Origin of the sequence: Pseudomonas sp. NFX15 (genome assembly GCF_049132105.1) — a bacterium.
Lineage (GTDB): Bacteria > Pseudomonadota > Gammaproteobacteria > Pseudomonadales > Pseudomonadaceae > Aquipseudomonas.
In genome coordinates this window covers 113,227-170,897 of record NZ_JAFMPV010000008.1, presented here as the reverse complement: position 1 = coordinate 170,897, position 57,671 = coordinate 113,227, and the positions used below count along the sequence as shown (strand labels likewise).

At 61.4% G+C, this 57,671-nt stretch carries 47 protein-coding genes and 1 other RNA gene (2 of these 48 only partly in view); 26 read left to right on the top strand and 22 right to left on the bottom strand.

The genetic code is table 11. The features are described 5' to 3' along the window. The 16 genes from yaaA to J1D76_RS11625 all read left to right on the top strand — a co-directional run. Positions 1-481, top strand: the 3' portion of a protein-coding gene (gene yaaA, locus J1D76_RS11700) for a peroxide stress protein YaaA (RefSeq protein ID WP_421138469.1). 299 nt of this gene lie to the left of the window's left edge; only the last 481 of its 780 coding nucleotides appear in the window; the start codon falls outside the window, past its left edge; its stop codon occupies positions 479-481. 812 nt (positions 482-1,293) lie between these two features. Continuing rightward, positions 1,294-2,610 (top strand): nucleotide sugar dehydrogenase, encoded by a 1,317-nt coding sequence (locus tag J1D76_RS11695; protein WP_421138468.1) that lies wholly within the window; start codon positions 1,294-1,296, stop codon positions 2,608-2,610. A 179-nt stretch (positions 2,611-2,789) separates the two neighbouring features. Next, positions 2,790-4,271, top strand: coding sequence for a mannuronan synthase (gene alg8 / locus J1D76_RS11690; RefSeq protein ID WP_421138467.1), 1,482 nt, complete (start codon positions 2,790-2,792; stop codon positions 4,269-4,271). A gap of 36 nt (positions 4,272-4,307) precedes the next feature. Then, the gene (locus J1D76_RS11685) at positions 4,308-5,477 is read left to right on the top strand and encodes a PilZ domain-containing protein (RefSeq protein WP_421138466.1); all 1,170 of its coding nucleotides are present in this window, start codon (positions 4,308-4,310) and stop codon (positions 5,475-5,477) included. Between the two features lie 15 nt (positions 5,478-5,492). After that, a complete protein-coding gene (algK, locus tag J1D76_RS11680; RefSeq protein WP_421138465.1) occupies positions 5,493-6,998 on the top strand; it encodes an alginate biosynthesis TPR repeat lipoprotein AlgK in 1,506 nt (501 codons plus the stop codon). Further along, complete coding sequence (locus tag J1D76_RS11675; protein ID WP_421138464.1) at positions 6,995-8,476, top strand: alginate export family protein; 1,482 nt, start codon at positions 6,995-6,997, stop codon at positions 8,474-8,476. Before algK ends, J1D76_RS11675 begins: the two co-directional genes overlap by 4 nt. Before the next feature lie 26 nt (positions 8,477-8,502). After that, complete coding sequence (gene algG, locus J1D76_RS11670; RefSeq protein ID WP_421138463.1) at positions 8,503-10,092, top strand: mannuronan 5-epimerase AlgG; 1,590 nt, start codon at positions 8,503-8,505, stop codon at positions 10,090-10,092. A 10-nt stretch (positions 10,093-10,102) separates the two neighbouring features. After that, on the top strand, positions 10,103-11,554 hold the full coding sequence (locus J1D76_RS11665; protein ID WP_421138462.1) for an alginate O-acetyltransferase: 1,452 nt from the start codon (positions 10,103-10,105) through the stop codon (positions 11,552-11,554). An 8-nt stretch (positions 11,555-11,562) separates the two neighbouring features. Then, a complete protein-coding gene (locus J1D76_RS11660; protein WP_421138461.1) occupies positions 11,563-12,687 on the top strand; it encodes a mannuronate-specific alginate lyase in 1,125 nt (374 codons plus the stop codon). Between the two features lie 400 nt (positions 12,688-13,087). After that, complete coding sequence (locus J1D76_RS11655; protein ID WP_421138460.1) at positions 13,088-14,653, top strand: MBOAT family O-acyltransferase; 1,566 nt, start codon at positions 13,088-13,090, stop codon at positions 14,651-14,653. 11 nt (positions 14,654-14,664) lie between these two features. Then, positions 14,665-15,840, top strand: coding sequence for an alginate O-acetyltransferase (locus J1D76_RS11650; protein WP_421138459.1), 1,176 nt, complete (start codon positions 14,665-14,667; stop codon positions 15,838-15,840). A 14-nt stretch (positions 15,841-15,854) separates the two neighbouring features. Further along, complete coding sequence (locus tag J1D76_RS11645; RefSeq protein WP_421138458.1) at positions 15,855-16,511, top strand: alginate O-acetyltransferase AlgF; 657 nt, start codon at positions 15,855-15,857, stop codon at positions 16,509-16,511. 190 nt (positions 16,512-16,701) lie between these two features. Beyond that, entirely contained in the window at positions 16,702-18,153 is a 1,452-nt protein-coding gene (locus J1D76_RS11640; RefSeq protein WP_421138457.1) for a mannose-1-phosphate guanylyltransferase/mannose-6-phosphate isomerase, read from the top strand. A 263-nt stretch (positions 18,154-18,416) separates the two neighbouring features. Then, positions 18,417-18,881: a multidrug transporter gene (locus J1D76_RS11635; protein WP_421138513.1), complete on the top strand. Its 465-nt coding sequence runs from the start codon at positions 18,417-18,419 to the stop codon at positions 18,879-18,881. A 32-nt stretch (positions 18,882-18,913) separates the two neighbouring features. Continuing rightward, entirely contained in the window at positions 18,914-19,738 is an 825-nt protein-coding gene (locus J1D76_RS11630) for an SDR family oxidoreductase (RefSeq protein ID WP_421138456.1), read from the top strand. Positions 19,739-19,873: 135 nt separating this feature from the next. Continuing rightward, entirely contained in the window at positions 19,874-20,272 is a 399-nt protein-coding gene (locus J1D76_RS11625; RefSeq protein WP_421138455.1) for a DUF4440 domain-containing protein, read from the top strand. A gap of 9 nt (positions 20,273-20,281) precedes the next feature. Here the strand turns inward: J1D76_RS11625 and J1D76_RS11620 are convergent, their stop codons facing one another. The 4 genes from J1D76_RS11620 to J1D76_RS11605 all read right to left on the bottom strand — a co-directional run bounded on the left by J1D76_RS11620 (position 20,282) and on the right by J1D76_RS11605 (position 25,177). Then, the gene (locus J1D76_RS11620; RefSeq protein ID WP_421138454.1) at positions 20,282-21,145 is read right to left on the bottom strand and encodes an efflux RND transporter periplasmic adaptor subunit; all 864 of its coding nucleotides are present in this window, start codon (positions 21,143-21,145) and stop codon (positions 20,282-20,284) included. A 10-nt stretch (positions 21,146-21,155) separates the two neighbouring features. Continuing rightward, complete coding sequence (locus tag J1D76_RS11615) at positions 21,156-21,356, bottom strand: DUF1656 domain-containing protein (RefSeq protein WP_108214933.1); 201 nt, start codon at positions 21,354-21,356, stop codon at positions 21,156-21,158. Beyond that, positions 21,346-23,538 (bottom strand): FUSC family protein, encoded by a 2,193-nt coding sequence (locus J1D76_RS11610; protein WP_421138453.1) that lies wholly within the window; start codon positions 23,536-23,538, stop codon positions 21,346-21,348. The genes J1D76_RS11615 and J1D76_RS11610 overlap by 11 nt, the downstream gene beginning before the upstream one ends. Positions 23,539-23,677: 139 nt before the next feature. Next, the gene (locus tag J1D76_RS11605; protein ID WP_421138452.1) at positions 23,678-25,177 is read right to left on the bottom strand and encodes an efflux transporter outer membrane subunit; all 1,500 of its coding nucleotides are present in this window, start codon (positions 25,175-25,177) and stop codon (positions 23,678-23,680) included. A gap of 273 nt (positions 25,178-25,450) precedes the next feature. Between J1D76_RS11605 and J1D76_RS11600 the strand changes: the two genes are divergently transcribed. The 7 genes from J1D76_RS11600 (at position 25,451) to J1D76_RS11570 (ending at position 35,505) form a co-directional block, all read left to right on the top strand. Next, complete coding sequence (locus tag J1D76_RS11600) at positions 25,451-26,419, top strand: LysR family transcriptional regulator (protein WP_421138451.1); 969 nt, start codon at positions 25,451-25,453, stop codon at positions 26,417-26,419. Between the two features lie 665 nt (positions 26,420-27,084). Next, a complete protein-coding gene (locus J1D76_RS11595; RefSeq protein WP_421138450.1) occupies positions 27,085-28,245 on the top strand; it encodes an efflux RND transporter periplasmic adaptor subunit in 1,161 nt (386 codons plus the stop codon). Next, positions 28,242-31,343, top strand: coding sequence for a multidrug efflux RND transporter permease subunit (locus J1D76_RS11590; protein ID WP_421138449.1), 3,102 nt, complete (start codon positions 28,242-28,244; stop codon positions 31,341-31,343). Before J1D76_RS11595 ends, J1D76_RS11590 begins: the two co-directional genes overlap by 4 nt. A gap of 8 nt (positions 31,344-31,351) precedes the next feature. After that, a complete protein-coding gene (locus J1D76_RS11585; RefSeq protein ID WP_421138448.1) occupies positions 31,352-32,029 on the top strand; it encodes a heavy metal response regulator transcription factor in 678 nt (225 codons plus the stop codon). Then, positions 32,019-33,383: a heavy metal sensor histidine kinase gene (locus J1D76_RS11580; RefSeq protein ID WP_421138447.1), complete on the top strand. Its 1,365-nt coding sequence runs from the start codon at positions 32,019-32,021 to the stop codon at positions 33,381-33,383. Before J1D76_RS11585 ends, J1D76_RS11580 begins: the two co-directional genes overlap by 11 nt. A 148-nt stretch (positions 33,384-33,531) precedes the next feature. Next, complete coding sequence (locus J1D76_RS11575; protein ID WP_421138512.1) at positions 33,532-33,756, top strand: hypothetical protein; 225 nt, start codon at positions 33,532-33,534, stop codon at positions 33,754-33,756. Between the two features lie 246 nt (positions 33,757-34,002). Further along, positions 34,003-35,505 (top strand): GGDEF domain-containing protein, encoded by a 1,503-nt coding sequence (locus J1D76_RS11570; protein WP_421138446.1) that lies wholly within the window; start codon positions 34,003-34,005, stop codon positions 35,503-35,505. A 173-nt stretch (positions 35,506-35,678) separates the two neighbouring features. Here the strand turns inward: J1D76_RS11570 and lpxC are convergent, their stop codons facing one another. From lpxC to rsmI, 18 genes are all read right to left on the bottom strand, one after another. After that, a complete protein-coding gene (gene lpxC / locus J1D76_RS11565) occupies positions 35,679-36,590 on the bottom strand; it encodes a UDP-3-O-acyl-N-acetylglucosamine deacetylase (protein WP_008016709.1) in 912 nt (303 codons plus the stop codon). Between the two features lie 112 nt (positions 36,591-36,702). Then, positions 36,703-37,896, bottom strand: a complete 1,194-nt coding sequence (ftsZ, locus tag J1D76_RS11560) for a cell division protein FtsZ (RefSeq protein ID WP_421138445.1) — start codon at positions 37,894-37,896, stop codon at positions 36,703-36,705. A 70-nt stretch (positions 37,897-37,966) separates the two neighbouring features. Beyond that, positions 37,967-39,226, bottom strand: coding sequence for a cell division protein FtsA (ftsA, locus tag J1D76_RS11555; protein ID WP_421138444.1), 1,260 nt, complete (start codon positions 39,224-39,226; stop codon positions 37,967-37,969). A 15-nt stretch (positions 39,227-39,241) separates the two neighbouring features. Next, entirely contained in the window at positions 39,242-40,111 is an 870-nt protein-coding gene (locus J1D76_RS11550; protein WP_421138443.1) for a cell division protein FtsQ/DivIB, read from the bottom strand. A gap of 4 nt (positions 40,112-40,115) precedes the next feature. Continuing rightward, entirely contained in the window at positions 40,116-41,084 is a 969-nt protein-coding gene (locus J1D76_RS11545; RefSeq protein ID WP_421138442.1) for a D-alanine--D-alanine ligase, read from the bottom strand. Next, positions 41,081-42,541 (bottom strand): UDP-N-acetylmuramate--L-alanine ligase, encoded by a 1,461-nt coding sequence (gene murC, locus J1D76_RS11540; protein ID WP_421138441.1) that lies wholly within the window; start codon positions 42,539-42,541, stop codon positions 41,081-41,083. Before murC ends, J1D76_RS11545 begins: the two co-directional genes overlap by 4 nt. Then, the gene (murG, locus tag J1D76_RS11535; RefSeq protein ID WP_421138440.1) at positions 42,534-43,604 is read right to left on the bottom strand and encodes an undecaprenyldiphospho-muramoylpentapeptide beta-N-acetylglucosaminyltransferase; all 1,071 of its coding nucleotides are present in this window, start codon (positions 43,602-43,604) and stop codon (positions 42,534-42,536) included. Before murG ends, murC begins: the two co-directional genes overlap by 8 nt. Then, positions 43,594-44,811 carry a putative lipid II flippase FtsW gene (gene ftsW / locus J1D76_RS11530; protein WP_421138439.1) on the bottom strand — a complete coding sequence of 406 codons (1,218 nt, stop codon included), beginning with the start codon at positions 44,809-44,811 and terminating at the stop codon, positions 43,594-43,596. Before ftsW ends, murG begins: the two co-directional genes overlap by 11 nt. Further along, entirely contained in the window at positions 44,808-46,154 is a 1,347-nt protein-coding gene (gene murD, locus J1D76_RS11525; protein ID WP_421138438.1) for a UDP-N-acetylmuramoyl-L-alanine--D-glutamate ligase, read from the bottom strand. The genes ftsW and murD overlap by 4 nt, the downstream gene beginning before the upstream one ends. A gap of 6 nt (positions 46,155-46,160) precedes the next feature. Continuing rightward, complete coding sequence (gene mraY / locus J1D76_RS11520) at positions 46,161-47,243, bottom strand: phospho-N-acetylmuramoyl-pentapeptide-transferase (RefSeq protein WP_421138437.1); 1,083 nt, start codon at positions 47,241-47,243, stop codon at positions 46,161-46,163. Beyond that, entirely contained in the window at positions 47,243-48,610 is a 1,368-nt protein-coding gene (locus J1D76_RS11515) for a UDP-N-acetylmuramoyl-tripeptide--D-alanyl-D-alanine ligase (RefSeq protein WP_421138436.1), read from the bottom strand. Before J1D76_RS11515 ends, mraY begins: the two co-directional genes overlap by 1 nt. Continuing rightward, positions 48,603-50,066 carry a UDP-N-acetylmuramoyl-L-alanyl-D-glutamate--2,6-diaminopimelate ligase gene (locus J1D76_RS11510; protein WP_421138435.1) on the bottom strand — a complete coding sequence of 488 codons (1,464 nt, stop codon included), beginning with the start codon at positions 50,064-50,066 and terminating at the stop codon, positions 48,603-48,605. Before J1D76_RS11510 ends, J1D76_RS11515 begins: the two co-directional genes overlap by 8 nt. Continuing rightward, positions 50,066-51,805 carry a peptidoglycan D,D-transpeptidase FtsI family protein gene (locus J1D76_RS11505; RefSeq protein ID WP_421138511.1) on the bottom strand — a complete coding sequence of 580 codons (1,740 nt, stop codon included), beginning with the start codon at positions 51,803-51,805 and terminating at the stop codon, positions 50,066-50,068. The genes J1D76_RS11510 and J1D76_RS11505 overlap by 1 nt, the downstream gene beginning before the upstream one ends. After that, positions 51,805-52,098 (bottom strand): cell division protein FtsL, encoded by a 294-nt coding sequence (gene ftsL / locus J1D76_RS11500; RefSeq protein WP_262165692.1) that lies wholly within the window; start codon positions 52,096-52,098, stop codon positions 51,805-51,807. The genes J1D76_RS11505 and ftsL overlap by 1 nt, the downstream gene beginning before the upstream one ends. Beyond that, positions 52,095-53,042, bottom strand: coding sequence for a 16S rRNA (cytosine(1402)-N(4))-methyltransferase RsmH (gene rsmH, locus J1D76_RS11495; RefSeq protein WP_421138434.1), 948 nt, complete (start codon positions 53,040-53,042; stop codon positions 52,095-52,097). Before rsmH ends, ftsL begins: the two co-directional genes overlap by 4 nt. Beyond that, the gene (gene mraZ, locus J1D76_RS11490) at positions 53,039-53,494 is read right to left on the bottom strand and encodes a division/cell wall cluster transcriptional repressor MraZ (RefSeq protein ID WP_122752291.1); all 456 of its coding nucleotides are present in this window, start codon (positions 53,492-53,494) and stop codon (positions 53,039-53,041) included. The genes rsmH and mraZ overlap by 4 nt, the downstream gene beginning before the upstream one ends. Before the next feature lie 356 nt (positions 53,495-53,850). Then, an RNA gene (rnpB, locus tag J1D76_RS11485) (RNase P RNA component class A) lies at positions 53,851-54,204 on the bottom strand. Positions 54,205-54,279: 75 nt separating this feature from the next. Continuing rightward, positions 54,280-55,185: a 16S rRNA (cytidine(1402)-2'-O)-methyltransferase gene (rsmI, locus tag J1D76_RS11480; RefSeq protein ID WP_421138433.1), complete on the bottom strand. Its 906-nt coding sequence runs from the start codon at positions 55,183-55,185 to the stop codon at positions 54,280-54,282. Between the two features lie 177 nt (positions 55,186-55,362). On the opposite strand from rsmI, the gene J1D76_RS11475 reads away from it, so the two are divergent. From J1D76_RS11475 to J1D76_RS11465, 3 genes are all read left to right on the top strand, one after another. Further along, positions 55,363-57,174, top strand: coding sequence for a penicillin-binding protein activator (locus J1D76_RS11475; protein ID WP_421138432.1), 1,812 nt, complete (start codon positions 55,363-55,365; stop codon positions 57,172-57,174). Then, positions 57,174-57,536, top strand: coding sequence for a YraN family protein (locus tag J1D76_RS11470; RefSeq protein ID WP_421138431.1), 363 nt, complete (start codon positions 57,174-57,176; stop codon positions 57,534-57,536). Before J1D76_RS11475 ends, J1D76_RS11470 begins: the two co-directional genes overlap by 1 nt. A 104-nt stretch (positions 57,537-57,640) precedes the next feature. Beyond that, a protein-coding gene (locus tag J1D76_RS11465; RefSeq protein WP_201120583.1) for a phosphoheptose isomerase crosses the window boundary here: on the top strand, positions 57,641-57,671 show its 5' portion. 563 nt of this gene lie beyond the right edge of the window; the window shows 31 of its 594 coding nt (coding positions 1-31); it begins with the start codon at positions 57,641-57,643; its stop codon lies off the right edge, out of view.

Sequence of the window (57,671 nt, the reverse complement as noted above, 5' to 3'; positions counted from 1 at the left end):
TTTCGACTACGCGCAACAACACCTGCGCATGCTCTCGGGCCTGTACGGCCTGCTGCGTCCGCTGGACCTGATGCAGCCCTATCGCCTGGAAATGGGCACCAAACTGGCCAACGCCCGGGGCAAGGATCTGTATGCCTTCTGGGGTACGCGCATCAGCGAATGGCTGAATGAAGCCCTGGCCGATCAAGGCGACGACGTGCTGCTCAACCTGGCGTCCAACGAGTATTTCTCGGCGGTCAAGCGCAGCGCCCTTAACGCACGCATCATCAATACCGAGTTCAAGGACCTGAAGAACGGCCAGTACAAGATCATCAGTTTCTACGCGAAAAAGGCCCGCGGCCTGATGAGCCGTTTCGTCATTGAAGAACGCATCAACGAGCCCGCCGACCTCAAGCAATTCGACGTGCAAGGTTATCGCTACAGCGTCGAGCAGTCGAAACCGGACAACCTGGTATTCCTGCGCGATCACACCTCAGAGTGACGCATCCAAACGGTGCACGAGCCCTCGTGCACCGACCATAGACCCACTTCAGACTTTCCCGCCTTTTCGTCACTTTCATGACGCCAAAAATACATCGCCCCGTTTTCTAACTTTAGTTTCACTCGACTTCGATCATTTTTTTCAGTAGTGGCACTGAAAAAAATTCTCGGTAGTGGCAAAAAACTATCCCTTCCAATTATCCGCCTATATATAAAGGGCGAAACGGCAAGTGCTATCAATATGAGAGCAGTGCCATCTTTCTCAATATTTCAAGAAATTTCAGATTTCGCGATGGGCGGGCCGGAACTTCGTCAAAACGCGCCGCTCATACCACCGGTAACGATTCTCGCCGAGTCTGTACGAGATAACTTACGCAGATAAGCGATTCATGTAGCGAAGTTGTAATACTAACTTGCGCTAACTAATCGCTGATTTGGACGACACCCAAGGGACAGGAGATAACGCGCCATGACTATCCCCTACAAGGCCAAGGCAGCGCCCCTATAAACGTGCTCGCCTGAGCACCCAACCGCTTGACCCACGGGCTTTCGGCCTGACGTCAAGCGTGCAAGACCTTTGCACCGGCATCCCTTGAAAAGTGTATCGGCTGCATAACAGGGCAAATCATAATAACAAGGCCTAGTTGCGCACACCTTGAGTGCATTTATTTAGACACTCGTACCTTATATGCCAGCACACGGCATTGTTGCGCCTGTAAGACGCACTTGCGAGTGCACTAACACCGCTGAACACCATTAACTCCGGCCATCTAATGGCTTGAATACAAGCTTGATATCAGAGAGGTAATTGCGATGCGCATCAGCATTTTTGGTTTGGGTTACGTTGGCGCAGTCTGTGCCGGTTGCCTGTCTGCACGGGGCCATGACGTCGTAGGCGTCGATGTAGCCAAAGACAAGATCGATATGATCAATGCAGGTCGTTCGCCGATTGTTGAACCCGGCCTGGGCGAGCTCTTGGCCCAAGGCATCCAGACCGGTCGTCTGCGTGGCACCACCAACTTCGCCGAGGCGATTCGCGACACCGACCTGTCGATGATCTGCGTCGGTACGCCGAGCAAGAAAAACGGCGACCTGGAACTGAACTACATCGAGGCCGTGTGCCGCGAAATCGGTTTTGTCCTGCGTGACAAGACCACCCGTCACACCATCGTCGTGCGCAGCACCGTGCTGCCGGGCACCGTGGCCAACGTGGTCATCCCGATCCTCGAAGACTGTTCCGGCAAGAAGGCCGGTGTCGATTTCGGCGTGGCCGTGAACCCTGAGTTCCTGCGCGAAAGCACCGCCATCGCCGACTACGACCTGCCGCCCATGACCGTCATCGGCGAATTCGACAAAGCCTCGGGCGATGTCCTGCAATCACTGTACGAAGAGCTCGACGCACCGATCATCCGCAAGGACATCGCCGTGGCCGAAATGATCAAGTACACCTGCAACGTGTGGCACGCCACCAAGGTCACCTTCGCCAACGAAATCGGCAACATCGCCAAGGCCGTCGGCGTCGATGGTCGCGAAGTGATGGACGTGGTCTGCCAGGACAAGACGCTCAACCTGTCCCAGTACTACATGCGCCCGGGCTTCGCCTTCGGCGGTTCGTGCCTGCCAAAGGACGTGCGTGCCCTGACCTACCGCGCCAGTTCCCTGGACGTCGAAGCGCCGTTGCTCAACTCGCTGATGCGCAGCAACGAATCCCAGGTGCAGAACGCCTTCGACATCGTCGAAAGCCACGACAAGCGCAAAGTCGCCCTGCTCGGCTTGAGCTTCAAGGCCGGCACCGACGACCTGCGCGAAAGCCCGCTGGTGGACCTGGCAGAAATGCTGATCGGCAAGGGCTATGACCTGAGCATCTACGACAGCAACGTCGAGTACGCCCGCGTTCATGGTGCCAACAAGGACTACATCGAGTCGAAGATCCCGCACGTCTCGTCCTTGCTCAATGCCGACTTCGACGCGGTGATCAACAACTCCGACGTGATCATCCTCGGCAACCGTGACGAGAAATTCCGCGCCCTGGTGAAGGACGTTCCGCACGGCAAGCAGGTGATCGACCTGGTGGGCTTCATGTCCAAGGCCACCAACGCAACGGCCCGCACCGAAGGCATCTGCTGGTAATCGGCGGGGTGTGAGCGCTTTGCGCTCTTCGCCGGCAAGCCGGCTCCTACGCAAACCTGTGGGAGCTGGCTTGCCAGCGAAGGCGTCCCCCCAGACGCCACAACCCTCGGCATTTACGCCTGCCTTAACCCCATCGGGCCACCCCACAGGCTCGCCCGAGATCGAGACGGATGCAGATTATGCACAGGCTAAAGCACGGCCTACTCCAGGCCGCCGGTTGGCTGTTCTACTTGAGTTTACTGATGGGCCTCGCCATGGCGTTGCCCGTGTCCACGTTCGACGCCGAGTCGAAGGACTTCATTTTCCTGATTGGCGCCGTGGGTATCTGGCGCTACTCGATGGGTGCAACGCACTTTGTGCGCGGCATGATTTTTCTGTACATCGTCTACCCGCACCTGCGCCGTAAAGTGCGCAAGCTGGGCAAGGCGGCCGACCCGTCCCACGTGTTCCTGATGGTCACCAGTTTCCGCATCGACGCCCTGACCACCGCGCAGGTGTACAGCTCGGTGATCCGCGAAGCCATCGACTGCGGCCTGCCGACCACCGTGGTCTGCTCCATCGTCGAAATGTCCGATGAGCTGCTGGTCAAAAGCCTGTGGAACCGCATGAATCCGCCCTCCCGGGTCAAGCTCGACTTCGTGCGCATTCCCGGCACCGGCAAGCGCGATGGCCTGGCCTACGGCTTCCGCGCCATCTCCCGGCACCTGCCGGATGACCGCGCCGTGGTGGCCGTGATCGATGGCGACACCGTGCTCGCCGAAGGCGTGGTGCTCAAGACCGTGCCGTGGTTCCAACTGTTCGGCAACGTCGGCGGCCTGACCACCAACGAATTCTGCGAAGTGCGCGGCGGCTACATCATGAGCGAATGGCACAAGCTGCGTTTCGCCCAGCGCCACATCAACATGTGCTCGATGGCCCTGTCCAAGCGCGTGCTGACCATGACCGGTCGTATGTCGGTGTTTCGCGCCAGTGTCGTGACCAACCCGGACTTCATCGCCGACGTCGAAAGCGACTCGCTGCAACACTGGCGCCTGGGCCGCTTCAAGTTCCTCACCGGTGACGACAAGTCGAGCTGGTTCAGCCTGATGCGCCTGGGCTACGACACCTTCTACGTGCCCGATGCGGCGATCCATACCGTGGAGCACCCGCCGGAAAAGAGCTTCATCAAGGCCAGTCGCAAACTGATGTTCCGCTGGTACGGCAACAACCTGCGCCAGAACTCCCGCGCCCTGGGCCTGGGGATCAAACGCCTCGGTGCATTCACCTCGGTGGTGCTGTTCGACCAGCGCGTGTCGATGTGGACATCCTTGCTCGGCCTGACCGTCGCGATGATCGCCAGCTTCAAATACGGCACCGCGTTCATCCTGGTGTACCTGCTGTGGATCGGCATTACCCGCCTGATCCTGACCGTGCTGCTGTCCTGCTCCGGACACCGGATCGGCCCGGCCTACCCTGCGATTCTCTATTACAACCAGATCGTCGGTGCGCTGGTGAAGATCTACGTGTTTTTCCGCCTCGACCAACAGTCCTGGACTCGCCAGCCCACTTCCCTGACCCGTGATCTCGCCAGCTTTCAACGTTGGTTCAACACCTGGTCGTCTCGGACCATGACCTTCTCTGCCGGCAGCATTTTTGTCGCCGTGCTGCTGTTGATGGTCTGACCGCCCCTTTTTTGAATTAACCAGGAAACCGCCCCTATGAATACCGCCGTCAACGCCAACGTAGTGCATGAATCCGAAGCCCAGCGCCAACACGCCCGTGTGAAAATACCGGCCAAGCTGCGTTTCTTCGGCCCCGACCGGACGCCAGTCGAAGCCCGGGTGATCGACCTGTCCGCCGGTGGCCTGGCGTTCAACGCCGGTCAATTGCCGCTGAAGATGGGCGACGTGTACAAGGCTCGCCTGCAATTCGTCATCGACAACCTTGGCCTGGCCATGGACGTCGAGTTGCAGATCCGCTCGTTCGATCGCCAGACCGGTCGCGCCGGTTGCCAGTTCCAGAACCTCGAGCCGCAAGACATCTCGACCCTGCGTCACCTGATCACCTCGCACCTGGCCGGCGACATCGTCAGCATGGGTGAAGTGCTGGCGACCCTGCAGCGCGACAACTTCACCAAGGCGCGCAAGGTCAAGGACGGTGGCCATGGCATGACCGCATTCGGTCGCCTGAAAGCCGTGACCTTCAGCCTCGGGATTTTCGTGGTTGGCTTGGCCGCGTTCGGTTTTGTTTTCAAATCGGTGTACGGCATGTACTTCGTCAGCCATGCCCAGGCCGGTCTGGTCAGCGTGCCGGGCGTGAACATCACCATGCCCCGCGACGGCACTGTGCAGAGCCTGGTGAAAGCCGACGGCATCGCCGCCAAAGGCGCTCCGCTGGCGACCTTCAGCACCAGCATGCTCGACGTGCTCAAGGGCCATCTGGACGAAGACCAATTGCAACCGGCCAAGGTTGAAGAACTGTTCGGCAAACAGATGACCGGCACCCTGACCTCGCCATGCGATTGCATCGTGGGCCAGCAGATGGTCGCCAACGGTCAGTACGCCAGCAAGGGCGACGTGATCTTCCAACTGGTCCCGCGGGGCAGCGAAGCCAACGTTGAAGCACGCTTCTCCTATCGCCAGTTCGGCGACGTGCGCCCAGGTACTTCGGTGCGCTTCCAGATCGCCGGCGAAGACCAGACCCGCACCGGCAAGATCGTCAGCAGCACCAGCCTGAAAAGCGCCGACCTGTCTTCCGACATCCGCGTGCTGATCCAGCCCGACGAAACCCTGGACAGCTCCCTCGCCGGCCGCCCGGTGGAAGTCAACAGCGACCGTGGCCCGAACCTGAACTGGCTGATCGACAAAGCCATGGCTGCCGGTCTTTAAGTCGAGGACATGCCTGTGACCATTATCAGTCTGTTGAAAACGCCGCGAATCCTGTGGGAGCGGGCTTGCCCGCGATGGGATCACTGCGGTGTTTCTGACGAACCGCGTCAAGCGAATCGCTGGCAAGCCAGCTCCTACAGAGGGCATGTGGTGTGTTCGCTGGCCTTGGCAATCAGTCTGGCCGGTTGCGCCGGCCTGCCCGACCAGCGCCTGGCCAACGAAGCGCTCAAACGTGGCGACACCGCCACCGCTGCGCAGAACTATCGGCAATTGGCCGACCTGGGCTACAGCGAAGCGCAAGTCGGTCTGGCCGACATCCAGGTCGACAGCCGCGACCCGGCGCAGATGAAACAGGCCGAGGCGACCTATCGCGCCGCGGCCGATGTTTCGCCGCGTGCCCAGGCACGCCTCGGGCGCTTGCTGGTGGCCAAGCCCGGTTCTACCGAGGCCGAGCAGCACGAAGCCGAAACCCTGCTGAAAAAAGCCGCGGCCAATGGCGAAGGCAACACGCTGATTCCGCTGGCCATGCTGTACCTGCAATACCCGCACAGCTTTCCCAACGTGAATGCCCAGCAGCAGATCAGCCAATGGCGCGCCGAGAACAAACCGGAGGCCGGCCTGGCGCAGGTGCTGCTCTACCGCACCCAGGGCACCTACGATCAGCACCTGGATGACGTGGAAAAGATCTGCAAGGCTGCGCTCAATGCCAACGACATTTGCTACGTCGAACTGGCCACGGTCTATCAGAAACAAGCCAAGCCGGAGCAACAGGCCGCGCTGATCAAGCAGCTGCAAGCGGCCCACGCTCGCGGCACGGTGTCCGCGCAACGCGTCGACAGTGTCGCCCGCGTACTGGCCGATGCCACTCTGGGCAAGACCGACGAGAAAACCGCGCAGTCGCTGCTCGAACCGATCGCACCGGGCTACCCGGCGTCGTGGGTCACCCTCGCCCAGTTGCTCTACGACTTCCCCGAACTGGGCGACGTCGACCAGATGATGAAGTACCTGGACAACGGCCGCGCCGCCGACCAACCGCGCGCCGAATTGTTGCTGGGCAAGCTCTATTACGAAGGCAAATTGGTGCCGGCCGATGCCAAGGTCGCCGAAGAACATTTCCAGAAAGCCGTCGGCCGCGAAGTCGCCGCCGATTACTACCTCGGCCAGATCTATCGCCGTGGCTACCTGGGCAAGGTCTATCCACAGAAAGCCCTCGACCACCTGCTGACCGCTGCACGCAACGGCCAGAACAGCGCCGACTTCGCCATCGCCCAGTTGTTCTCCCAAGGCAAGGGCACCCGGCCTGATCCGCTCAACGCCTATGTGTTCAGCCAATTGGCCCTGGCCCAGAACACCCCGCAGGCCACCGAGCTTGCACAAACCATTCAAACGCAATTGCCGCCTGACCGGCTGGCCGAGGCCCAACGCCTGTTGAAACAGGAACAGGCCGTACGCGGCACCTTGAGCCAGAACACGCCGGAACTGAACGCCCTGCAAGAAGAAGACGGCGAGGAAACCCTATGAAGTTGAATCCATTCGTCAAGGCCGGTATTGGCCTGACTTTCGCGCTCATCTGGTCGTGCCCGACACTGGCGGCGATCACCGAAACCAAGAACTTCGGTCTGGAAGTGAAGATCACCGGTCAGTCCGAAGACGACCGCGACCTCGGCACCGCCCCCGGTGGCGACGTCAACGGCGTGGGCCTCGACCTGCGTCCGTGGATCTACGGTGAAAGTGGTGCCTGGAGCGCCTACGCCATGGGTCAGGCGGTGACGTCTACCGACATTATCGAGACCGACACCCTGCAACAATCCGATGGCGCCGAGAACACCGACAACAACGACCGCCAGACCAAGAAAAACTACCTGGCCATGCGCGAGTTCTGGGTCGGCTACAGCGGCTTCACGCCCTACCCCGGCGAGATCCTCAAGCTCGGTCGCCAGCGCCTGCGCAATGACGACGGCCAATGGCGCGACACCAACATCGAAGCCCTGAACTGGACCTTCGACACCACCCTGTTGCGCGCCAACGCGGGTATCGCCGAACGCTTCAGCGAGTACCGCACCGACCTCAAGGAACTGTCGCCCAAGGACAAGGATCGCCTGCACGCCTACGCCGATGCCGCCTACCAGTGGACACCGGGCCAGTGGGTCGGCATTCGCGGCCACCACACCCACGACAACGGCAAGCTCGACTACCCCGAACCAGGTGTGGCGAGCGATTCGCTGGACAAGAAACAGAACGGTGATATCAGCTGGATCGGCCTGACCGCCGACAGCGACGCCTACAACTGGCGCAACACCAACACGGTCAATTACTGGGGCAGCATCACTGGCATGCGCGGCGATACCGACACGGTCAACCCGCTGAATGCCGATGGCACGCGTCCGACCGAAGCCAAGCGCGGCGATGACCTCAACGGCTGGGCCACCGATGTTGGTGTGCGCCTGCGCCTCGATCCGCAATGGCAAGTCGGCGCCGCGTATGCCCGCGCCAGTGCCGAGTACGAACAGAACGGACTGGAAAGCAACCGCTCGAACTTCACCGGCACCCGCTCGCGTGTGCACCGTTTCGGCGAAGCGTTCCGTGGCGAAATGAACAACCTGCAAACCGCCACCCTGTTCGGTTCGTGGATGCTCAACGACGAATACGACGCCAGCCTGATCTACCACAAATTCTGGCGAGTCGACGGCAACAAGCCGGTCGGCAGCAACGGCATCAACGCCGTCGAGAACAACACCGACGACGTCACCGGCGCAATCCTCTCCAGCACCTCCCTGCCCCTGAACGATGGCGAGAAAGACATGGGTCAGGAGATGGACCTGGTGGTGACCAAGTACTTCAAGCAAGGCCTGTTGCCGGCGGCGTTGAGCCAGTCGATCGACGAGCCTTCGGCCCTGGTGCGTTTTCGTGGCGGTGTGTTCAAGCCGGGCGATGCCTATGGCAAGCAAGTCGATTCGTACATGCACCGCGCGTTCATCGACGTGATCTGGCGCTTCTGATGCAAACCGCGAAGGGAGTGCCCGACATGAACAATTCCAAGCGTGGTTCGCTGACCGTGCTGGCCGGCGCGATGTTGCTGGCAAGCTCGGTCGCCTTCGCAACTGTGGAGCCCGCAGCGCCTGCCAAACCGCCGCGCCCGGCAACCATGGCCAAGGAGCTGCAGCAGGCCAAGACCTACACCGTCAGCAGCGCACCGACCGCGCCACTGGAACTGGCCACGCCGAAACTGCCGGACATCTCCGGCTACACCGCGCAGGCCATCGCGGCGAAGATCGTGCGCACCAAACCGGGCAAGATCAGCCTGCGCCGGATGATGCAGGAAGACGCCCTGAAGGATTTCATCGGCGGCGACAACAAGATGGCCGAATGGGTGGTGCGCCAGCACGGCATCCCCCAGGCGATCTTCCTCGACGACGGCTACATGAACCTCAAGGACCTGGCGAAGAAAGTCCCCAAGCAGTACTTCAGCGAAACTTCGCCGGGTGTGTTCCTGGCGCGGTTGCCGATCGTGGTCGGTCGTCACGGCATCCTCGAAATCGACAAGCAGACCCAGGAACTGCGCCTGTCCCAGGAGGGCGGTTCGTTCCTGGTCAACGACGGCCAGTTGTTCGTGCGTGACACCAAGATCACCGGCTGGCGCGAGAAGGACAATGGCCCGGCGACGTTCAATTCGCCGAAGGAATTCCGTCCGTTCCTGCTGTCCTGGGGTGGCACCGAGACCTACATCGCCAACAGCAAGATCGCCAGTTTCGGCTACGCCAATAGTAAGTCCTACGGCGTAAGTATTTCCCAGTACACGCCGAACATGGCCAAGGTGCTCAAGCGTCCCGAGCCGACCGGCTGGATCGTCGGTTCCGAGTTCTCGGACATGTGGTACGGCTTCTATTGCTATGAAACCCGCGACTTCGTGGTCAAGGGCAACACCTACAAAGACAACATCGTCTACGGCATCGACCCGCACGACCGTTCCCACGGGCTGATCATTGCCGACAACACCGTGCACGGGACCAAGAAGAAGCACGGGATCATCATTTCCCGTGAGGTCAACGACAGCTTCATCTTCAACAACCGCAGCTACGACAACCACCTCTCGGGGCTGGTGATCGACCGTAACAGCGTGAACAACCTGATCGCCCACAACGAGATCTACCAGAACCACACCGACGGCATCACCCTCTACGAGAGCGCCGACAACCTGCTGTGGGGCAACCGCGTGCTGAGCAACCGTCGCCACGGCATCCGCATTCGTAACAGCGTGAACATTCGCCTGTACGAAAACGTCGCCATGGCCAACGGCCTGACCGGCGTCTACGGCCACATCAAGGACCTGAGCAACACCGACCGCAACATCAAGCTCGACCCGTTTGATGCCCAGGTGTCGCTGATCGTGGTCGGCGGTGAACTGGCGGCCAATGGCAGCGGGCCGTTGTCCATCGACTCGCCGCTGAGCGTCGAGTTGTACCGCGTGTCGATGCTCGCGCCGACCAAATCCAGTGGCATCAGCTTCACCGGGATCCTTGGCGATCGCCAGGATGAAATTCTCGACCTGCTGGTGCGCCAGCAGAAAGCCGTGCTGATCGACCCTGTCGAACGCCAGACCGAAATGCAGGACTGAGGATAATTTTATGCACCCACACTTGATCAAATTACTCAGCCTGTCGGCCCTGACCGCCGGCATCCTCGCGGCCAGCGGCGGTGTTCGCGCCGACGAAGTCAAAGCGCCAAGCTTCACCGCAGAGCCATGCTGCAACCTGTGCCCGGCCGCCCACGACGCGAAGAACTACACCACCCGCTACCAGCAGAACTTCACCACGCTGGTGCAGGCCCAGGGCGATTGGTTGTTCCGTACGCAGGAAGATTTGCGCACCGAATTCGACACCACGCCCGCCGGCTACAAGCGCATGAAGCAACTGCACGATGCGTTCAAGAGCAAAGGCGTGGAACTGGTTGTCGTGTACCAACCAACCCGAGGCCTGGTGAACCGCAACAAGCTCAACCCGGCGGAGAAGGCCAGCTTCGATTTCGACAAGGCACTGAAGAACTACAAGACCATGCTCGGCCGTTTCGCGCAGATGGGCTACGTGGTGCCGGACCTGTCGCCGCTGACCAACGAGTCGTTGCCCGACACCCTGCCCGCCCACGATTTCTACTTCCGCGGCGACCAGCACTGGACCCCGTACGGCGCCCAGCGCACAGCGAAAATCGTCGCCGAGAAGGTCAAGCAATTGCCTGAATTCGCCGACATTCCCAAGCGCGAATTCGAGACCCACAAGTCCGGTCGCATGGGCAAGACCGGAACATTGCACAACATGGCCGGTCAACTCTGTGGCACCAGCTACGCGATCCAGTACATGGATCAATTCACCACCGAGCCCAAAGGCGAGGCTGGCGATGGCGACTTGTTCGGCGATTCCGGCAACCCGCAAATCACCCTCGTCGGTACGTCCCACAGCGGCAAGAACTACAACTTCGCCGGTTTCCTCGAAGAGGCCATCGGCGCCGACATCCTCAACGTGGCGTTCCCCGGCGGCGGCCTGGAAGGTTCGATGTTGCAGTACCTGGGCAGCGAAGAATTCCAGAAGAAACCACCGAAGATCCTCATCTGGGAATTCTCGCCGCTGTACCGCCTCGACCAGGAAACCATCTACCGCCAGATGATGGCGTTGCTGGACAACGGTTGCGAAGGCAAGGACGCGCAAATGTCTGCCAGTTCCACACTCAAGCCCGGCAAAAACGAACTGCTGGTCAACAGCAAGAACATGGACCTGCAAAACAGCAGCCACCAGGTCGACATCCGCTTCGCCGACACCTCGGTGAAAACCTTGCACGCCACCCTCTGGTACATGAACGGGCGCCACGAGGACATCAAGATCGAAAAACCGGAAACCTCCGAGACTGACGGGCGTTTCGCTTTCGAGTTGCGCACCGACGAAGACTGGGCCTCGCAAAACCTGCTGGCCGTTGAAGTCCAGGGCCCGGAACAGCCGGGTGCCGCACCGCAGAAAGTCGAAGCGAAAATCTGCAAACGCAACGTATTCCCGAGTGCCGAGCAGCGTACTGCTTCGGTGGGGCAATGAGGTCTGCCATGCGAAATCCGAAACTGTCCCAACTGTTGGCACCGACACTGCTGGGCCTGGCGATGTTCGCCGGGGCCACGCAAGCAGCGGCGCCACTGCGTCCACCCCAGGGCTATTTTGCGCCTGTGGATAAATTCAAGAGCGGCGACACCAGCGAAGGCTGCGATGCGATGCCGGCGCCGTATACCGGCTCGTTGCAATTTCGCAGCAAGTACGAAGGCTCGGACAAGGCCCGCGCGACCCTGAACGTGCAGTCGGAAAAAGCCTTCCGCGACAGCACCGCCGACATCACCAAGATCGAGCGCGGCACCAGCAAGCGCGTGATGCAGTTCATGCGCGACGGTCGCCCGGAACAACTGGAATGCACGTTGAACTGGTTGACGGCGTGGGCCCAGGCCGACGCGCTGATGTCCAAGGACTTCAACCACACCGGCAAGTCGATGCGCAAATGGGCCTTGGGCAGCATGGCGTCGGCGTACATCCGCCTGAAGTTTTCTGACTCCCATCCGCTGGCCACCCATCAGCAGCAAGCGCAGTTGATCGAAGCCTGGTTCAGCAAGATGGCCGATCAGGTGGTCAGCGACTGGGACAACCTGCCGCTGGACAAGACCAACAACCACTCGTACTGGGCGGCCTGGTCGGTGATGGCCACGTCCATCGCTACCAACCGTCGCGACCTGTTTGATTGGGCCGTGAAGGAATACAAGGTCGGCGCCAACCAGGTCGACGCCGACGGCTATTTGCCCAACGAACTCAAGCGTCAGCAACGGGCCTTGGCCTACCACAACTACGCCCTGCCACCGCTGGCGATGATCGCCAGTTTCGCCCAGGTCAACGGCGTGGACCTGCGCCAGGAAAACAATGGTGCACTCAAGCGCTTGGGTGATCGCGTGTTGTCCGGGGTGAAAGACCCGGATGAATTCGAGAAGAAGAACGGCAAGGAACAGGACATGACCGACCTGAAGGAGGACATGAAATTCGCCTGGCTCGAACCGTTCTGCACGCTCTACACCTGCGCGCCCGATGTACTGGAGAAGAAGCACAAGATGCAACCGTTCAAGACCTTCCGCCTGGGCGGTGACCTGACCAAGGTCTACGACCCGGCCAATGAAAAGGGCAGCAAGGGGTCTTAGCAGCGAACGATGCAATGCGGTGCACCAAAACCCTACCGGTGAAAGGTATGGCGCGATGTACCTGACACACCGCAACCCTGTAGGAGCCGGCTTGCCGGCGAATGGCACACCGCGGTGTACCTGACACACCGCAACCCTGTAGGAGCCGGCTTGCCGGCGAATGGCACACCGCGGTGTACCTGACACACCGCCTTCGCTGGCAAGCCAGCTCCTACAGGGTTTGTGGTGGTTTTGAATGCAAGACATCTCCCGGGTTTTTCATGGGGGGTTTGGGGGGGCCGTTGGCCCTGGATTAGAGCTGTAGGAGCCGGCTTGCCGGCGAATGGCTTGACACGGCGTCTCTGACACACCGCCTTCGCTGGCAAGCCAGCTCCTACACATCAAACAAGGAGAGATCGGGATGGTTTTTTCGTCCAACGTGTTCCTGTTTTTGTTCTTGCCGATCTTTCTCGGCTTGTACTACCTGAGCGGGCAACGCTATCGCAATCTGCTGCTGCTGATTGCCAGCTACGTGTTCTACGCCTGGTGGCGCGTGGACTTCCTCGCGCTGTTCGCCGGCGTCACGCTGTGGAACTACTGGATCGGCCTGAAAGTCGGTGCCGCCGGGGTGAAAACCAAACCGGCACAGCGCTGGCTGCTGCTCGGCGTGGCGGTCGACCTGTGCATCCTCGGCTATTTCAAGTACGCCAACTTCGGCGTCGACAGCGTCAACGCGATGATGACCTCGGTCGGCCTTGAGCCGTTCATCCTGACCCACGTGTTGCTGCCGATCGGGATCTCGTTCTACATCTTCGAGTCCATCAGCTACATCATCGACGTCTACCGTGGCGACACCCCGGCGACCCGCAACCTGATCGACTTCGCGGCGTTCGTGGCGATCTTCCCGCACCTGATCGCCGGCCCCGTGTTGCGCTTCCGTGACCTGGCCGACCAGTTCAACAACCGCACCCACACCCTCGATAAATTCTCCGAGGGCTGCACCCGGTTCATGCAGGGTTTCATCAAGAAAGTCTTTATCGCCGACACCCTGGCGGTGGTCGCCGACCATTGCTTCGCCCTGCAAAACCCGACGACGGGCGACGCCTGGCTTGGTGCGCTGGCCTACACCGCGCAACTGTATTTCGACTTCTCCGGTTACAGCGACATGGCCATCGGCCTGGGCTTGATGATGGGTTTTCGTTTCATGGAAAACTTCAAGCAGCCGTACATCAGCCAGTCGATCACCGAGTTCTGGCGTCGCTGGCACATCAGCCTGTCGACCTGGTTGCGGGACTACCTGTACATCACCCTCGGCGGCAACCGCAAAGGCACGCTGATGACCTATCGCAATCTGTTCCTGACCATGCTGCTCGGTGGCCTGTGGCACGGCGCGAACATCACGTACATCGTCTGGGGCGCGTGGCACGGCATGTGGCTGGCGATTGAAAAAGCGCTGGGCCTGAACACTTCGCCACGCAGCATCAACCCGATCCGCTGGGCGATGACCTTCCTGCTGGTGGTGATGGGCTGGGTAATCTTCCGCGCAGAAAACCTGCACGTCGCCGGCCGCATGTACGGTGCGATGTTCAGCTTCGGTGACTGGTCGCTGTCGGAACTCAACCAGGCCAACCTCACCGGCCTGCAAGTGGCGACCCTGATCGTGGCGTACGTGACCCTGGCCTTCTTCGGTATCCGCGACTTCTACACCAACCAGCCACCGGTCAAGACCAAGCCTGCGGTGAACGTCGATGCCGACGGCCCGGCCGCTGCCACACCGGGAACCATCAAGGCCGTGCCTGGGGATAACCCATCGAGCATCCACCAGCCTGGCTACACCGCAGGCGTCGACGCCCAGGTACAACCGGCCTACTGGACCGCTGACTGGTCGCGCTACGTGATGCGTGCACTGGTGCTGCTGCTGTTCATCGCCTCGATTCTCAAACTCTCGGCGCAAAGCTTCTCGCCGTTCCTTTACTTCCAGTTCTGAGGGATCTGACCATGACCCGCTCATTACGCATCGTCTACATCGCGTTGTTCCTGGTGACCCTGCTGGTGCTCGGTCTTTGGTCGGTGCGCAGCTTCTTCGGCTTCAGCACCAACGCCGACGCGACGGTGCTCAACGGTCGCTGGACCAAGGCCGTGGAAACGCACTACGACGACGAGTTCCCGATCAAGCGCCTGGGCACCAACCTTTGGGCCGCGCTGGATTTCAAACTGTTCAACGAAGGCCGTCCGGGCGTGGTGCTCGGTCGCGACCAGTGGTTGTACAGCGATGAAGAATTCCACCCGGTGGTCAACGAAGAGCTGAACCTGCAAGGCAACTACGCGCTGGTCGAAGGCGTGCGCCAGACCTTGAAAGCCAAAGGCGTGCAACTGGTGATGGCAGTGGTGCCGGCCAAAGTACGGCTGTACCCGGAGCATCTCGCTGAGGTGAAACCGGCGAGCATCCACGCCAACCTCTACCAGGACTTCCACCAGCGCCTGGCCGCCGACCGGATTCCGGCGCCCGACCTGCTCGGCCCGCTGCAACAGGCCAAGCAGGACGGCCAGCAAGTGTTCCTGCGCACCGATACCCACTGGACCCCGCAAGGTGCCGAGATCGCCGCTAACCGCTTGGCCAAGACCATTGCCGACAAATTCCCGCTGAGCGGCGAACCGCAAAACTTCGTCACCGAGCCTGCGGGGAACGTCACGCACAAGGGCGACCTGCGCCTGTTCCTGCCGCTGGACCCGCTGTTCGAAAACCTGATGCCCGCGCAGGAGCCCCTGCAAAAGCGCAACACCGTGGCAGCAGACGAACAGCCGGCCGGCGACGACGCGCTGTTCGCTAACACCGAAGTGCCGGTGGCCCTGATTGGCACCAGCTACAGCGCCAACCCCAACTGGAACTTCGTCGGTGCACTGAAACAAGCGCTGCACAGCGACGTGGTCAATTACGCCGAAGACGGCCACGGCCCGATCCTGCCGATGCTCAGCTACCTCAAGAGCGATGCTTTCAAGAACAGCCCGCCACAGGTGCTGATCTGGGAGTTTCCTGAACGTTATCTGCCTGTGAACAACGAAATCGGCGACGCCGACCCGCAGTGGGTCGCAGAGCTTAAACAAGCCGGCGCCCGCCAACAAAACGTAGCCGCAAACACTAAATCCGAGACGCCCGACCGGGCGCAAAACTGAAAGAGAGGTACACCATGACTTTCACTACTACGTATCAAAGTCTCGCCAAGACCTTTGCCCTGGTTGCCGGCCTCAGCGTGCTGTCGATGCAAGCCTTCGCCGGTGGCGACGCCGCCCTGTACGGCCCGACCGCACCGAAAGGCTCGACCTTCGTGCGCATCTACAATGCCAGCAACAGCGAAGTCAGCGCCACCGTCGGCAGCACCAACCTGAGCGATGTCGCGCCGCTGTCGAGCAGTGACTTCAGCTTCATGCCGGGCGGCGACTACAGCGCCAAGGTCGGCAGCCAGTCCCTGCCAGTGAAACTGGCCGGCGACCACTATTACACGCTGGTCAACAACGCCAGCGGTGCACCGCAATTGATCGAAGAGCCGCCGTTCAAGAACAAGCAGAAGTCCTTGGTGCGCGTGCAGAACCTCAGCGACAAATCGCTGACCCTGAAGACCGCCGACGGCAAGACCGATGTGGTGCCAAACGTGGCCGCCAAGGGCCGTGGCGAACGTGAAATCAATCCGGTGAAAGTCAGCCTGGCGCTGTATGACGGCGCCACCAAAGTCGGCGACGTGAAACCGGTCGCCCTGGAACGCGGTGAAGCCGCGGTGCTGTACGTCACCGGCAGCGGCAACAGCCTGTCGCCGGTCTGGGTGAAACGCCCGGTATCGACGCGCTAATCAATTTTCCGAAGGTTGACCGCCCCCTGTAGGAGCTGGCTTGCCTGCGAAGGCGCCCTCAAGGCCCCCTTCGCCGGCAAGCCGGCTCCTACAAAAAGCACAGCGCCAGCCATTCGGGCACGAAACAAAAACAAGAGTGAAACGACACAACGTTCGTAGCTCTAACCAACGATTTTCAAGGAGAAACAACATGATTCCGGTGATCTTGTCAGGTGGTAGCGGCTCACGTCTTTGGCCGCTTTCCCGTAAGCAATTCCCTAAACAGTTCCTGGCCCTGACCGGCGAACACACCCTGTTCCAGCAAACCCTGGAACGCCTGGTGTTCGAAGGCATGGACACGCCGATCGTGGTCTGCAACAAGGACCATCGGTTCATCGTCAACGAACAACTGAGCGCCCGCAAACTGGAAACCCAGCGCATCCTGATGGAACCGTTCGGTCGCAACACCGCGCCGGCCGTAGCCCTGACCGCGATGATGCTGGTCAACGAAGGTCGCGACGAACTGATGCTGGTGCTGCCGGCCGACCACGTACTGGAAGACCAGAAAGCCCTGCAACGCGCCCTGGCCTTGGCCACGGTTGCCGCCGAAAACGGCGAGATGGTGTTGTTCGGCGTGCCGGCCACCAAACCGGAAACCGGTTACGGCTACATCAAGTCGACCAACGACTCGCTGCTGCCCGAAGGCGTCAGCCGTGTCTCGCACTTCGTGGAAAAACCCGATGTGAAACGCGCCACCGAGTACGTGCAGTCCGGCGGTTATTTCTGGAACAGCGGCATGTTCCTGTTCCGCGCCAGCCGCTTCCTCGAAGAGCTGAAAAAGCACGACCCGGACATCTACGACACCTGCCTGCTGACCCTCGAACGCAGCCAGCAAGACGTCGACACCATCACCTTCGACGAAGCCACCTTCGCCTGCTGCCCGGACAATTCCATCGACTACTCGGTGATGGAAAAAACCCAACGCGCCTGTGTCGTGCCGCTGACCGCGGGCTGGAGCGATGTCGGTTGCTGGTCGTCGCTGTGGGAAGTCAATGAGAAAGACGCCAACGGCAACGTCAGCAAAGGCGACGTGGTGATCCAGGACAGCCGCAATTGCATGATCCACGGCAACGGCAAACTGGTGTCGGTGATCGGCCTGGAAAACATCGTCGTGGTCGAAACCAAGGACGCCATGATGATCGCCCACAAGGACAAGGTCCAAGGCGTCAAACAGATGGTCAACACCCTCAACGAACAGGGCCGCAGCGAAACCCAGAACCACTGCGAAGTCTACCGCCCGTGGGGCTCCTACGACTCGGTGGACATGGGCGGCCGCTTCCAGGTCAAGCACATCTCGGTCAAGCCGGGCGCCTGCCTGTCCCTGCAGATGCACCACCACCGCGCCGAACACTGGATCGTGGTCAGCGGCACCGCCGAAGTGACCTGCGACGAGAACGTGTTCCTGTTGACCGAAAACCAGTCGACCTACATTCCGATCGCCTCGGTGCATCGCCTGCGTAATCCGGGGAAGATCCCGTTGGAGATAATCGAGGTGCAATCGGGCAGCTATCTGGGTGAAGACGATATCGAGCGGTTTGAAGATATTTACGGGAGGTCGACGCCGATTGAGCGTGGGGTTTCGGTGAAAACCATCGCACAGTAAGCCTGCGGTAAAAGACAAGCCCTCATCCAGTCCACTGCGTCCCCTATCCGCAGTGAATTGGGTGGGGGCTTTTTTTCAGGCTTTCGTATTGCCCCAGCTCCCAAAGGTTTGCGCTGTGAACACATATCCTGTGAACACCTGCAATCACTGTGGGAGCTGGCTTGCCAGCGAAGAGGCCGACACAGGCACCATAACAATCCGCCCATCGCCAACCTCCCCCACGCTTAGGTAGGATGAGCCTCTCTGTTCCCGAGACTCACGTCATGTTCATCGGCGCCCTGCTGGTCCTCACCTGGCTGATCCTGTTGCTGCGCTACCCGGCCAAGGCCTTGCCGGTTTCCCTGGCCGCCGCCGTGGGGCTGGGGATTGTTGCCACCTGGGTCATCTGGATGGATCACCGCGAGCTCAAGCAACTGCAACGCCTGGAGCTGCGCCTGAGCTATGCGCCCAGCGACTGCCCGGCCGACCGTCCGTTGAAACTGACGCTGAACAACGGCAATGACGTGCCGCTGACGGAGTTGCGCTGGCGGATTGCCGCCTATGCGCCGGGCGATACGGTGAACCTGGCCGACAATCAATACACCGCCCCGCGCTATCGCGGCCCCGGCGAGTTGCAGGCCGGTGGCAATTGGGAAGATTGCTTGCCGCTGCCGCCGCTGCGCCCTGGCTACCGCCCGGAAACCCTCGAGTTTCGCGCCGAGCGATTGCAGGGTAGTTTTTCCGATTAAGCCTTCCCCCTTTTTTGCACAAGGAATGCGCCATGCCCGTTGCGTTGATTACCGGTTGTTCCAGTGGCATTGGCCGCGCCCTTGCCGATGCGTTCAAGGTTGCCGGTTATGAAGTCTGGGCCAGTGCCCGCAAGGCCGACGATGTCGCGGCACTGGCTGCAGCGGGTTTCACCGCCGTGCAACTGGACGTGAATGACGGGCCGGCACTCGACGCGTTGAGCGAGCGAATCAACCAGCAAACCGGCGGCCTCGATGTGCTGATCAACAACGCCGGGTATGGCGCCATGGGGCCATTGCTCGACGGCGGCGTGCCGGCCATGCAGCGTCAATTCGAAACCAACGTGTTTTCCATCGTCGGCGTGACCCGGGCAATGTTCCCGGTGCTGCGTCGGACCAAAGGCCTGGTGGTGAATATCGGCAGCGTGTCCGGTGTTCTGGTCACGCCCTTCGCCGGTGCCTACTGCGCCTCGAAAGCCGCCGTGCATGCCTTGAGCGATGCCTTGCGCATGGAACTGGCGCCGTTCGGCGTGCGGGTCATGGAAGTCCAGCCGGGGGCCATCGCTTCGAGTTTTGCCAAGAATGCCGGCCATGAAGCCGAGCAGTTGATCAGTGAGCAATCACCGTGGTTCCCATTGCGCGAAGGCATACGCGCACGGGCCCGAGCATCCCAGGACAAGCCGACGCCAGCCAATGAGTTTGCGGCCGGATTGCTCAAGGCTGCGCAGCAGGACAAGCCGCCGCGCCTGATTCGTCTGGGCAACGGCAGTCGAGCGTTGCCGCTGTTGGCTGGGTTGTTGCCCAAAGGCTTGTTGGAGGCCGGGTTGATGAAGCGGTTCGGGTTGCGCGGGCCTCTCTGACACCGAGTCGACACCTTCGCGAGCAGGCTCGCTCCTACAGGTCATGCGCAGATTGTGAATGGTCGTTAATCCTGTAGGAGCGGGCTTGCCCGCGAAGGCGTCTGAACGAACACCACAGAATCCCAGGAAACAACAATGACCGACTACACCGAATACTTCGACGAAGTGATCCAAGCCCACGTAGCCATCGAACAATGGCTGGCCGAGGAACGCGACGCGTCTGAACTGGAACAACTGCTGACGCGATTCTCGCCGCAGTTCTCCATGGTCTCGCCATTGGGCCGGCTGCTGGATTTTGCTGCGCTGAACGAGTTGTTCACGCTGGCGGGCGGCAAGAAACTCGGTTTTCGTATAGAACTCAGCGAGTTGCGCGGCATTGCGCTGTACGACGGTGGTGCGACCGTCAGTTATCGCGAGCAACAGACCGATGCCACCGGGTTGCACTCGGATCGCCGCTCCACCGTCGTGTTCGAAAAACAGACGGATGGCCGCGTGATCTGGCGGCATTTGCATGAGACGTTTTGCAAGGGGTGAACCTTCGCCTCATGCACCTTCGTCCTGCTTCACCACCACCGTACACGTAATCCCCGCCGCCAACAGCACGCCCTCCGGCACTTCATCGATGTGAATCCGCACCGGCACCCGTTGCGCCAGGCGTACCCAGTTGAAGGTCGGGTTCACATCGGCGATCAGTTCGCGGCTCTCCGGGTTGTCGCGGTCGTAGATGCCGCGCGAGATGCTTTCCACGTGGCCCTTGAGCACTTCGCCGCTCATCAGTTGCATGTCGGCCTTATCGCCGACGCGTATGTGGGGCAGTTTGGTTTCTTCGAAGAAGCCGTAGACCCAGAACGAGTTCATGTCGACCACGGCCATTTTCGCCTCGCCGATGCGCGCGTAGTCACCGCGATGCACGTTGAGGTTGGTGACGTAGCCGTCCACTGCCGCACGCACTTCGGTGCGCTTGAGGTTGAGTTCGGCGGCTTCCAGTTGCGCCTGGGCCTGCTGGTAATCGGCCTGGGCCGAGTCGGCGAGGTTGGTGGCGTCGTCGCGGTTTTCCTTCGAGATCACCAGGTTGTCCATGTCGGCGCGACGATGGGCGTTGACCTTGCGCATCTCCCAGGTCGCCTTGCGTGATGCCACCAGGCTTTGCGCCTGTTTCACCGCGAGGCGGTAGTGCTCGGGGTCGATCTGCATCAGCAAATCGCCCTTCTTCACCTGTTGGTTGTCACGCACCGGCACGTCCACCACTTCGCCGGTGACGTCGGCGGCGACGTTGATGACGTCGGCGCGCACGCGGCCGTCGCGGGTCCAGGGTGTGTTCATGTAGTGCTCCCACAAGGAGCGACCGATCCACAGCGCGAGGGCCAGCACCAACAAGGTCGCGAACAGGCTGAAAAACTTTTTCATCGGGACATTCTCAACGGTAGACAGTCAGCGCCAACGCGCCGAACAGACAGGTAAACAGGCTCAGGCGCAGCAACGCCGGGTGCCAGAAAAAACGGTACAGGTCGAACCCCGACAGGAACCGGTCCAGCGCCCAGGCAATGGCAGCCGCGATGAAAAACATCAGGGTCATGGTCGGCATGTACACGCCGTGGAAGGCGATTTCACGAGGCATGTGCAAGTCCTTGTGGCGAGCTGTTGGCGTAGGCAGCGAGCGGTGATTGCGGATCAAGCAAAGAGGTGCGGATGAAGTGCAGGTAGCTCTTCACCCGGCGCAATGCCGAAGTATCGAAGTGCGGGGCGAAGGGCTCGTCGGTGGACTGCACGCGACTGATCGCGTGATCGACAGCGACCAGTGCGCGTTCGAGGTTGCTGCTGTTCGGTTGCAGGAACAGCCGCACCAGCGCCCGCCCCATCACCCGAATCGCCTGGCGCCACGGCTGGGATTCGGCATAAGCCGGATGCACCGGTAGAATCGCCTGCTCTTTGCGCAGCTCAATGATTGCGTGGCCGACTTCCAGCACCACGAACATCCAGCGCAGCAAGTCGCGCTGCACTTGCGGTTGTCCCGCCGCGAAGCCGTAGGCCTGATGCACCAGGTCGCGGGTGCGGCTTTCGAAACTCGACGCCAGGCCCTTGAGCTTGCCGCTGATGGCGTACACCACCTGGCCGCGCAGGTCCTGCTCCAGTCGACGCCACAGCCAGCGGCTGTTGGGCGGCAGAATGATCGCCCCGGCCGCCGCGCACACCAGCATGCCGATCACCATCGCGATGTAATCGTTGATGAAGGTGTAGGGGTTGTAGACCGTGAGGTTGTCCGGCACCGAACCGGTGCTGAAAAAGATCAGCAGGCCAATGCCGACCCCGGCATATTTCGGACGCGAGGCGAGGAACGCGCCGAACACGATCACCGGCGCAAGCACCGTGCACAGCAACGCAAAACCATCGATCCACGGGTAGATGAAAAACATCTCGACGAAGCCCAACAGCGCACCCAACAATGTCCCGCAGGCCATCTGGAACGCCATGCGTTTCGGGTTCGGCGTGGCGGCGGCCAGGCCGACGGTCGCGGCGGCAATCAGGGTCATGGTCGCCCCGCTCGGCCACGCCGTGGCCACCCAATAGCTGCCCAGCACCACCAGGATGAACGACGCACGAATCCCCGACGCCGCGGCGGCCAGCCAGTTGGTTTGCGGGGTGAACGGCTCGTCCCATTGTTCTCGCGCATGGCTGTGATCGGCCAGGGATGCGTGGGTCTGTGCATAGCTGTGCAGATCGTCGACGAAGCGATACAGCAGTTCGTAAGCGGTGTGGAAGTCCAGTTGTTCGGCATCGCTCGGACCGCTTTGCTGGAACGTCGTCCGCAGGCTGCGCACCCGCGCCGGCAATCCTTCCTTGTAGGCGCTCAATACGCTGACCAGTCGCGCCGCATCGGCGCTGGTCAGGGCTCGGCCGCTGAAGCCGTCGAGCAACTCGGCGAGGTCCTGCAAGCCCGGTTTGATCGCCGCCACCACCTGATCCGCCGCGCTGCTGCGCAGGCGTTCGAGCAATTGGTGCAAGGCATTGAAGCGCGTGGTGATGCCCATGAACTCGCTGTTCAAGCGACTGAGCCGGCCATTGCGTCGGCGCATGTGCGGGTCTTCAAACACCGTGACGCTGCGCAAGCCTTCCAGGCCCACGGCTTCGGCGATGAAGCGCACGTTGCCGATCTCGAACGCCTCGCGCTGACTGCGACCGCGCAAGCCATCAGTGACGAACAGCGCGAACACGCCAAAGCGCTGATACAAGGCATTGCGCATCGCCGCGCTGGAAGACTGCGGCAGGATCGCGGCGCTGACCAGGGTCGAGCAAAGGATGCCCAAGGAGATTTCCAGCACCCGCCAGACCGCCGCCATGAACGCACCATCGGGGTGAGCCAGCGCCGGCAAGCCGACCATCGCCGCGGTGTAGCCGGCAAGGACGAAACCGTAGGCACGAAAGTTACGGCAACGGGCGGCGCCGGCCGTACAAATACCAACCCAGATCGCCAACGCGCCGAGGAACAGTTCAGTGTTCTGTGCGAACAAGGCGATCAGCGCGACCATCACCGCCGAGCCGGTGAGGGTGCCGAGAAAGCGATAGAAACTCTTGGCGAATACCTGGCCGCTTTGCGGCTGCATGACGATGAACACGGTGATCATCGCCGTGCGCGGTTGCGGCAGTTCCAGGCGCATGGCCAGCCACAGCGTCAGGAACGCCGCTAGCAGCACCTTGAAGATGTAGACCCAGGTCACGCCATCGCTGCGCGCCCAGTCATAGAAGCCCCGGCGCCATTCAAGGGCGTACAGCCAGCGCAAGGGTGAGGGCAAGGAAGTCATCAGATCCTGCTCAGTGATTGTCTGTAAAAACCCGAAACCTGTAGGAGCGAGTTTGCTAGCGAAGGCGGTGTGTCAGGCGAAGTAATCGTTGACTGACATGGCCTCTTCGCGAGCAAGCTCACTCCTACAGGGGTTGTGTTCAACGCAAAAGGCTCGGGGTTTTTGGCGCCTGGGTCTGGCTGTCTTTGGGCACGTCGTTGCCGGCACCAAGGCCGCCGCCGAGCGCGGTCACCAGTTCGGCATGGGCACTGAGGCGCGCCGCCTGAACCTGTTGCTGCACTTGTTGCTGCTTGAACAACAACGTCTGGGCGTTAAGCACGTTGAGGTAATCGGTCAGGCCGCGCTGGTAGGCGATCATCGCGATGTCGTAAGTCTTCTGCGCGGTGGCCACCGACTCGGCGGCGAACACCTGCTGCTTGTCCATCGACTCGCGGCGGATCAAATGGTCGGAGATATTTTTCAGCGCATTGACCAGGGTTTGGTTGTACTTGGCCACGGCCATGTCATAACCGGCCGAGGCTTCGCCCAGTTCCGAGCGCAGGCGCCCGCCGTCAAAGATCGGCAGCGAAATCGCTGGCCCGACGCTGTAGTTGAGTTTCTTGCCGGTCAAGAACTCCAGTGCCCCGCCGCCAGTGGCCATGTAGCCGAGGCTGCCGACCAGATCGACGTTCGGGTAAAAACCGGCATGGGCGACATCGATGCCCCGCGCTTGTGCCGCCACTTGCCAGCGACTGGCGACCACGTCCGGGCGTTGGCCGAGCAACTGCGCCGGCAATGACGACGGCAGTTTCAGCGGTGCACCCAGCTTCAGCGTGGGCCGTTGCAACTGTGCGCCGTCGCCCGGCCCCTTGCCGGCGAGCGCGGCGAGCTGGTTGCGACTCAAGGCGATTTCTTCGTCGAGGGCATCGATCTGACGATGGGTTTCCGGCAGCGGCGTCTCGGCCTGGCTGACTTCGAAATGAGTGCCGATGCCGCCGTTCAGGCGTTTTTGCGCCAGTTCGAGAATCTGCTGTTGCTGCTTGAGCGTCGCTTCGCCGATATCGCGCTGGGCGTAATGCAACGACAACTCGATGTAGACGCGCACGATGTTGTCCTGCAATTCGAGCTGGGCCTGGCGCGCTTCGGCGACGCTCATGTGGGCCATGTCCACGGCGCGCTCGGTGGCATTGCTTTCACGGCCCCAGAGGTCGAGCGCATAGCTGAAGCCCAGCGCGGTATTGTTGTCCCAGGTGGTGGTGTTGGCCAGTTCACCGGGCCCGTAGAACTGGTCGGTCGGCCAATTGTGGCGCTTGAGGGTCGAATCGCCATTGATCTGCAACGACTCGGCCGCTTGCGCCACGCCGGCCATGGACTTGGCCTGGCGCACCCGGGCGGCCGCCATGGCCAAGCTCGGACTGCCTTGCAGGGCAAGGTCGATCCAGCGGTTCAGTTGCGGGTCGCCATAGGCTTGCCACCATTGCGCGGTGGGCCAGTGCGCATCGTGCGCAGCGCTCTGGATCGCTTCATCGGTGGCCAGTGAATTGGCCTCCAGTGCCTTGCCCTGCGGGGCAATACCTCCGGTTCCGATGCAGCCGCTGATTGCCAGGGTTAAAGCCAAAACACTGAGCGGCGAAAGCGCTCTGCTGATGCGACGCGGCACTGCTGCGATTTCCTGAAAAGAGGGGAAAAACGAGATCTTGTCGGAGCCGGCTTGCTGGCGATGCAGGCACCGCGGTGAATCTGGGTGACCGCAGCGACGCTATCGCCAGCAAGCCGGCTCCTACAGTCCGCGCAATTCTATGGGGGGGCTTTGATGGCGATAAGCTGGGATTCTTGTGATTCTTTGTTACCGTTAACGAGATAATCCGTAGGTAGGGGGTCACCGGCCCCGAAACTTCGTGTCACAATTTGCCATCGCACCCGAGAGCCCCCCATGGACACTTTGCAAAACATGCGCGCCTTCAGTTACGTGGCCGAGGCCGGCAGCTTCACCGCTGCCGCCGTGCAACTGGACACCACCACCGCCAACGTCTCGCGCGCGGTCTCCAATCTGGAAGCCCACCTGCAAACCCGCTTGCTCAACCGAACGACCCGGCGCATCGCCCTGACTGAGGCCGGCAAGCGTTACCTGTTGCGCTGCGAGCAGATCCTGGCCTACGTCGAAGAAGCCGAAGCCGAGGCCAGCGACGCCCATGCCCGCCCGGCCGGGCAACTGAAAGTGCACACCATGACCGGCATCGGCCAGCACTTCGTGATCGACGCCATCGCCCGTTATCGCAAGACCCACCCGGACGTGACCTTCGACCTGACCATGGCCAACCGCGTGCCGGACCTGCTCGACGAAGGCTACGACGTGTCCATCGTCCTCGCCCGCGAACTGCCGGACTCGGGATTCGTCTCCCAGCGCCTGGGCATCACCTACAGCATCGTTTGCGCCTCGCCGGCCTACGTCAAAGCCAACGGCTGCGCACAAAAACCCAGCGACCTGCTCAACCACGCCTGCCTGCGCCTGGTCAGCCCGGTAATCCCGCTGGAGAAATGGGCGTTTGATGGTCCTGAGGGCCAGGAAGTGGTCACCATCAACAGCTCGCCGTTCCTGGTGAACTCCGCCGACGCGATGAAATCCGCCATCATCAGCGGCATGGGCGTTGGCGTCCTGCCGCTGTACGCCGCGATCGAAGGCCTGCGCAACGGCACACTGGTGCGCGTGATGCCTCAGTACCGCTCGCAGGAACTGAACCTGTATGCGATCTACCCCTCGCGCCAGTACCTGGATGCGAAGATCAAGACCTGGGTCGAGTACCTGCGCGGATCGTTGCCGGAACTGCTGGCAGCGCATCAGGCGGAATTGGCGGCGTATGAATTGAGCGGGAGCCTGGGTGGGGCTCGGGTGGCGAATTGAGCCATCGGCTCAACGATTGATCTTTTGTGGGAGCGAGCCTGCTCGCGATGGTGTTCTCACATTCAACATCTCGGTGAGCAGATACACCGCTTTCGCGAGCAGGCTCGCTCCTACAATTGGATGTGCATCAATCTGCCAGAAATTGGCCGGCTGTCAGGCCGCCTTCGCGAGCAAGCCCGCTCCCACAGTTTTGAAAGGCGTACGCACCAAAGCATCAGGCCGGCCGGTAGGCCGCCTCAGGCGCTGTGGCGGTGCACGCCCCCTCGAGAGGCCGAGAGGAGGTTCTGCGCAGTGGGCAACCCGGCATGGATGCCGGGTTAGCCGCCCCCGGCCATGGATGGCCGATGGCGGCGGGCCCACGGAGCAGGACCGGAGCGAGGGCACCCTGAGCCTAAGCGAAGGGCCGAACGTCAGGGGCAAGAGCCCTTGGTTACTTGGGGCTTTTCCAAGTGACCCGCCGTAAGGGCGGAACCCATAGCCGCCATGACCCAAAAAACGGATATGCACACGGTCACCCACAACATGGTCGGCCCAGAGGCCGCCAAGACACCCAAGACACCCAAACTGACAGCGCCGTCAGTTAGCAGTCACCGTCCTGACCAGCAAACAGGTTTATAAAGGAAACTGCCCACCCACCGACCACCCAGCCCCGGCGCCCCACTCGCATGCGAATCCAGACCAAACCCGCCCTGCTCGTCGCCCTCCTGATCGTCCTGGCAGCGCTGGGCGTGTGGTACGCCACCAAACCGGCCACGGCCAAACTCGCCACCCCCACCGCCATCCCGGTACGCGTGGTCGCCGTCGCCGAAAAAGACGTGCCGCGCTACGTCAGCGGCATCGGCTCGGTGTTGTCTCTGCACAGCGTCGTGGTTCGCCCACAGATCGATGGCATCCTCACCAAACTGCTGGTGAAAGAAGGCCAACTGGTGAAAAAAGGTGACCTGCTGGCCACCATCGACGACCGCTCGATTCGCGCCAGCCTCGACCAGGCCCGGGCGCAACTGGGTGAAAGCCAGGCACAACTGCAAGTGGCGCTGGTCAACCTCAAGCGCTACAAACTGCTGAGCGTCGACGACGGCGTGTCCAAGCAGACCTACGACCAGCAACAAGCACTGGTCAACCAACTCAAGGCCACCGCCCAAGGCAACCAGGCCTCGATCGATTCCGCCGACGTACAACTTTCCTACACCCAAATTCGCTCGCCGGTCAGCGGTCGTGTCGGCATTCGCACGGTGGACGAAGGCAACTTCCTGCGCATGAGCGACGCCCAGGGCCTGTTCACCGTGACCCAGATCGACCCGATCTCGGTGGAGTTCTCCCTGCCGCAGCAAATGCTGCCGACGCTGCAAGGCCTGATCAGCGACCCCGAGCATGCCCAGGTCAAGGCTTACATCGGTGCCGATACCGACGGTGAAACCGGCAACCTGCTCGGCGAAGGCCACCTGACCCTGATCGACAACCAGATCAACGCCAACACCGGCACCATCCGCGCCAAGGCCGAATTCGACAACCCGGGGCAGAAGCTATGGCCCGGCCTGCTGGTGACGGTAAAGATTCAGACAGCCCTGGAGAAAGATGCGCTGGTGGTCCCGCCGACGGTCGTACAGCGCGGCCTCGACCAGCACTTCGTGTACCGGGTCAACGGCGACAAGGTTGAAGCCGTGCAGGTACAGATGGTCTATCAGGGCAGCGGCCAGGACATCATCAAGGGTGTGAAGCCCGGTGACGTGCTGGTCAGCGATGGCCAGTCGCGGCTCAAGCCGGGGTCGACGGTGCAGGTGCTCACCGAACCACCGCAAGTGGTGCAAACGGAGGCCAAACCATGAAGGGCCACGGCTCGGTTTCCGCCTGGTGCATCGACCGCCCGGTAGCCACCATCCTGCTGACCTTCGCCCTGGTGCTGCTGGGTGTGATCGCTTTTCCGAAACTGCCAATCGCGCCCCTGCCGGAGGCTGAGTTCCCGACCATCCAGGTGACCGCGCAACTGCCCGGTGCCAGCCCCGACACCATGGCGTCGTCGGTGGCCACGCCGCTTGAAGTGCAATTCAGCGCCATCCCCGGCATGACCCAGATGACCTCCAGCAGTGCCTTGGGCTCAACCCTGCTGACCCTGCAATTCACCCTCGACAAAAGCATCGACACCGCCGCACAGGAAGTCCAGGCGGCGATCAACACCGCCGCCGGCAAACTGCCCAAGGACATGCCGACGCTGCCGACCTGGAAAAAGGTCAACCCGGCCGACAGCCCGGTGCTGATCCTCAGCGTCAGCTCCACGCAAATGCCCGGCACCGAACTCAGTGACCTGGTGGAAACCCTGCTGTCACGTCAGATCAGCCAGATCGATGGCGTAGGGCAAATCAACATTACCGGGCAGCAACGTCCGGCGATTCGCGTACAGGCGTCCGCCGACAAACTGGCCGCCATCGGCCTGACCCTGGCGGACATTCGACAAGCGATCCAGCAGACCAGCCTCAACCTGGCCAAGGGTGCGCTGTACGGTGATTCGAGCATCTCCACGCTGTCCACCAACGACCAGTTGTTCCATCCAGAGGAATACAGCCAGTTAATCGTTTCCTACAAGGATGGCGCCCCGGTTCACCTCAAGGATGTTGCCAAAGTCGTCAATGGCGCGGAAGACGCCTACGTCCAGGCCTGGTCCGGTGATCGTCCCGGGGTCAACCTGGTGATCTCGCGTCAGCCCGGCGCGAACATCGTCGAAACCGTAGACCGTATCCAGGCCGCGCTGCCGGGACTGGAAGCCATGTTGCCGGCCTCGGTGCAGGTCAAGGTACTGATCGACCGCACCCAGACCATTCGCGCGTCCCTGCACGAAGTGGAAATCACCCTGCTGATCGCGATCATGCTGGTGGTGGCGGTGATGGCGCTGTTCCTGCGCCAACTGTCGGCCACGCTTATTGTGTCAGCGGTGCTCGGCGTATCGCTGACGGCCAGTTTCGCGCTGATGTACATCATGGGCTTCAGCCTCAACAACCTGACCCTGGTGGCCATCGTCGTGGCCGTGGGCTTCGTGGTCGACGATGCGATCGTCGTGGTGGAGAACATCCACCGTCACCTCGAAGCCGGCGACGGCATGCGCGAGGCGGCGATCAAGGGCGCGGGCGAGATCGGCTTCACCGTGGTGTCGATCAGCTTCTCGCTGGTGGCGGCGTTCATTCCGCTGCTGTTCATGGGCGGCGTGGTCGGGCGCTTGTTCAAAGAGTTCGCCCTCACCGCGACGTCGACCATCATGATTTCGGTGGTAGTGTCGCTGACCCTGGCGCCGACCCTCGCCGCGTTGTTCATGAAGGCTCCGGTGCATCACGCCCACGACAAACCGGGCTTCGGCGAGCGCTTGCTGGCGTGGTACGAAAAAGGCCTGCGCCGCGCCCTCGCCCACCAGAAGCTAATGGTCGGCGTGTTTGGCCTGTCCCTCGGCCTGGCCATCGCCGGTTACATTTTTATTCCCAAGGGTTTCTTCCCGATCCAGGACACCGGGTTCGTCCTCGGTACCACGGAAGCGGCTGCGGATATTTCCTACGGCGACATGGTGAAAAAACACCTGGCGATGGCCGAAATCGTCGCCGCCGACCCTGCCGTCCAGGCGTTTTCCCACTCGGTCGGCGTTTCCGGCAGTAACCAGACCATCGCCAACGGTCGCTTCTGGATTGCCCTCAAACCCCGGGGTGACCGCGACGTATCGGCCAGCCAGTTCATCGACCGCATCCGCCCGAAACTGATGAAAGTCCCGGGCATCGTGCTGTACCTGCGCGCCGGGCAAGACATCAACCTCAGCTCCGGCCCCAGCCGCGCCCAGTACCAATACGTGCTCAAGAGCAACGACGGCGGCACGCTCAGCACCTGGACCCAACGCCTGACGGAAAAACTGCGCACCAACCCGGCGTTTCGCGACATTTCCAACGACCTGCAACTGGGCGGCAGCATCACCCACATCAGCATCGACCGCAGCGCTGCGGCGCGTTTCGGCCTGACCGCCAGCGACGTCGACGAAGCGCTTTACGATGCGTTCGGCCAACGCCAGATCAATGAATTCCAGACCCAGATCAACCAGTACAACGTGATCCTGGAGCTCGACACCAAGCAGCGGGGCAAGGCCGAAAGCCTCAACTACTTCTACCTGCGCTCGCCCCTGAGCGGGGAAATGGTGCCGCTATCGGCCCTGGCCAAGTTCGATGCGCCCACTATCGGCCCGCTATCGATTGCCCACGATGGCATGTTCCCGGCCGCCAACCTGTCATTCAACCTGGCACCCGGCGTGGCGCTGGGCGACGCCGTCATCATGCTCAACCAGGCCAAGGCCGACATCGGCATGCCGACCGCCATCAGCGGCAACTTCCAGGGTGCGGCCCAGGCGTTCCAGAGTTCGCTGGCCAGCCAGCCGTGGCTGATCCTCGCGGCGCTGGTGGCGGTGTACATCATTCTCGGCGTGCTGTACGAGAGCTTCGTGCATCCGCTGACGATCATTTCGACCTTGCCTTCGGCGGGCCTGGGCGCGGTGATCATGCTGTGGATCTGCGGCCAGGACTTTTCGATCATGGCCCTGATCGGCCTGGTGCTATTGATCGGTATCGTCAAGAAAAACGGCATCCTGATGATCGACTTCGCCCTCGAAGCGCAGCGCCATGGCGGGTTGTCGCCGGAGGATGCGATCTTCAAGGCCTGTATCACTCGGTTCCGGCCGATCATCATGACCACCCTCGCCGCCCTGCTCGGCGCCCTGCCGCTGATGCTCGGCTACGGCACCGGCGCCGAATTGCGCCAACCACTGGGCATCGCGGTGGTCGGCGGTTTGCTGGTGAGCCAGGCGCTGACGCTGTTCACCACGCCAGTCATATACTTGTGGCTGGAGCGACTGTTCCATCGACCTAAACCGGCGCCCGTAGCGGCGCTGGCGACCACAGACTGAGGCGGGTCATGCGCGTTCTGATTATCGAAGACGAAGAAAAAACCGCGGACTATCTGCACCGCGGTCTGACGGAACAGGGTTACACCGTGGACCTGGCGCGCGATGGTGTGGAAGGCCTGCACCTGGCGCTGGAAAGTGACTACGCGGTGATCGTCCTCGACGTGATGTTGCCGGGCCTCGACGGCTTCGGCGTGTTGCGCGCCTTGCGTGCGCGCAAGCAAACCCCGGTGATCATGCTCACCGCTCGCGAGCGCGTGGAAGATCGCATCAAGGGCCTGCGCGACGGTGCCGACGATTACCTGGGCAAACCGTTTTCCTTCCTGGAGCTGGTGGCACGCCTGCAAGCGCTGACCCGGCGCAGCGGCGGCCATGAACCGGTGCACGTGAGCATCGCCGACCTGTGGATTGACTTGATCAGCCGCAAGGCGACCCGCAGTGGCACACGGCTGGATCTGACCGCCAAGGAGTTCTCGCTGCTCAGCGTGCTGGCCCGCCGCCAAGGGGAAATCCTGTCGAAAACCGCGATTGCCGAGATGGTCTGGGACATCAATTTCGACAGCGACGCCAACGTCGTCGAAGTCGCGATCAAACGCCTGCGGGCCAAGCTCGACGGGCCGTTCGAAGAAAAACTGCTGCACACCATCCGCGGCATGGGCTATGTGCTGGAGAGCCGTAGTGTCCAGTAACTCCATCGCCCTGCGCCTGAGCGGGATGTTCACACTCGTGGCGCTGCTGGTGTTTTTGTTGATCGGCTGGGCGTTGTACCAGCAGGTCGACAAAGGCCTGGGGCTGTTGCCCGAAGCCGAGCTGGATGCACGCTACAGTGTGCTCGAATCTACGGTCGGCCGTTACGGCACGCCCGAGCATTGGGTGAAAATCAACAACAAACTCAACCTGCTGAGCGAGGAAGACAAGCGCATCAGTTTCTGGATCCTCAGCGGCGATCCGAACTACGAATACGGCAAGCCCACTGCGCAGATTCGTGCCTTTGCTGAAGGGCCACTGGGTATGCGCGACATGCATCTGCCGGATCACCCCTATCCGCTGAAAGTGCTGGTCAGTGAATTCCCGGCCAAAGACCAGCGGCCACCGCTGCGCTTCATGATCGCCATCAATACCGAGACGTTTTTCCAGACCCAGCATCAACTGCTGATCGCGCTGATCAGCCTGGCCATCGTCGGTGTGTTGCTGGCTTCGGCGCTCGGGTATTGGGTGGCACGGATCGGCCTAAAGCCACTGATCAAACTGTCCCAGGAAGCCCGACGCCTGGCCCCGCCCCTGCGCTCGGGCCGCTTGCGCCTGTCACCGTTGCCGCCGGAGCTGGATCAGTTCGTCAGCTCCTTCAACTCGACCCTGGAACGGGTCGAACAGGCCTATTCACGCCTTGAGTCGTTCAACGCCGACGTCGCCCATGAACTGCGCTCGCCCCTGACCAACCTGATCGGCCAGACCCAGGTCGCGCTGACCCGTGGACGCTCCGCCGAGCATTACTTCGAAGTGCTGCAATCGAACCTCGAAGAGCTGGAGCGGCTGCGCTCGATCATCAACGACATGCTGTTCCTGGCGAGTGCCGATCAAGGCAGCAAGGCGACCAAACTGACCTCCACGTCGCTGGCCGATGAAGTGGCCACGACCCTGGAGTACCTGGACTTCATTCTCGAAGACGCCCAAGTCCAGGTCGAGGTCAGTGGTGACGCGCAAGTGCGCATCGAGATTGCCCACTTGCGCCGGGCGTTGATCAACCTGCTGAACAACGCGGTGCAGCACACCGCACCCGGTCAGATCATTCATGTGCACATTGAAGCGGCAGAACATCAGGTCAGCATCGGCGTCGCCAATCCTGGCTCGCCGATTGACCGCGAACACCTGCCACGGCTGTTCGAGCGCTTCTATCGAGTCGATGCCTCGCGCAGCAACAGCGGCCACAACCATGGCCTGGGGCTGGCCATCGTCAAGGCGATTGCGTTGATGCATGGCGGCGACGTGTTCGTGCGCAGCGACCATGGGATGAATACCTTCGGCATGTATCTGCCGACCTGATCCCCCTCGCGACAAGGAATGTGTGCCACCCATCAATCTTTGCTTTTGCTGTAACAGTCCTTTCAACAATCCGCTCTTTTTCCCCTCGCCTCATATCCTTATCTTTGCCCGCACCACACAGCACTTGCCAAGCAAGAAGGTCTTAAAGATGTCCAACAGTATGGGTATTGCCAGCGCTTTCGTTTTGTCCTCTTTGTTCCTGTCGCCATTGGCGATGGCGGAAGAATCGCAGACGTTCGTTGCGCATAACGCCGCACGCACCGCCACGTTCGAAGAGCACCATATCGAGATGACTGCCAAGGCGGCGCAGGACTCCCAAACCTCTCAAGCATCGACCCTGCAGGCCCAGCCACAGGTCGAAAAGGACAGCTGACCCGCATCGGATACCACCCTTTCCCTCGACACTTTTCATCGGCTCTTCCCTTTGAAAACGTTGTCTTCAAAGCCGCTGCTGTCAGCGGCTTCTTTTTGTGGCGACTTCACGTTCATTGCAGTATCTGTAACGAATGTCACTGGCACCCCCGCGGTTGGTCAATCGTTCAAGCAACAGGCTCGATTCACGGGGCTGCGACGTTTATGCAACTACGCTTACAACGTCCCTCCAGCAGACGTCAGCCCTATGACTGCAAGCCGCACCCCACAGATTCAAGGCACGCCGAGTCGACCGGAGATCATGGTGATCTTCGGCAGCACCCTGACGGTCATCTCGATCCTGTGCATCGTCACGTTCCTGCTGATCCGCGAACACGCCTACGCCCAGCAAACCGCGACCCGCAGCGCGACCACCATCGCGCAACTGATCGATGCCGACGTCCTGCGCACGGTCGAGCTCTACGACCTGACCTTGCAAGGCCTGATCGCCGCCGCGCAACGGGACGACCTGAAGCTGGTGTCGCCGCAGATCCGCCACCTGGTGCTGTTCGACCGCTCCACCACCGCACGCTACAAGGGCGACATCCTGCTGCTGGACAAGCACGGCGACGTGCTGGCCGACTCCTCCCTGATCGAACCGAAACCGGGCAACTTCGCTGACCGCGATTATTTCCTGGCCCATGCCTTCAACCGCGACACCGGCATGTTCATCAGCCGCCCCTTCAAGCCGCGCTGCGATTGCGACGACAGCGACGAATGGCGCATCAGCTTCAGTCGGCGTATTTCTTCGTCCACGGGGGAATTTGAAGGGGTCGCCGTGGCGTCGATGCGCATGAGCTACTTCGATCAATTGTTCAACAGCCTCGACATCGGCCACGGCAGTACCCTGGGCATCATCAACGACGAGGGGGTTCTGCTGGCGCAAAAACCGCACCGGGAAAAAAACACCATCGGCAAAAGCGTCGCCAGCCGGCCCAACGTCATCCGCATGTTGCAGGAACGCAGCGGCACCTTCGAAAGCGTCTCGAGTGTCGATGGCGAGAGGCGCCTGTACACCTTTACCCGGGTCGGTAACTTGCCGTTGACCGTTATCGTCGCCCTGTCCCTCGATGAAGTGTTCGCCACCTGGAACCGCACGGCCTACGTCATCAGCGGCGCCACCGGGGTGTTGTGCATCGGCCTGTTGTGGCTGACCTGGCTGCTCTGCCGCGAACTGCGCCTGCGCCAATGTGCCGAACAGGAACTGGCGCAACTGGCCGCCACCGATGCCCTGACCGGCGTGGCCAACCGCCGCTCGCTGGATCTGACCCTGCGCCATGAATGGTTTCGTGCACAGCGCAGCGGCAAGCCGTTATCGCTGCTGATGATCGATGCCGACCACTTCAAGGCGTTCAATGATCGGCACGGGCATCAGGCCGGCGATGAAGCGTTGCGGGCGTTGGCCGAAGTGATCCGCGCCAATGTCCATCGACCGGCGGACCTGGTGGCCCGCTATGGTGGCGAAGAGTTCTCGGTGGTCCTGGCTGAAACCGACAGCGAAGGTGCGCGACAGATCGCCGAACATATCCGCCAGGCGGTTCAGGCACTGCCGCTGGTGGACCCGGGTGAGCCGCCGATGAGCGTTAGCATCGGCATCGCCACCTGGACGGCGGCCAGCGATCTGAGCCTGGAGCAGTTGCTGTTCAGTGCGGACAAGGCGTTGTACCAGGCCAAGGAAGGGGGGCGTAACCGGGTGGTGTGTGCCAGTTGAATTTCGTGTTGAACTAATTGGCGCCTTCGCTGGCAAGCCAGCGCCTACAGGGGAATGCGATCAACTGTAGGAGCTGGCTTGCCAGCGAAGAGGCCGTCACTGCCACCCTTGAAATCAGGGCATAAAAAAAGGCCACCCGAAGGTAGCCCTTAAAAACTAGAGAGGTTTTTTGCTTACACGGCCGCAACCGGGCGCATGTAAGAAATCGGTGCGGTGCTCGCGTCTTCGAACGTCACGACTTCCCAGGCATCTGTCTGCTCAATCAACTTGCGCAGCAACTGGTTGTTCAGTGCGTGGCCGGACTTGAAGCCCTTGAACTCACCAATCAGGCTATTGCCCAGCAGGTAGAGGTCACCAATTGCATCGAGAATCTTGTGCTTCACGAATTCGTCTTCGTAGCGAAGGCCGTCTTCGTTCAGTACGCCATCGGCGTCGACCACAATTGCGTTTTCAACACTGCCGCCGAGTGCGAGGTTGTGCTTGCGCAGGTACTCGATGTCACTCATGAAACCAAAGGTTCGGGCGCGGCTGACTTCTTTTACGAACGAAGTGCTGGAAAAATCCACGCTTGCACTTTGCGTGCGGTCACGGAAAACCGGGTGATCGAAATCGATCTCGAAGCTCACCTTGAACCCGTCGAAAGGGACGAAAGTAGCGCGCTTGTCGCCATCTTCCACTGTCACTTCCCGCAGGATGCGGATGAACTTCTTGGCGGCGTCCTGTTCTTCCAGGCCAGCCGATTGAATCAGGAATACGAAAGGTCCGGCGCTACCATCCATGATCGGGACTTCGGACGCGGAGAGCTCGACGTAGGCGTTATCGATGCCCAGGCCTGCCATGGCCGAGAGCAAGTGCTCCACCGTGTCCACTTTGACGTCACCGTTAACCAGCGTGGTCGACATAGTGGTTTCACCAACGTTTTCCGCGCGGGCAGGGATCTGCACCACAGGATCGAGGTCGGCGCGACAAAACACAATGCCAGTGTCGACAGGCGCAGGCTTGAGGGTCAGGTAGACCTTCTCCCCGGAGTGCAGGCCGACACCTGTGGCACGGATAATATTCTTCAGGGTGCGTTGTTTAATCATGGCATGGGCCGCTTCAGCGCAAATTGCGAACTGGTATCAACAAAGGCTGGCGATGATAGCAGACCAGACCTTTGCTGAACACCAATCACCCGAATACCCCTGATACATTTCATCAATCGGCCTGACGACGCAGGAAAGCCGGGATGTCCAGGTAGTCCAGGTCATCTTGCGGGTTCATCTTCGCGGCAGTCGCAGCACCGGCCTGAGCCTGGTTGCGCATGACGGTCGGACGATCCAGGTCACGGTAGTTCACCGCTGGCGCTTCCTGACGAACAGGGGCCTGTTGTTGTGGCTGTTGAGCCATCGACGTGTGGACGGTGTTGTCGATGACCTTCACAGGTTTCTCGATTTTAGCGCCCAGACCGGTTGCAACAACAGTCACGTGCAGCTCGTCTCGCATGTCCGGATCGATCACGGTACCGACCTTGACCATGGCGTGCTCGGAGGCGAATGCCTCGATGATGCTACCCACGTCGGAGTACTCGCCCAGGGACAAATCCGGACCGGCGGTAATGTTGACCAGGATGCCGCGAGCGCCTTGCAGGTTCACGTCTTCCAGCAACGGGTTGCGAATGGCCGCTTCGGTGGCCTCACGTGCGCGGTTCGGACCGCTGGCGCAGCCAGTGCCCATCATCGCCATGCCCATTTCGCTCATCACGGTACGCACGTCGGCGAAGTCGACGTTGATCATGCCCGGACGCTTGATGATGTCGGAGATACCGCGAACGGCACCGGCCAGTACATCGTCGGCCTTGGCGAAAGCCGACAGCAGGCTGGCGTCTTTACCGAGGATGGTCAGCAGCTTCTCGTTGGGAATGGTGATCAACGAGTCGACGCTTTCGGAGAGCATGCGGATGCCTTCGTCGGCGATCTGCATACGCTTGCGGCCTTCGAACGGGAACGGACGGGTCACCACCGCAACGGTGAGGATTCCCATTTCCTTGGCCACTTCGGCGATGATCGGCGCAGCACCGGTACCGGTACCGCCACCCATGCCGGTGGTGATGAACACCATGTTGGTGCCCTGCAGGACTTCGGCAATGCGCTCGCGGTCTTCCAGCGCGGCTTGACGGCCGACTTCAGGGTTGGCGCCAGCGCCCAGGCCCTTGGTCACGCCAGTGCCCAATTGCAGGATGGTGCGCGCGCCGATGTTTTTCAGCGCTTGAGCATCGGTGTTGGCGCAGATGAATTCGACGCCTTCGATGTTGCTCTTGACCATGTGGTTGACAGCGTTGCCGCCGCCACCGCCGACACCGATAACTTTGATTACCGGGCTTGCGGGGATGTTGTCTACGAGTTCGAACATTTTCCCTCTCCTTTACATTCTCTAGTTTTTTCGCCTACTGCGTGCTTCGGTGTAACGGTGTTGCGGTAAATCAGAAATTGCCCTGGACCCACTTCTTCAAGCGGTCCAGCAACGGAGCCTGTGGCTCTTCGTTGCTATAACTGTCGCGGCTGCCGATGCCCGAGAACGAGATGCCGTCGGACTGCTTCTGCAGGCCGTACATCAACAGGCCAACGCCGGTGGAATAGATCGGGTTGCGCACCACGTCATCCAGGCCCTTGACGCCATGCGGCACACCCAGGCGCACCGGCATGTGGAAGATTTCCTCGGCCAGTTCGGTCGCGCCTTCCATTTTCGACGTACCGCCGGTCAGCACGATGCCGGCCGGGATCAGGTCTTCGTAGCCGCTACGGCGCAATTCGGCCTGGATCAGCGTGAACAGCTCGTCGTAGCGCGGCTCGACCACTTCGGCCAAGGCCTGGCGGGACAGCTCGCGTGGCGGACGGTCGCCGACGCTTGGTACCTTGATGGTTTCACCGGCACCGGCCAGTTTGGCCAGGGCGCAGGCATAGCGAATCTTGATTTCCTCGGCGTACTGGGTCGGGGTGCGCAACGCCATGGCGATGTCGTTGGTCACCTGGTCACCGGCAATCGGGATCACCGCGGTATGACGAATCGCGCCTTCGGTGAAGATCGCAATGTCGGTGGTACCGCCACCGATGTCCACGAGGCACACGCCCAGCTCTTTCTCGTCGTCGGTCAGCACCGAGTAGGCCGAAGCCAGTTGCTCGAGAATGATGTCGTCGATTTCCAGGCCGCAGCGACGCACGCATTTTTCAATGTTCTGTGCGGCGTTGACGGCGCAAGTGACCACGTGGACCTTGGCTTCCAGACGCACGCCGGACATGCCCAGCGGCTCGCGGACGCCTTCCTGGTTATCGATCACGTAGTCCTGCGGCAGGGTGTGCAGTACGCGCTGGTCAGCCGGGATCGCCACGGCCTGGGCAGCGTCGAGCACACGCTCAAGGTCAGCCGAGCTGACTTCGCGATCACGAATCGCCACGATGCCGTGGGAGTTCAGGCTGCGGATGTGATTGCCCGCCACGCCGACGAACGCCGAGTGAATGCGGCAACCGGCCATCAGCTGCGCTTCTTCAATGGCGCGCTGGATCGATTGCACGGTGGACTCGATGTTCACCACCACGCCTTTTTTCAGGCCACGGGACGGATGGGTGCCGATCCCGACGATTTCCAGCGTGCCGTCGTCCCCGACCTCGCCTACCAGCGCCACCACCTTGGAGGTGCCGATATCGAGACCGACGATCATTTTGCCGCTTTGCACGTTTGCCATGGGTCCTGCCTCTTCTTAATTCTTCGCGACAGCGGGTTGGGCTGCCGTGGGCGCTACAGGTTCCCGCCAGCCAACAGCGAGGCCGTTGGCGTAGCGCAGATCGATGCGCGCAATGTTCGTAATCTGTTCTTTGAGCGTCTTGTCATAGATGGCAATGAAGCGGCGCATCTTTTCCACCAGGTTGCCGCGTCCCAGCAACAGTTCGATCCCCGGGCCGGCACTGCCGGGGCCGGTGGTCAGGAACCAGCTGCCGCGTTCGCGCAACTCCAGGCGTGCAATCGAGAAGCCCAGAGGCCGGAGCATCTGACTCAACACCTGGTACTGCTGCATCACCTGCTGCTGGGCCCGCTGGGGTCCGAACAGCTGAGGCAAATGTTCGTAGTTCGCCAATTCACGCGGGGTGAAGGCCTGGCCCTGGTTGTTCAACAGCGATTCGTCGCCCCAACGGGCCACTGGCAATTGTTCTTCCAGGCGGATCACCACTTGATCCGGCCAAACCCGGCGCACTTCGGCGTGGGCGATCCATGGCATCTGTTCCAGCTCGGTGCGCATGCTCGCCAGGTCGATGGTGAAGAAGCTCGACGCCACGTAAGGGGCGATTCGCTGCTGCACCGCTTGCTGGCTGATGTAACTCAAGTCGCCCTGCACGTTGATCTTGGTGATCGGCCGGTCGGCATACGGCAACAACCGCGTCGCGCCTTCGTACGTACCGAACCCCAGGGCCACCAGCAGCACCGGCCAGAACAACACTTTGAGAAAGCCGAAGTTGGCTTTCGGCAGGCGCACAGACATCGGCTCTTTGGCCACCATTCGGCTGGCACCCCGCGGCACCGGCTTGCGGCCGGGAGGTGCGGGGGGCTGATGTCTGAGCTGAGCGCCTTGCATGGTCTTAACCTCTTTGCTCTTCGCTGCCGGCAACGCTCTCGGCCAGGATGGCCAGGACCAGTTGCTGGAAATCCAGACCGGCAGCACGGGCCGCCATCGGCACCAGGCTGTGATCGGTCATGCCCGGTGCGGTGTTGACTTCGAGAAACCAGAACTGCCCGTCGGCGTCCTGCATGACGTCTGCCCTGCCCCAACCGGCGATACCCAGCGCTTCACAGGCTTTCGCCGTGAGGTCCATGAGTTCCTTTTCCTTGGCGCTGTCCAGACCGCACGGAATCCGGTACTGGGTATCGTTGGCGATGTACTTGGCGTCGTAGTCGTAGAAGCTGTGCGTCGTGCCCAGGGCAATCGGTGGCAACACCTGGTCACGCAGGGTGGCGATGGTGAACTCCGGACCGTGAATCCATTGCTCGACCAACACTTGCGAATCGTAGGTACTGGCCGCTTTCCAGGCGTCGATCAATTCGGACGCGGAACTCACTTTGGCCATACCGATACTCGAACCTTCATGCGCCGGTTTGACGATCAAAGGGAAGCCCAGTTCCGTCGCCGCCGAAATACAATCGGCCTCGCTGCTCAGCACCGCGTGACGTGGCGTCGGGATGCCCAGGCTGTGCCAGACCTGCTTGGTGCGCAGTTTGTCCATGGCCAGCGCCGACGCGAGGATGCCGCTGCCGGTGTACGGGATGCCCAGGCATTCGAGCAGGCCCTGCATGCTGCCGTCTTCACCGCCACGACCGTGGAGGATGATGAAGGCGCGGTCGATCTTTTCATTGAGCAAACGTTGCAGCAGGTCATCGCCCACGTCGAGGCCGAACGCGTCCACGCCAGCGCTTTGCAGCGCGTCGAGAACGGCATTGCCCGACTTCAGCGACACTTCGCGCTCGGCACTCTTGCCGCCGAACAGCACGGCAACGCGGCCGAAGTCTTTCGGCGCGATGGTGGAGAACAGGTTGGCGTAGGCAGCCGTCATTTCAGCTTCCCCTTCTCTGGTGCAGCAACGGCACCGGGGAACAACTCGCTTTTCAACAGTTTTGGTGCAAGGCCACCGATATCACCAGCGCCCTGGCACAGCAGGATGTCGCCGGCGCGCAGCAGCGGCTTGACCACTGGCGCGAGGTCGACCCCACGCTCGATGTAGATCGGGTCAAGCTGGCCACGCTGACGGATGCTGTTGCACAGCTTGCGGCTGTCGGCACCCGGGATCGGCTCTTCGCCAGCCGGGTAGACCTCCATCAGCAGCAGCACGTTGGCGTCGGCCAGTACATTGACGAAGTCGTCGTACAGGTCACGGGTACGGCTATAGCGGTGCGGCTGGTAGACCATCACCAGGCGGCGCTCCGGCCAGCCACCACGCACGGCCTTGATCACAGCCGCGACTTCGGTCGGGTGGTGACCATAGTCATCGACCAGCATCACGCTGCCGCCGTCCACCGGCAGTTCGCCGTAGACCTGGAAGCGTCGACCCACGCCCTGGAACCCGGACAGGCCCTGGACGATGGCTTCATCGCTGACGCCTTCGTCGGTGGCGATGCAAATGGTCGCCAGCGAGTTCAATACGTTGTGGTTGCCCGGCATGTTCACGGACACGTCCAGTGGCTCGCGGTCAGGGCGCAGCACGGTGAAGAACGTCTGCATGCCCTGCTGGCGCACATTGATGGCGCGCACGTCGCAGTCTTCGCCGAAGCCGTAGGTCACGGTCGGACGCTTGACCAATGGCAGGATTTCACGCACCACCGGATCGTCCAGGCAGACCACGGCCAACCCGTAGAACGGCAGGTTGTGCAGGAACTCGACGAAGGTCTTCTTCAGCTTGTTGAAGTCACCGTCGTAGGTCGCCATGTGATCGGCGTCGATGTTGGTGACCACGGCAACCAGCGGTTGCAGGTGCAGGAAGCTGGCGTCGCTTTCGTCGGCTTCGGCGATCAGGTAGCGGCTGGTGCCGAGTTGGGCATTGGTGCCCGCGGCGTTCAGTCGGCCACCGATCACGAATGTCGGGTCCAGGCCACCGGCGGCGAACACCGAAGCGATCAGGCTGGTGGTGGTGGTTTTGCCATGGGTACCGGCGACGGCGATGCCGTGGCGATAGCGCATCAGCTCAGCCAGCATTTCGGCACGCGGCACCACCGGGATGCGACGTTCCAGCGCAGTCGCGACTTCCGGGTTGGAGGTGTTCACGGCGCTCGACACCACCAGCACGTCGGCGGCGGCGGCGTTCTCGGCACGGTGGCCGATGAAGATCTGCGCGCCAAAGGACTCCAGGCGTTCGGTGACCGGCGAAGCCTTCAGGTCAGAACCGGACACGGCATAACCCAGGTTCAGCAACACTTCGGCGATCCCGCACATGCCCACGCCGCCGATACCGACGAAATGGATGTGACGGATACGGCGCATTTCCGGTTGCGGCATGGCTTTCTGACTCTCAACCATGGGCCACCTCCAGGCAGCTATCGACCACGTTACGGGTGGCATCGGGTTTGGCCAGGCGGCGGGCAGCGCTGGCCATTTCGTTGAGTCGTTGTGGTTGCATCAGGACCTCTGTCAGGCGAGCGGCAAGGTCCGCTGCACCAGTCGTTCTTTGCGGCATCAGGAAGGCTGCGCCTTCACGGGCCAAATATTCGGCGTTGCGGGTCTGGTGATCGTCGATGGCATGGGGCAAAGGCACCAGCATCGAGGGCAGACCGGCGGCGGCCAGTTCACTGATGGTGAGTGCGCCTGCGCGACACACCACCAGGTCGGCCCAGCTGTAGGCTTGGGCCATGTCTTTGATGAAGGGCTGCACCTGCGCCTCGACGCCAGCCGCGCGATAGCGCTCTGCAGTCACTTCATCGTGGTTTTTGCCGGCCTGATGGAACACTTCCGGACGCCAGTCGGCAGCGACTTGCGACAGGGCTTCAGGCAGCAACTTGTTCAACGGCTCTGCGCCCAGGCTTCCACCCAGGATCAGCAAACGCGCCTTGCGACCGGCAAGCGCTGGTCGCGATGTTTCGAGGAACAACTCGGTGCGCACCGGATTACCGGTGGTCCGGCGGCTGTCCGACAGGGTAAAGGTGTCGGGGAACGCTTCACAGACTCGGGCGGCAAACGGCACCAGCAACCGATTGGCGGTACCGGCCACGGCGTTCTGCTCGTGAACGATCACCGGCACCCCGGCCAGTTTGGCCGCGACACCGCCAGGGCCGGTCACATAACCACCAAAGCCCACGACGCAGACTGGTTGCAGACGGCGAATGATCGCCCGCGCCTGCCAGACCGACTTGAGCAACATGAACGGCGCCTTGAGCAGGGACAATTTGCCCTTGCCACGCAGGCCGCTGGCGTTGATCCGGTGCAGCTCGATACCGGCTGCCGGCACCAGATCGTTCTCGATGCCACGCGGGGTGCCGAGCCAGTGCACGGTGTAGCCACGCGCCTGGAATTCGCGAGCACAGGCCAGTGCCGGGAACACGTGCCCACCGGTGCCGCCGGCCATGATCATTACGTTAGCGCCCATGGTGCGTCTCCTCGGCGAAGTCGCTCTCATGGAACTCCATCTCTTCGCTGCCCAGGTGGGTTCGACTCTCCCACTCGATGCGCAGCAACAAGCCGAGACAGGCACAGCAAATCACCAACGAACTACCGCCGTAACTGAGGAACGGAAGGGTCAGGCCCTTGGTCGGCAGCAAGCCAACGTTCACGCCGATGTTGATCAGGAACTGGCCGATCCACAGGAACGACAGGCCGTAGGCCACGTAGGCCGCAAAGAACTGCTTGGCCTTCTCGGCCCACAAGCCGATGTACATGCCACGGATACACACGAAGACGAACAGCGCCACGGTGCACAACGAACCTACCGCCCCCAGCTCTTCGGCCAACACGGAGAACACGAAGTCGGTATGGGCTTCGGGCAGGTAGAACTGTTTCTGCACGCTGTTACCCAGGCCGACGCCCAGCCATTCACCGCGACCGAAGGCGATCAATGCCTGGGACAACTGATAGCCGGCACCGAACTGGTCGGCCCACGGGTCGGCAAAGTTGGTCAGGCGCGCCATTCGATACGGCTGCATCTGAATCAACAACACCACGGCGCCAACGGCCAGTACCACCATCAAGGAAAAACGGAACAGCCCGACCCCGCCAAGGAACAGCATCGCCGCCGCAGCCCCCATCATCACGACGGTGGCGCCGAAGTCCGGCTCCATCAGCAGCAGGCCTGCCATCGGCAACAGCACGATGAACGGCTTGAAGAAGCCCATCCAGCTTTCGCGCACTTCTTTCTGGCGACGCACCAGATAGCCGGCGAGGTAGATCACCACGAACACCTTGGCGATCTCGGAAGGCTGGACGTTGAAGAAACTGAAACCGATCCAGCGCATCGAGCCGTTCACCTCACGGCCGATCCCCGGGACGATCACCATCACCAGCAAGCCGAACGCGCCCAGCAACATCAACCAGCCCAGGCGCTGCCAGGTGGCAATCGGGATCATCATGGTGACGACGCAGGCACCCAGGCCCAACACCACGTAGATAAGGTGACGAATCATGTAATACAGGGCGCTGCCCGACTGCACGGCCGCCACTTCGGTGGATGCCGAGGCAATCATGATCAGCCCCAGCCCGAGCAATGCCAGGCAGCCGGCGAGCATCGGGAAATCGAGGTCGATACCGCGCCCGGTGATGATCGGCGAAGGGTATGGCTTGATGATGCCTTTGAGGCTCATGCCAGATCCTCCACGGCTTTGACGAACTGGTGACCACGGTCTTCGTAGTTCTTGAACATGTCGAAACTGGCGCAGGCAGGCGACAGCAGCACCACGTCGCCTGGCTGGGCGGCGGCGCGGCATTGCGCGACGGCTTCGACCAGCGAACCGGCGCGGATCAGCGGCACCGCGTCGCCGATGGCCTCGCCGATCTTGTCGGAGTCACGGCCCATCAGGATCACGGCGCGGCAGTTGGCTGCCACCGGGTCGCGCAGGTCCTTGAACTCGGCGCCCTTGCCGTCGCCGCCGGCGATCAGCACCACCTTGCCGTCGATGTCCGCGCCCAGTCCTTCGATGGCCGCCAATGCGGCACCCACGTTAGTGGCCTTGGAATCGTTGTAGTAGCCCACGCCGTCCAGGTCTCGGACCCATTGGCAGCGATGCTCCAGGCCGGCAAACGTGCGCAGGCTCGACAGCATGGCATCGAACGGCAGGCCGACCGCATGGCCGAGGGCCAGGGCCGCCAGGGCGTTGGACTGGTTATGGGCGCCGCGAATCTTCAAGTCGCGCACCGGCATCAGGTTCTGGAATTCGAAGGCCAGGTATTTCTCACCGTTTTCTTCACGGATACCAAACGCCTTGAAATCGGGTTTGCTCAGGCCGAAAGTCCAGCACGGCTGGCCCTCGCCCATCAGTGGACGGCTCAGGGCGTCCTGGCGATTGACCACGAACTGCCGCGCACCACGGAAGATCCGGTGCTTGGCCAGGTGATAGGCCGGCAGACCGCTGTAGCGGTCCATGTGGTCTTCGCTGACGTTGAGCACGGTCGCCACTTCGGCGTTGAGCTGATCGGTGGTTTCCAGCTGGAAACTCGACAGCTCCATCACGTACAGCTCAACGTCGTCGCGCAGCAGGTCCAGCGCCGGCGTGCCGAGGTTGCCGCCGACGGCAACGCGCTTGCCCGCCGCTGCCGCCATTTCGCCGACCAGGGTGGTGACGGTGCTTTTCGCGTTGGAACCGCTGATGGCCACGATCGGCGCCTTCGCGTTACGCGCGAACAGCTCGATGTCGCCGGACAATTTCACGCCACGGGCAGCCGCCGCCTGCAGGGCCGGGGTCGCCAGCGCCAGGCCGGGGCTCACGTAGAGCTCGTCGGCACGGCACAGGAATTCGACGTCCAGCTCGCCACAACGCACTTCCACGTGCGGATAGTCACGCTTGAGCGTGGCCAGTTCCGGTGGATTTTCCCGCGTGTCGGCCACGGCAAACGCCACGCCCCGGTTCGCCAGGAAGCGAACCAGGGACATGCCGCTCTTGCCGAGGCCGACAACGATGCGGAAGTGGTCAGAAGCGATCAGAGACACGGGTTTCTACCTCAGCTTCAGGGTGGCAAGGCCGATCAGCACGAGAATCACGGTGATGATCCAGAAACGGACGATCACGCGCGGCTCGGGCCAGCCCTTGAGTTCAAAGTGGTGGTGAATCGGCGCCATGCGGAATACGCGGCGACCGGTCAGTTTGAAAGAGGCAACCTGAATGACCACGGACAGGGTTTCCATCACAAACACGCCGCCCATGATGAACAGGACGATTTCCTGGCGGACGATCACCGCGATGGTGCCCAGGGCCGCGCCCAGCGCCAATGCGCCGACGTCGCCCATGAAGACTTGTGCCGGATAGGTGTTGAACCAGAGGAAGCCCAGGCCTGCACCGATCAACGCGCCGCAGAATACGATCAGCTCGCCCGCGCCCGGTACATAAGGAATCAGCAGGTATTCGGCGAACTTCACGTTACCCGACAGGTAGCAGAAAATCCCCAGGCCGCCGCCGACCATCACCGTCGGCATGATCGCCAGGCCGTCGAGGCCGTCGGTCAGGTTGACCGCGTTGCTCGAACCGACGATTACGAAATAGGTCAGGACGATGAAGCCTGCGCCCAGCACAATGCTGTAATCCTTGAGCATCGGCAGGATCAGTGTGGTTTCCACCGGGGTGGTGGCCGTCATATAAAGGAAGATCGCCGCGCCCAGGCCGAACACCGACTGCCAGAAATACTTCCAGCGGCTCGGCAAGCCGCGAGAATTTTTCTCGATCACCTTGCGGTAGTCGTCGACCCAGCCGATGGCGCCGAACAGCAAGGTCACCAGCAGCACGACCCACACGTAACGGTTGGTCAGGTCAGCCCACAGCAGGGTGCTGACGCCAATGGACGACAGGATCAGCGCGCCGCCCATGGTCGGTGTGCCCGACTTGGACAGGTGCGACTGCGGGCCATCATTGCGAACGGATTGACCGATCTGACGGTTCTGCAACGTGCGGATCATCCATGGGCCGTAGCACAGCGACAAGACCAGCGCGGTCAGTACACCGAGAATCCCGCGCAGGGTCAGGTACTGGAAGACCGCGAAGCCTTTGTAGAACTGTTGCAGATACTCCGCTAGCAGCAGCAGCATTAATGTTTCTCCAGACTGGACCCGCACAAGGCGGCAACGACGTTTTCCATCGCTGCGCTGCGCGACCCCTTGATCAAAATGGTGGTGTTTGTGTCTTGCTCGGCGCCCAGGGCCTTGATCAGCTCTGCCTGGGTGCTGAAGTGCAAAGCCTGTGGACCGAATGCCTTCACGGCGTGAGCCATCATTGGCCCGACCGCATACAGCGCAGAAACCTTGCCACGGGCGTATTCGCCCACGTCGCGATGCCCCTGCTCCGCCCATTCACCCAACTCGCCGATATCCCCGAGCACCAGGACGGTGCGACCGGAAAAGCCGGCCAGTATATCAACGGCAGCGCACATCGAGGTGGGATTGGCGTTGTACGTATCATCGATCACGCGCATGCCATTGCTGGCCAGTTGCGCGACGGTGCGACCCTTGACCGGTTGCACCGCGCCCAGGCCGGTGGCGATACCGAACAGCGACACGCCCAGGGCATGGGCGGCAGCGGCGGCCGCCATGGCATTGGCGACGTTATGGGTGCCGAGCAGGTTCAGTTGAACGCGCTCCGCACCTTCTGGTGTGTGCAGGTTGAATGCCGGGCAGCCACGGGCGTCCGTGGCCAGGTCACTGGCGTAGAAATCGGCGCTGCTGTTACTCAGCGCGAAGGTCAGCACCTTGCGCTCGCCGGCACGGGTCTTCCAGATGCCGAACGCCTTGTCGTCGAGATTGAGAACGGCGACGCCATTGGCGTCCAGCCCTTCAATGATCTCGCCCTTGGCTTCGACGATCTTGTCCGGGCCGCCGAACTCGCCAACGTGGGCGGTGCCTGCGTTATTCAAAATGGCGACGTGGGGCTTGGTCATGCCGACGGTGTAGGCAATTTCACCGAGGCGCGAGGCCCCCAGTTCGATCACGGCCGCGCTGTGTTGCGGTGCCAGTTCGAGCAGGGTCAGCGGCACGCCGAGGTCGTTGTTCAGATTGCCACGGGTCGCCAGCACCGGACCACGGGTGCGCAGAATGCTGGCGAGCATTTCCTTGACCGTGGTCTTGCCGCTGGAACCGGTGACGGCAGCAACAGGCTGGGTGAACGCAGCACGGTTCAGCGCGCCCAATTGCCCCAGTGCCTGGCGAGTGTCCAGGACTTGCAATTGCGGCAGCGTGCTGTCGGCGACTTCACGCTCGACCAGCGCCGCGACGGCGCCTTTGGCAGCCACGTCATTCAGATAGTCGTGACCATCGAAGCGCGGGCCGGTCAGGGCAATAAACAGCTGGCCTGGCTTGATCGCACGGCTGTCGATGCTGACGCCGTCGAAGCTCGCATCGGTAGACACCAGGCGAGCATTCAGCGCGTTGGTCAGTTCGCTCAGGTTCAAGGCCTTAAGCATGGGCCACCTCCCACGCGGTCAAGGCATGGTCGGCCTCGACCAGATCGGAGAAAGCATGGCGCTCGCCGTTGATCTCCTGATAGTCCTCGTGACCTTTACCGGCCAGGACAATCACATCATCGGCCGACGCACCGGCAATCAATTGGGCAATGGCCTGGCCACGACCGGCGACGAACGTCACGTTTTCCACAGCGGTGAAACCGGCGCGGATGTCGTCGAAGATCAGCGATGGGTCTTCCGTACGCGGGTTGTCGTCGGTGACCAGCACGCCGTCGGCCAGGCGTTCGACCACTTCGGCCATCAGCGGACGCTTGCCGCGATCGCGGTCGCCGCCACAGCCGAACAGGCACAACAAGCGGCCCTTGGCATGTGGACGCAGGGCGGTCAGGACTTTTTCCAGGGCATCCGGGGTGTGGGCGTAATCGACCACCACCAGTGGCTGCGAGCCTCCACCCAGACGCTGCATGCGCCCGGCCGGCCCTTCAAGCTTGGGCAGTACCTTGAGAATTTCGTCCAGTGCGTAGTCCAGGCCCAGCAAGGCGCCAACCGCTGCGAGCACGTTGCTCAGGTTGAAACGACCGAGCAAGGTGCTGCGCAAATGGTGTTCGCCCTGCGGCGTGACCAACGTGGCGCGCACGCCTTCGTCGTCGAACTGCGCTTCGCGGCAATAGAGGTACGCGCTGCTGTCGAGCAGGCTGTAGGTGATCAGGCGCGACTCACGCTTGTCGGCAGCCAGTTGCCGGCCGAACTCGTCGTCGAGGTTGACCACGCGGCATTTCAAATCATTCCAGGCAAACAGCTTGGCCTTGGCTTCGCCGTAGGCCTGCATGGTGCCGTGGTAGTCCAGGTGATCGCGGGACAGATTGGTCATCACCGCCACATCAAAGGCCAGTGCGGTGACACGGCCCTGATCGAGACCATGGGACGAGACTTCCATGGCGACCGCTTTGGCACCGGCCTTTTTAAGGTCACCCAGGGTTGCCTGCATGGCAATCGGGTTCGGCGTGGTGTGCAGGCCGCTTTGCAGCGCGCCATGGAAACCGGAACCGAGGGTTCCGACGATGCCGCAGTGCTGGCCCAGCAGATCCAGCGCCTGGGCAACCAGTTGAGTGACACTGGTCTTGCCGTTGGTGCCGGTCACGCCGACCAGATTCAGATGATGGCTTGGCTCGCCATAGAAACGCCCGGCGATGTCCGACAACTGAGCGGCCAGCCCTTTGACCGGAATCAGCGGAACCTCAGTGATCGGCAGCACAGTGGCGCTTTCCACTTCATAGGCCACCGCCGCCGCGCCGCGTTGCAGGGCATCGGCGATATGCGCGCGCCCATCGAACTTCCCGCCTGGCACGGCGAGGAACAGATCGCCCGCGCGCACGTTGCGGCTGTCGAGGGCGAGTTCGCGAATCAACAGATCGTGGCCGGCGTGAGGGAAAATCTTGTTCAGGCTCAAAGACATCAGCCGCGCCCTCCATTGGCTTTCAGCGGAACGACCGGTGTTGCGTTCGCTTGTTGAGTAGGTGGCAGGTTGTCCGGCGTCACGTTCATCAGGCGCAGGGTGCCGGACATCACACGGCTGAACACCGGCGCGGATACCAGGCCACCGAAGTAACCGGCCTTGGATGGCTCATCGATCACCACGACAATGGCGTAACGCGGATCGCTCATCGGGCCGAAGCCGGCGAACAGCGAGCGGTAGGAGTTTTCGGCATAGCCCTTGGTGCCGACCGACGTCTTGCGCGCAGTACCGGACTTGCCCGCCACGTGATACGCCGGCACCTGCGCACGGAACACACCGCGCGGGGCTTCGATCACTTGCTGCAGCATGCCTTGCATGGTTTTCGCCACGGCCTCTGGCAACACCTGGGTGGTTTGCGGCGGCTTGTCGGTCTTGATCAGGGTCAGCGGCGCGAGGCGACCGTTGTTGGCCAGGGCCGAGAAGGCGTGGACCAGCTGGATCGCGGTCACGGAAATACCGTAGCCGTAGGACAGCGTGGCGGTTTCAGCCTTGCGCCATTCGCGGTAGTTCGGCAGGTTGCCGACACGCTCGCCCGGGAAGCCGAGACCGGTGTCCTGGCCGAGGCCGACTTTCTGCGCGAGACGGAAAATGGTTTCGCCGCCGATATCGAAGGCAACCTTGCTCATTCCGACGTTACTGGAGTTGATCAGGATGCCGGTCAGGTCGAGCACCGGGCCTTCGGTCTTCGATACGTCCTTGATGGTGTACTTGCCAATCTGCAAGGAGCCCGGGTACACCTCGACGGTGTCGCTCGGTTTCCAGCGGCCGGTCTCGATCGCGGCGCTCATCGAGATCGCCTTCATGGTCGAACCCGGTTCGAACACGTCGATCATCGCGCGGTTACGCATCATTGCCGGTTGCAGGTTGCGACGGTTGTTCGGGTTGTAGGTCGGCTGGTTGACCATGGCGAGAATCTCGCCGGTCTTCACATCCATGATCACCAGGCTGCCGGCCTTGGCGCCGTTCTCGATGATCGCGTTGCGCAGTTCACGGTTGGCCAGGTATTGCAGGCGCAGGTCAATGGACAACGCCAAGGGCTTGCCGGCCTTGGCGTTTTTGGTGACTTGTACGTCCTTGATCAGCCGGCCGCGCCGGTCCTTGATCACCTGACGCTTGCCGGCGACCCCGGCCAGCCATTCGTCATAGGCCAGTTCGATGCCTTCACGGCCGTGATCGTCGATATCGGTAAACCCGACCATATGGGCGGTGACTTCACCGGCCGGATAGAAACGCCGGAATTCTTCGATGCCGTAGACACCCGGCACCTTGAGATCGAGCACAGCCTGGCCCTGCTCAGGCGTAAGACCGCGCACCAGGTAGATGAATTCTTTGTTGGCCTGGGCTTCAAGGCGCTCGGTCAAGGCTTTCGGGTCTTGCCCCAGCGCAGCGGCCAGTGCTGGCCACTTATCTTTTTCCAGCTGCATTTCCTTGGCGTTGGCCCACAGCGTAGTCACCGGGGTACTAACAGCCAAAGGCTCGCCGTTACGGTCGGTAATCAGACCACGGTGAGCCGGAATCGGGATATGACGAACGCTGCGCGCATCGCCCTGACCTTTAAGGAAGTCACGGTCGACCACTTGCAGGTCGATGATCCGCCAGCAAATCGCAGCCACCATCACGCCGAGCAAGCCTAGCACCACTCGGAAACGCCAAGGGAACAGCGCACCTTCGAGTTTCATCATGGCGCCACCATCTTCACGTCAGCGGCACCGGGAATGTGCATTTTCAATTGTTCGGTGGCCAGCACTTCGATACGGCTGTGGGCGGTCCAGGTGCTCTGCTCCAGGATCAACCGGCCCCACTCGGCTTGTGCCTTGTCGCGCACGCTCAATTCGTTGTACAGCGAGTTGAGCAACTGGCGATTCCAGTGCGCGCTGTACGACACGCCGATGGCCGATACGAGCACGGCAACGAACAGCAGCAGCATGAAAAAGCTTCCGCCGGGCAATGGCTTGGCGAAAAGCTTGCTCACCGCAGCTTCTCCGCCACACGCATGACAGCGCTACGCGAACGTGGGTTGGCTTTGAGTTCGGCGTCGGAAGCCGTCTGCGCTTTGCCATGGACTTTGATTTTCGGTTCGAAGGCGACATGCCGAACCGGCAGGTTGCGCGGCAGGTTGTCGGCTTCGCCTTTTACCAGCTTGCGCATGAACAATTTGACGATGCGGTCTTCCAGCGAGTGGAAGCTGATCACCACGAGGCGACCGCCGATTTCCAGGCAATCCAGTGCGGCTTCGAGGCCGGTTTCCAGATCGCCGAGCTCGTTGTTGACGTGAATGCGCAGGCCCTGGAAAGCGCGGGTTGCCGGGTTCTTGCCCTTTTCCCACGCCGGGTTCGCGACTTTCAGGACTTCGGCCAGGTCACCGGTGCGTTCGAATGGCTTGACGTCGCGACGCTCGACCACGGCACGGGCCATGCGGCCGGAGAAACGTTCTTCGCCGTATTCCTTGAAGACACGGGCGATTTCTTCCACGGGCGCGGTGTTGACGAATTCGGCGGCGCTGATCCCGCGGGACGGATCCATGCGCATGTCCAGCGGACCATCATTGAGGAAGCTGAAACCGCGTTGCGGGTCGTCAAGCTGCGGCGAAGACACGCCCAGATCCAGTAAAATACCGCTGACCTTGCCGTGAAGGTCGCGTGCGGCCACTTCGGCACCCAGCTCGGCAAAGCTGCGCTGCACAACGACAAAGCGGCCGTCTTCGGCCGCTAGCGTCTGCCCGGTGGCAATCGCTTGTGGATCTTTGTCGAACCCGAGCAACCGACCATCCGGACCGAGCTGGCTGAGGATCAACCGGCTGTGCCCGCCGCGCCCGAACGTGCCGTCCAGATAGCAGCCATCAGGACGTACGGCGAGAGCCTCGACGGCTTCGTCAAGCAGTACGGTGATGTGGTTAAAGCCGCTATCAATAGTCACAGGATCAAATCACGCAGTTCGTCAGGCATCGCGCCCGGTTGATGAATAGCAGCCAGGTCCGCGGCAGAAACCGCGTTCCAGGCATCCTCGTCCCACAATTGGAACTTGTTCAGTTGGCCTACCAACATCGCGCGCTTATCCAACTTGGCATATTCGCGAAGACGTGGCGGAACCAGAAAACGACCACTGCCATCGAGCTCGAGGTCGACGGCATTACCAATCAACAAACGTTGCAGGCGGCGGTTCTCCTCGCGAAGCGAAGGCAGTGCACGCAGTTTGGTTTCAATAATTTCCCACTCATCGAGCGGGTAAACACACAAACAAGGATCAACGGCATCAATTGTTACGATCAATTGACCGGAACTGCGCGAATCGAGCTCGTCACGGTACCGGCTCGGCATGGCGAGACGGCCCTTTGCATCGAGACTGATAGCGTTGGCTCCGCGAAACACGTCAGCGTTTCTCCAAATTCTAGCGTTTTGAGTTCAAAAAACCCACTTCATGCCACTTTCCGCCACTTGCGCACACTATAGGAATGCGCCCACCACACCGTCAAGGCGCGGATTAAAGGAAAACCCTTACAGAACTGAGATTTAGGAGCATAAAAGGAGGGGCAACGAGAATTCGGCAGATGAAACTGTTCGATAACTTGAATCAGCACAGGAGGCTGCGTTCGAAAGTTAAAGTGATTTATTAAGAGTAAGATTTTTTTGGTATTACAGAAGTGCTGAACGGGGACGTTTGTATAAGGAGGGAAATTGCCATCACCCGCCCCCTGCTCACTGATTTAAGCAGAGGAAAGAAAAAGGTGGAGAGTCGATCTGTAAGCCGGGTTCTGTCTTGAACAGTCATTCGTCTACGATGGCCATCACTGGACATCTTTAGCAACCTACCCGGTCCCAGCGCGGGCCACGCCTTGGGACCCTATTTGGTCTTGCTCCAAGTGGGGTTTACCTAGCCACGAACTGTTGCCAGACGTGCGGTGCGCTCTTACCGCACCTTTTCACCCTTACCGGCGCCGAAGCGCTTAGGCGGTTATTTTCTGTGGCACTTTCCGTAGGCTCGCGCCTCCCAGGCATTACCTGGCACTTCGCCCTATGGAGCCCGGACTTTCCTCCCCCCCCTAATTTTCATAGAGGGCAGCGACTGTCCGATCGACTCTCCGCCGCGAAGGTTACCGGCAGAGCGTCCGAAGAACAAGCGCTAAGCGCCTTTGACCACGCCTGCGCGTCGGGTTTTACTCGCCTTTCTGCCTTTCCAGGGCGATCTGGTATAGCACGTTCTTTCGTTCGCCAGTGATCTGCGCCGCCAATGCAGCGGCGCGCTTGAGCGGCATTTCTTCGAGCAACAGGTTGAGGATGCGCATCGCCTCACTACTAACCGCGCCCTCTTCTTCAGGCGCCGACCAACCCGCTACCAACACCACGCACTCGCCGCGCTGCTGGTTGCTGTCCGACTCGACGAACTCGCGCAACTCGGCCAGTGGCAGCCCCTTTAAGGTTTCAAAGGTCTTGGTCAATTCACGGGCAAGCAGCGCCGGGCGCTCAGGGCCGAACACCAGTTCCATGTCTTGCAGGCATTCTAGGATGCGATGTGGGGCTTCATAGAAAATCAGCGTGCGCGGCTCTTCCTTGACTTGCTCCAGACGCGCGCGACGCCCCACCGCCTTGGCCGGCAGGAAACCTTCGAAGATGAAACGGTCGGAAGGCAGGCCTGCCGCCGACAACGCGGCAATCAGGGCGCACGCACCGGGAACCGGCACGACATTGATGCCGGCTGCACGCGCCTGGCGTACCAGGTGATAGCCCGGATCGGAAATCAGCGGCGTCCCGGCATCGGAAATCAGCGCCACGTTGTCACCGGCAAGCAACCGGGTGATAAAGCGACTACCTTCATCTCGCTCGTTGTGTTCATGGCAGGCCGCCAACGGCGTCGAAATGCCGAAGTGCTGCATCAACCGCTGGGAGTGACGCGTGTCTTCGGCGGCGATCAAGGCCACTTCACGCAGGATCTTCAGCGCCCGCGCACTGATGTCATCCAGGTTGCCGATGGGCGTCGCCACCACATAAAGCGAGCCAGCAGCGGAATTCAAAGCACCTGGAGCAGTCAAAGCGCACACCTCATGATCGGTAAAAGTCGCCATTGTAGCGCGTAGCGAGCCTCGCGATACGCGTAAGCAAAGGTGTCATCGGCGACCATTTGTGCGCTGGCGCAACATTTACACCAGCTAAATTGATCGATTCACGCCAGTAACATCGCGCCCCGGCCAGTGCTTGGGTACAATTCCACGCTAATTTGATCGAGTATCAGGAACGCTTACATGATCGCTTGCCTGCGGCTGTTATCTGCCCTCTGCCTCGCTGCCTTGCTGGCGGCTTGCGCCAGCTCGCCCTCCTCCAGCCTTGGCGAACTTCCACGGACACCGGACGCCAGTATCGAGCAGTTGCTTGAGAAGGCCGCCCAAAGCAAATCGCCGGAAGACGCCGCGCTGCTGCGCTTGAGCGCTGCCGACCTGGCCTATCGCCAGGGCAATGCCGGCCAGTCCGCGCAAATCCTGCAACAGGTCCCCATCGAGCAACTCAAGCCGGGCCCACAGGTCTTCGCCAGCACCCTGGCGGCCGAACTGGCCATGACCCGCAACCAGCCCAAGGCCGCGCTGACCGCGTTGAGCCACCCGAGCCTGCAGCGCCTGAGCGAGTTGCCGGTGGAGCAACAGGTCCGCACCGGCACCGTTCACGCCCGCGCACTTGAAGCCGATGGCCAGACCCTCGCTGCTGCCCGCGAGCGCATTTTCATTGCACCGATGCTCAAAGGTGAAGCAGCGAGCAAAAACCACGAAGCGATCTGGACCCTGATCGCCTCGCTGCCAACCGACCAGTTGCAGCCCAACACCAGCGATGATCTCGGTGGCTGGATGGGCCTGGCCCTGGCGGTGAAATCCGCCGGCACCCTGGAACAGCAACAAGCCGCCATCGACAATTGGCGCGCGCAGAATCCCAAGCACCCGGCAGCCAAACAATTGCCGCTGCCGCTGACCCAACTCAAGGAGCTGGCTAGCCAGCCCCTGAGCAAGATCGCCCTGCTGCTGCCTCAGGATGGCCAACTGGCCTCGGTCGGCAAAGCACTGCGCGACGGCTTCATGGCCGCCCACTACCAGACACAACAAGCCGGGCAGAAGCCACCTGCCATCGAGTTTTATGACAGCTCGCACCTGACGTCCATGGACGACTTCTACCGCAAGGCCCAGGCCGACGGCGTGCAATTGGTCATCGGTCCGCTGGAGAAGCCGCTGGTCAAACAACTGAGCACTCGCCCGCAACTGCCGATCACCACCCTTGCACTGAACTACAGCGAAGGTGATCAGGGCCCCGCGCAATTGTTCCAGTTCGGCCTGGCCGCTGAAGACGAAGCCCGCGAAGTCTCGCGCCGTGCTCGTGCCGACGGCCTGCACCGCGCCGCCATCATGGTGCCCAAAGGCGAATGGGGTGACCGCGTGCTCAAGGCGTTCAGCCAGGACTGGCAAGCCAATGGCGGCACTATCATCGTGACCGAGCGCGTCGATCAGCCCGTTCAGTTGGCCCAGCAGATTGCCGACATGTTCCAGCTGCGCCAGAGCGAAGGTCGCGCCAAGAGCCTGCAAAGCACCGTTGGCTCGCAAGTAGCAGCCCAACCGTCGCGCCGCCAGGACATCGAGTTCATCTTCCTGGCCGCCACGCCGCAACAGGCCCAGCAGATCAAACCGACCCTGAACTTCCAGTACGCGGGTGATGTTCCGGTCTACGCCACCTCTCACGTGTTCAGCGCCAGCGGTGATGTGAACCAGTACAACGACATGAACGGCATTCGCTTCTGCGAAACACCGTGGTTGCTGGATGCCAATGACCCGCTGCGGCGCCAGGTCACCGCCCAGTGGCCACAAGCCGCCGGCAGCCTGGGGCGCCTGTATGCCATGGGCGTGGATGCCTATCGACTGGCGCCGCGCCTGGGTCAACTCAAGTCGCTGCCGGACAGCCGCATAGAAGGCGAATCGGGCAGCCTGGGCATGACCCAGAGCCAGCGTGTGGTGCGTCAGTTGCCATGGGCCGAGTTCGTCAACGGCCAGGTTCAACGCCTGCCGGACACCCCGCGCTGATGCCCGACAGGTCAGGCCAGCAAAGCGGAAAGGATGCCGAGCGCCATGCGCTCGAGCATCTTCAGCAACAGGGTCTGCGCCTGCTGGCGCAGAACTGGTTGTGCAAACGCGGCGAGCTTGATCTGGTCATGCTAGATGGCGATACAGTAGTATTCGTTGAAGTCCGCTACCGAAAAAACACTCAATGGGGTGGCGCGCTCGATAGCATCGATGAGCGCAAACGGCAAAAACTGATTTTCGCCGCGCAGTATTTTCTTCAGCGCGAGTCGCGCTGGGCCAACTCCCCTTGCCGCTTCGACGTGATTGCCATCGACAGCCACCTCGACCAGCTGAACTGGCTACAGAATGCCTTCGACAGCTGATTGCCGGCATTGCGAACCGGACACTATCACCCAACACTTTTGCTCTTTGCTTTGCGGGCTGCACATTCATGTGCCGAACAGCCGCGCTACTTAAGGTCACACAGATGGACATGCAATCGCGAATTCGCCAGCTTT

Bases quoted from the DNA above. Each gene is read 5' to 3' on its own strand.
- J1D76_RS11630 (WP_421138456.1), top strand. From the start codon at position 18,914: ATGCCCGTTGCGTTGATTACCGGTTGTTCCAGTGGCATTGGCCGCGCC.
- J1D76_RS11640 (WP_421138457.1), top strand. From the start codon at position 16,702: ATGATTCCGGTGATCTTGTCAGGTGGTAGCGGCTCACGTCTTTGGCCG.
- rsmI (WP_421138433.1), bottom strand. From the start codon at position 55,185: ATGGCGACTTTTACCGATCATGAGGTGTGCGCTTTGACTGCTCCAGGT.
- J1D76_RS11665 (WP_421138462.1), top strand. From the start codon at position 10,103: ATGCACCCACACTTGATCAAATTACTCAGCCTGTCGGCCCTGACCGCC.
- J1D76_RS11655 (WP_421138460.1), top strand. From the start codon at position 13,088: ATGGTTTTTTCGTCCAACGTGTTCCTGTTTTTGTTCTTGCCGATCTTT.
- J1D76_RS11595 (WP_421138450.1), top strand. From the start codon at position 27,085: ATGCGAATCCAGACCAAACCCGCCCTGCTCGTCGCCCTCCTGATCGTC.
- J1D76_RS11600 (WP_421138451.1), top strand. From the start codon at position 25,451: ATGGACACTTTGCAAAACATGCGCGCCTTCAGTTACGTGGCCGAGGCC.
- algG (WP_421138463.1), top strand. From the start codon at position 8,503: ATGAACAATTCCAAGCGTGGTTCGCTGACCGTGCTGGCCGGCGCGATG.
- murC (WP_421138441.1), bottom strand. From the start codon at position 42,541: ATGGTTGAGAGTCAGAAAGCCATGCCGCAACCGGAAATGCGCCGTATC.
- ftsZ (WP_421138445.1), bottom strand. From the start codon at position 37,896: ATGTTCGAACTCGTAGACAACATCCCCGCAAGCCCGGTAATCAAAGTT.
- J1D76_RS11590 (WP_421138449.1), top strand. From the start codon at position 28,242: ATGAAGGGCCACGGCTCGGTTTCCGCCTGGTGCATCGACCGCCCGGTA.
- J1D76_RS11625 (WP_421138455.1), top strand. From the start codon at position 19,874: ATGACCGACTACACCGAATACTTCGACGAAGTGATCCAAGCCCACGTA.
- ftsW (WP_421138439.1), bottom strand. From the start codon at position 44,811: ATGAGCCTCAAAGGCATCATCAAGCCATACCCTTCGCCGATCATCACC.
- murG (WP_421138440.1), bottom strand. From the start codon at position 43,604: ATGGGCGCTAACGTAATGATCATGGCCGGCGGCACCGGTGGGCACGTG.
- lpxC (WP_008016709.1), bottom strand. From the start codon at position 36,590: ATGATTAAACAACGCACCCTGAAGAATATTATCCGTGCCACAGGTGTC.
- alg8 (WP_421138467.1), top strand. From the start codon at position 2,790: ATGCACAGGCTAAAGCACGGCCTACTCCAGGCCGCCGGTTGGCTGTTC.
- J1D76_RS11515 (WP_421138436.1), bottom strand. From the start codon at position 48,610: ATGCTTAAGGCCTTGAACCTGAGCGAACTGACCAACGCGCTGAATGCT.
- J1D76_RS11585 (WP_421138448.1), top strand. From the start codon at position 31,352: ATGCGCGTTCTGATTATCGAAGACGAAGAAAAAACCGCGGACTATCTG.
- J1D76_RS11610 (WP_421138453.1), bottom strand. From the start codon at position 23,538: ATGACTTCCTTGCCCTCACCCTTGCGCTGGCTGTACGCCCTTGAATGG.
- J1D76_RS11470 (WP_421138431.1), top strand. From the start codon at position 57,174: ATGCCCGACAGGTCAGGCCAGCAAAGCGGAAAGGATGCCGAGCGCCAT.
- J1D76_RS11650 (WP_421138459.1), top strand. From the start codon at position 14,665: ATGACCCGCTCATTACGCATCGTCTACATCGCGTTGTTCCTGGTGACC.
- J1D76_RS11660 (WP_421138461.1), top strand. From the start codon at position 11,563: ATGCGAAATCCGAAACTGTCCCAACTGTTGGCACCGACACTGCTGGGC.
- J1D76_RS11510 (WP_421138435.1), bottom strand. From the start codon at position 50,066: ATGTCTTTGAGCCTGAACAAGATTTTCCCTCACGCCGGCCACGATCTG.
- ftsA (WP_421138444.1), bottom strand. From the start codon at position 39,226: ATGGCAAACGTGCAAAGCGGCAAAATGATCGTCGGTCTCGATATCGGC.
- J1D76_RS11615 (WP_108214933.1), bottom strand. From the start codon at position 21,356: ATGCCTCGTGAAATCGCCTTCCACGGCGTGTACATGCCGACCATGACC.
- J1D76_RS11575 (WP_421138512.1), top strand. From the start codon at position 33,532: ATGTCCAACAGTATGGGTATTGCCAGCGCTTTCGTTTTGTCCTCTTTG.
- mraY (WP_421138437.1), bottom strand. From the start codon at position 47,243: ATGCTGCTGCTGCTAGCGGAGTATCTGCAACAGTTCTACAAAGGCTTC.
- J1D76_RS11635 (WP_421138513.1), top strand. From the start codon at position 18,417: ATGTTCATCGGCGCCCTGCTGGTCCTCACCTGGCTGATCCTGTTGCTG.
- J1D76_RS11475 (WP_421138432.1), top strand. From the start codon at position 55,363: ATGATCGCTTGCCTGCGGCTGTTATCTGCCCTCTGCCTCGCTGCCTTG.
- J1D76_RS11695 (WP_421138468.1), top strand. From the start codon at position 1,294: ATGCGCATCAGCATTTTTGGTTTGGGTTACGTTGGCGCAGTCTGTGCC.
- J1D76_RS11675 (WP_421138464.1), top strand. From the start codon at position 6,995: ATGAAGTTGAATCCATTCGTCAAGGCCGGTATTGGCCTGACTTTCGCG.
- J1D76_RS11545 (WP_421138442.1), bottom strand. From the start codon at position 41,084: ATGACGGCTGCCTACGCCAACCTGTTCTCCACCATCGCGCCGAAAGAC.
- J1D76_RS11685 (WP_421138466.1), top strand. From the start codon at position 4,308: ATGAATACCGCCGTCAACGCCAACGTAGTGCATGAATCCGAAGCCCAG.
- J1D76_RS11505 (WP_421138511.1), bottom strand. From the start codon at position 51,805: ATGAAACTCGAAGGTGCGCTGTTCCCTTGGCGTTTCCGAGTGGTGCTA.
- J1D76_RS11570 (WP_421138446.1), top strand. From the start codon at position 34,003: ATGACTGCAAGCCGCACCCCACAGATTCAAGGCACGCCGAGTCGACCG.
- J1D76_RS11645 (WP_421138458.1), top strand. From the start codon at position 15,855: ATGACTTTCACTACTACGTATCAAAGTCTCGCCAAGACCTTTGCCCTG.
- J1D76_RS11620 (WP_421138454.1), bottom strand. From the start codon at position 21,145: ATGAAAAAGTTTTTCAGCCTGTTCGCGACCTTGTTGGTGCTGGCCCTC.
- J1D76_RS11550 (WP_421138443.1), bottom strand. From the start codon at position 40,111: ATGCAAGGCGCTCAGCTCAGACATCAGCCCCCCGCACCTCCCGGCCGC.